The sequence below is a fragment of the Paenibacillus contaminans genome, assembly GCF_003285015.1.
In the GTDB taxonomy this organism is placed as follows: domain Bacteria; phylum Bacillota; class Bacilli; order Paenibacillales; family NBRC-103111; genus Paenibacillus_V; species Paenibacillus_V contaminans.
The window spans coordinates 1-57,671 of record NZ_QMFB01000005.1 but is presented as its reverse complement, the minus strand read 5'-3'; the positions used below and the strand labels follow the sequence as shown (position 1 = coordinate 57,671).

Here is a 57,671-nt window from a genome sequence, read left to right as displayed (position 1 = left end):
TTTGGTCAGCAAGCTGTCAGGAATGGTTGTGCCCGGCAACAAAGCGATCGTAGGAGCCAACGCGTTCGCACATGAGTCGGGTATTCACCAGGACGGCATGCTGAAGGAAAAAACGACCTATGAAATCATGTCGCCGGAAACGATCGGACTCAAGGAAAGCAAGCTGGTGCTCGGCAAGCATTCCGGCCGCCACGCATTCCGCGAAAAGCTGACCGATCTCGGCTACGAGCTGAACGACGAGCAGGTGAATGCCGCATTCGCGAAGTTCAAGGATTTGGCGGATAAGAAGAAGGACGTAACCGACGAGGACATCCGTGCGCTGATCGAGGAGAAGCTCGTTTCTACGCCGGAGGTTTACGTGCTGGAGACGATCCAAGTATCGTACGGCAACCAATCCGTGCCGTCCGCTACCGTACGCATTCATACGGCTGAAGGAAACGTGCTGGAGGAAGCGGCGATCGGCAACGGCTCGGTCGATGCGATCTACAAGGCGATCGACAAGGCTGCGCAGGAAGAAGTGGAACTTGACGATTACTCGATCAAATCGGTCACCCACGGCAAAGACGCCCTTGGCGAAGTGCATGTCGTGCTTAAGCAAGGCGACTATTCGGTTCAAGGCCGCGGCGTCAGCACCGATATTTTGGAAGCAAGCGCCAAAGCGTATATCGATGCGCTGAACAGGCTGATAGACAGACGCAAAACAGGGGCGACGCGCCGCGACAGCAGCGTGACGCTCATATAATGATAAAGCTGCCGGGATTCCCGGCAGCTTTTTTGATAGTTTAAGACAGCATATCCTTCGCCGATTGTTCGACTTTCCGGTAAACGCGCCTGTCCTTAGTTTATGCTTACGAATTCGCATTCTTCGAAAGCGTTTAGGACGGCGCAGCCGTTTATCCTTGATTTATCAGAAAGTATATCGTGGAAGAGGCTCTAAATCTCGGTAAACGCCAGCGTCAAAGACGCCGGTAGCCGTTTATCCTTGTCGGACGAGACCCCCGCTTGACCACGACGGATGCAAAATACGGTTCTACTCATTCGCTTATCTGCTTTTTCTTTTTCCAGTACGCATCGCTTTTCGAGCTTGGAATATGGCCGATCTATTAAGTCTTCTTAGCATTGCCGTATTCGATCTTTTCGCGGCTGCGCCGGAAGCGGCGTTTTCGATAAGCACCCTGCTGCGCCGGGCAACGATGCACTGCGCAGCGTTGATAAACGGATTGTTTGCAGGGACGACGGGGAACATGAGGTTCTGACTATTATTGTTATGCGAACTTCCAGGGTTCGACGGGTCATTGATCGTAAAGCTGAGCGGACTATTCGTTAAGAATCGGCCGAACAAAACATGACCGGCTTCATGCGCAAGAACGTAGCGGGCGAACGTAGTGCCGGCGATATCGGTCAGCACGACATGTCCGACTAATCCATAGCTGGCCGTGCTGTTGAAAAAGGTAAATCGGGGACCGCCATTGCCCACGGCGAAGCCGTCGGCCAGTCGATCTCCGCTTAAATATACTACATAGATGGCCGCTTGCTGGTTTCTGAGCGTTCTGACTTGCTGGATCAGCCGATCCACTCTTGGATCCGCTACGCCGGCCACTGTGCTTGCGTTGATGATTGTGCTTGAATTATAAATCGCCGTCGCAACAAAGCTGATCTCGCATCTCACACCCGGGGAAAACCCGCTGAACCATGCCGCATTCGCAGCTGCAACATCCGCCAGAACTCTTGCGCGGCGCTGGTCTGCAGTAGCGCTTGAGCGGGAGTTTCTCGTAAAGATACCGACTACACGAACGGTAAAGGGCATAACATCAACTCCTTTCTTAAGAGGTTATATTATTCTATTACTCTCTGAAAATTATGATTGGGTTGATAGAGAAATCCATTCCTCAAATAAAGCCGCACCGGCCCTCCAGGCAGCTTTTTGGCGCGGGAAGGGACAAATCGACAACAGCAGCCGTATCGGGTAAAATGATGTCAGCATGCACAGTTCGGAAGAAACGAGGGAATGGCGGATGAGCAATCGGCGGCTTGAAGGAAAGGTGGTTGTCATTACGGGAGCTTCCAGCGGCATAGGCGCGCTTATGGGCGAAGGCGTGGCCCGGGAAGGAGGAATCCCCGTCCTGATGGCGAGATCGGCGGATAAGCTGGAGCAGGTGGCTTCGCGGATTAACGGGGAGTATGGCTTGTACCGGCTCGACGTGACGTCTTCGGAGCAGGTTTTTGCGGTGATGGAGCAGGTGCTGGCGAGGTACGGGAAAATCGACGTGCTGATCAATAACGCGGGATACGGCGTATTCGAGACGATCGAGAAGGCCGAGCTCGCGACGATCGAGGACATGATGGATGTAAACTACATGGGAACGGTGCGCTGCACGAAGGCGGTCCTGCCCGCGATGCTGAAGGCCGGAAGCGGCCATATCGTCAATATCGCGTCGATGGCCGGCAAGATCGGCTCCGCCAAATCAAGCGGATATTCGGCAACGAAGCATGCCGTGCTCGGTTTTACGAACTGCATCCGGCAGGATCTTATGAAGGCAGGCATCTCGGTAACGGCCGTCAATCCGGGGCCGATCGATACGCCTTTCTTCGAGCGTGCGGACCCAAGCGGACAATACGTAAGCAACGTCAAATGGTTCATGCTGCGTCCGGAGCAAGTCACGGAGGCCGTCATCACGGCGATCGTCAAGCGCAAGGCGGAAATCGACCTCCCGCTTATGGCGGCGGCCGGTATTCGGCTGTACCAGCTGCTGCCGCGTTTGTTCGACCGGGTCGCCCACCGAATGCTCAACAAAAAATAGAGCCTCGGCAAGGCTAATAATCGGCGCGTTTTACCTATAAGCCGGGCAAACGGCGGAGGGGACAATAAAAAAGAAGCAAACGAGAGTCGGCTAGGACTCGGCATTTGCTTCCTTTTTTGCTTTAAGTGCGGCGTTCAAATCACGGATTTCCTCGAACAGCTTGCGGATGTCGGCTTTTCCTTCGGGATGCGACTGGTTCCAGTGGCCGGCGAGCGCAGGCATCGTTTTGTGGATCTGGTTGTATAAGGCCCATTTCTTCACCTTGGCGATCATCTCGGGAGAATCGTCGCCGGTCAGCAGCTCCGCATATTTTTCAATCAACGCTTCAAATTGTTCGTCTACCGGATTGCTCATGTCCAGCCCCCTCAACTATTTGCTATCTCGTTTCGCATGATGTAATAATAGTCTAACGAACCGCCGTACGGATGTCAAAATAGCATATGCAAGACCAAAATAGCAAAATTTGCGGGTTTATGCAAGAATGTTGCACGAGAATACTTGCCCTTGCGCATCATTTGGCCTAATATGGAAATTGATGACGTCTATGCTTGTCGATTGTTGGAGGTCTTTTATGTCTAGTCAATTGGTTTTGATGTTCTCATCCGATTTCCATGCGTTTCCGCTCGCATTGCAGCAGCAAGTATATCACGAGTTCTATAAAATGGTATACCCCATGGTTTACGGTATCGTAAGAGATCACGGGCTGACAGAGGATCTTATACAAGAATCGTTTATGCGCGTCATGCGCAAAGCCGAGCAGCTCCAGGAAGCGGACAAGCTGGAGTGGTGGTTGAAAGTGCTTACAAGAAATGTGACGCTGAACTATTTACGCAAAATCAAGCGAAATCGCGACGAGCTGGAATCAGAGGGTGTCTTCGAAACTAGAGAGATTGCGAGTACCGCAGCGGAAGTGCCGGTGGAGCAAGAAGTGGAAGCACGGATGATGAAAGAGGCCATTGCGAAATATTTAGCCAAGCTGAAGCCGGAGCATAGGCAAATTATCGAGCTGAGATGGATGCACCAGCTTTCCTACAAGGAAATCGGATCGATTTTGAACTTCTCGGAAGAAGTGGTCAGACAGAAATTGTTTCGGGCTAGGGAAAGCATCAGGAAACGGCTGAAGGAAGATTGGGGGATCGAGCATGGATCGTGAAACATTCGATCGTATGTTCGATGAGGCATTCGATGCGGCAGTAAGGGAAAGCAGGCCCGGCTCGGCCTCTTCGCCCGAGGAATCCTGGGAGCGTGTTCGTAAAATGCTGGAGGCGGAAAAAAGACGCAGGGCCATACTGCGCAAATTATCGATGATCGTCACCGTCGTCACTTCGCTGCTGATCGGAGCGCTCCTGTTCGGTCAAGCGCAGGTGACGGATGCTTTTAGGCCGTTCACGCAATTTTTCAAAGAGGACGCGTTGTCCTTGTTCAGGGGTTCTTCCGAGCCTACGAACGAAGGGGCGCTGACGGCTCCGCCTCCCGATGCGGGCAGCGCTCCCGTATCCGGCAAGAGCGGCGTACAATCGACCGGAAGCGCGGAAGAGAAAATTACGGTTTATTCGTTCGAGGAAGCGGTCAAGCTGTCGACGGCACCGATCTTTCAGCCGGAGAACGTGCCGGAGGGCTTCAAGCTTGCTTACATTTATTTGTTCAAAGGCAAGGAGAAACAGGTTTCACGTGTGTATCTGAGGTATGAGAACGGCGAGGGCAAGTATTATCGCTACGAGCAAAATATGCAATCGCTGGATTCGTGGTTATCGCAGTTTTTCAATAAAGAGGCTAATAAGCTGGAAGACATCGTTATCGGAGACAATGAGGTTAAGGTCATTTCCGATGCCAAGGGAAAAAAGACGCTTGTCTGGACATTTGCGGCCGGCACGCTCAGCCTATCCGGCAATATCGAGGATAGTCTCTTGATGGAGCTGACCATGCTTAAAAAATAAAGGGGGCCGATTCGGCACCCCTGTTCGTCTATCAAAAACAGTGTCGTGAAAACGGCGGCAGTCAAACCGGGGATAACGCCGGCACCGCTGCGTGACAGCGTCAGCGGACTAATTGATCAGCGCGCTTATGCCGGTAACGTTACCGGACTCATAAACGCCGGAATGGTTGACGTAATGGTAGCTGACAATGCGGTAGTAGTAGCCTTTGGTGATCGTAACGATTTTGCTGCCTGCGTGATAAGTGCTGTAGTTGTCGACGTAATAGCCGCTGACATCGTGGTTGACCCAAGCGCTGCCCGTCCATCTTTGCAAGGTCAGCTGAACGCCGATCGTCTCCGCACTAACGGTTGCGAAGGTTGCGCCGCTCATATCGACCGTCCCGTTATGCAGGTTGGTCAGCAAATTGTTGCCGTCCTCCAAATAGATATGACTCGGATCGAAGGAGTAGGGCTGAGTGCCCGAATCGGTGCGCTGCGCAGGAAAGCGAATGAGCTTCTGCTCGTTGCCGGTTACAGGCGGCGGAGGCGTTAAAGCTCCGCTCTCGTACCCGGTTGCGGGATCGGCGGCTGCCGTCGATACGGCGGAAACCATGGCAAGAATGAGGGCTAACGCAAGGATGACTGCTTTTGAGGCGCGAAAACGTGTAAACATAGTAAAAACCTCCCCTTTATAATGTCAAAAATGGTCCTACAAGGATATAGACATGCAGAATATTGTAGGTATTACGAACCGTTTGTCATTTGCCGCTAAAAATGTTGAGATTTGCGAACCGAGCGGAAGAATGCCGCTGTGCATTTGTGATCGGCCGGTTGGTGGCATATAATAGAATCACTTTGACACCCCACCGAACATTAGGAAAAGAGGATGTACATGCCGGACCGTTTCGAGTCTTTATCCATACAAGCAAATTACGCCCAAAAGCTGCGGGAACGCGGAATCGAGGAACCGACGCCGATTCAGGCGGAAGCGATTCCCCTTATTCTGGAGGGGAAGGACGTCGTGGCTCAGTCGCAAACCGGTACGGGCAAAACGCTGGCCTTCGCGCTTCCGATCGTTCAGAAGCTCGATCCGGAGCTTAAGAAGCTGCAGGCGCTGATTATCGTGCCGACGCAGGAGCTGGGCATGCAGATAGCCGCTGTGCTGGAAGAACTAACTGCGGGGACGGGGCTGATCGCCCAGACGCTTATCGGCGGCGCTGCGCTGCAGAGGCAGCTCGACAAGCTGAAGCTGCATCCGCAGGTTGTCGTAGGGACGCCGGGCCGCGTGCTGGAGGTGCTGAAGCTCAGGAAGCTGTCGATGCATCACGTCCGCACGATCGTCGTTGACGAAGTTGACCAGGTGTTCGCGCTCGGGGCGATGAACGATGTGGAAACGATTTTCAAAAGCGCGCTGCGCGACCGCCAGCTGCTTTTCTTCTCCGCAACGGTGCCGGATACGATGGAAGCCGTCATCAAGCGTTGGATGCGCGAGCCGCAGTATATTAAGGCGGGCTCGGCCGGCAAGGCGGCCGGTACGCTTGAGCATCTGTTCGTCGTATGCGAGGAGCGCAATAAAATCGATACCGTCCGCCGGCTCGTACGCACGTATAACCCGCGGTCGGCGATCGTGTTCACGAACGAAATCGACAAGCTCGCGGAGGTTGTGGCAAAGCTGCAGTATGTCGGCTTGTCGGTAGAGGCGCTTTACGGAGAAGCGGGTAAGCAGGAGCGCGAGCGCGTGATGAAGGGCTTCCGCTCCGGCAGGTTTCAGCTGCTGCTGGCAACCGATGTCGCTTCCCGCGGACTCGATATCCCGGATGTCACGCATGTCATCAATTTGGATTTGCCGATCGACGCGGACCATTATGTCCATAGGGCAGGCAGAACCGGACGAATGGGACGCGCCGGTACGGTCATATCGATTTGCTCTTTGCGGGAACGATTCATCATCGACAAGTTCGCCAAAGCGCTTAATGTCCCGTTCGTTCAGAAGGAGCTTTTCGGCGGTTCGGTTGTCGAACCGGCCCGCCCCAAGAAGCCTGCGCCAGGCGGCGCGGGACGCGCTCGGAGCAATCCTGCAGCCGATGCGCGGGTCAGCGGGCTCGGCGGACCGGAAGGCGATCGGGATAAGCCGGGACACGGGCGCACGAACGGCAGCAGGCCGGGAAGCGGACGAGAAGGCGGTCTGGAGCGCAACGACAGCCGGAAGCCTGCCGGCAGCGCGGGCGACGTTCGCCAAGCGGCGGCAGGGCGTCCTGCAGCGAAGGCTGGGGCGGATAAAGGCCGTACAGCGCCTGTGAACGGGACGGGTAAAGCCAAGAGCGACCGGGAGCGGGACCGCAAAAACAAAGGGGCTCCGCGCTGGCTGAAGGACAAGGCGGAACAAGACAAGCAGAAGTAAGCTCCCGTACCGGAGAGGATAGGCGGAAGAAAAGTAAGGTTCCGCACTTGCTGAAGGACAAAGCGGAACAGGACCGGAATAAGTAAAGGTTCCCGTCAGGCGAGGGGGGAGACGTTTGAGAAAAGCGCTCGGGATTGCCGGCGTGCTGCTGCTGGCAGTAATCGCGGCGGCCGCCGTACTTCTCTGGTATATCCGCCCGGCGGAAACTCTCGATCTGTCCTATCGGGACATATCGATCGTTGAGAAAGTGACCGAGATGGTGCGCAAGCGCGAGCTCGTCGTCGAACTTGACGATGACGAGCTTAGCAATCTTGTGAAAAGAGCGATCGCGGAAAAGCCGCAGCTTACCGAAGACGTGCGCATTACGGGAGTGCGGGTCGAAACGGAGAACGGGCTGCTTGCGCTTCATGTCAATGCGGTAGCAAAAGGATTTGTGAAAGCGGGAGCTACGATTTATGCCAAGCTGGAATGGCGGGAGCCGAATTTGCTTCTTACGCTGGACCGAGGAGCCGTCAAAAAGCTTGAAATACCCGGGAAGTATTTTTCTCAGCAGAACTTCATAGTTCCTTTATATGACAAATTGCCGGCTTTAGTGGGAATTAAAGATATTCGCCTGGAGGACGGCAAGCTGCGAATCATGCTGAAGCTGCTGCGCTGAGTTCGCTCATAGGCGGCGATAACGACTGGAGGGACGACGATGAAAGCGGTATTGGTCGATCAGGAAGCACGGAAGCTGTACGTAGGGGATTGGGAGGAGCCGGTTGCCGCCGATGATGAACTGCTGATCAGCGTCAAGGCGACTGCATTGAACAGGGCCGATCTTTTGCAAAAAAGAGGCCTGTACCCGCCTCCGAAGGGCGCCTCTCCGATTATCGGCCTCGAGATGGCCGGCGTCGTGGAGAAGGTCGGCCAAGGCGTCAGCGGCTGGAAGCCCGGCGATCGCGTTTGCGCTCTTCTGCCGGGCGGCGGTTACGCGGAGCGGGTAACGATCCCGGCGGGAATGGCGATCCGCATTCCGGACGCGATGTCGTTCGAGGAGGCAGCAGCCGTACCGGAGGCATTCCTGACCGCCTACTTGAATTTGTTCGTGCTGGGCGGCCTGCAGTCCGGGCAGCACGTTCTCGTTCATGCCGGCGCCAGCGGCGTAGGTACGGCGGCTATCCAGCTTATTCGCGAAGCGGGAGCGCATGCGATCGCTACGGCGGGAAGCGAGGAGAAGCGGGCGGCGTGCCTGGAGCTGGGAGCCGAGCTTGCCATCGACTACAAAGCCGGACCGTTTGCTCCGGCTGTGCGCGAAGCGACCGGAGGCCGCGGCGTCGCGATCATCCTCGATTTTGTCGGGGCGTCTTATTGGCAGCAGAATATCGACTCGCTGGATACGGACGGAAGGCTTGTTCTGATCGGCATGATGGGCGGCTCGAAGCTGAAGGAGACCGTCGATCTCGGACCGCTCCTGATGCGGCGTCTGCAGGTAATCGGCTCGACGCTCCGCTCTTTGTCGGTCGAACGCAAGGTCGACCTGACCAAGCAGTTTGCAGCGTTTGCCGCTCAGCGCTTGGAGGACGGACGGCTTAAGCCGGTCATCGATTCCGTATTCGACGTCGCCGCGGTGAATGAAGCACATGAACGCATGGAGCAAAACTTGAACACGGGTAAAATCGTTTTGCGGATGAATCCGTGAATTCTTTTTTTAACCAAAAGCACAACAATCGTACGAAGGAAAAACTCCGCCGATTGTTGTGTTTTTGTTTTGTCTGAACGGATCATGAGGAAAAGGTAACCAGCAGCGATGCAAACGTTTAGGAAACAGAGAGCGGATAGAGGCCCATGACTACCTTGCGGGTCTTTTTATGCTTGCATTTGAAAAAAATTTTGGAAACGTTTCGGCATATCGGCTGCTCATTTCCGTTGATTCCTTCGGTGATTTCTATTCTATGAAGCTGCGGCTGGAAGCGATATAGAAAGCCGAAAAGAGTACAGCATGGAGTACAGAACGGAATACAGCAATACAAAATTTGTACAGTACCGAATAGATTGCATGTTGTGCCATGATGGAGTCCATAACGCTGCGAACGAGGCGATTACGGCATTTGACGAATCCGGCAGGGGCAGGAACACCTCGTTAGCAACGGTCGATGACAAGCCATGGAGGACATGCAATGAATTATGTACAGAATCATGCACACATTCGTGAACAACTGGAGAAAGCGCTTTCCGTTTGTGTGGAAAAGACAACACGGAACATAGAGAAGATCGGAACCGATCTGCGAGAGTTCCCGGAGGCGGCCGACGGACACTATTTTAGAAATCGGGAGCAAGCCATACCGCTTCAACACATTATGAGCTGGATTCCATCATTTTTCACGGGAATGGCGTATTGGTCGCATCGGGTATCGGGGAACGCCGCTTACTTGAAATGGATGAACGAGCTTTATCCGCTATACGAGCGCAAGGTTTTCGATCATGGCGGGGATACGATGCACGATCTCGGATTTTTGTATTCGCCATACTCGGTCGCTTTGTACCGACTCACCGGGGATGTGAATCAGCAAAAATTGGCGCTGAAAGCGGCGGACGAGCTCGCCAAACGATTCGATCTCAATGGAGACTATATTCGCGCCTGGGGCCGCATGGACGATCAAATTCCTCCTGACGTTACGGGAGAAGATGCGAATGACTGCTTTTATCTGGAGAGCAAAGGAGTCGCCATTATCGATTGTATGATGAATTTGCCGCTATTGTTCTGGGCAAGCGAGGAAACCGGCAATCCGTTTTATCGGAATATTGCCGTCCGACATGCCCAAACGACGAGAAAGCTGTTCATCCGAACGGACAAGTCCGTATATCAGGCCTTCCGATTTGATCCGGAAACGGGGGAGCCGGTAAGAGGCTGCAATTTTGGCGGCTTCGGCGATGAAACGTATTGGGCCAGGGGCACGGCTTGGGCGATATACGGATTTGCCATCGCGTTTTCCTACACGAGGATTCAGGAGTTTTTGGATACGGCAACGGAGCTGGCTCATACTTTTATCGCTCAGTTGGACGATAGCATTATTCCCGTCTGGGACTTTCGGCTGCCGCTCGGCCAAGAGAAGCTTAAAGATTCATCCGCTGCAGCCGTCGCCGTATGCGGGTTTCAGGAAATCATGAAGCATTCGCCTTCCGATCCTCTGCTGCGCGACTGGTCGAACAACATACTGCTGAAGCTGTCGGAACCGTCCTATTTGGATTCGAACGCCGACGTGCCCGGGGTGCTGAAAGAGTCGAACGGGAGAAGGTCCTATACTTCGTATGGCGACTACTACTATATGGAAGCGCTGGTACGCAGCGTCCATGGGCTGGACACGTTCTGGTAGTAATATAGCAAAAAGAAATATGTACAGTACAGGAATGGCCGAGGCTGTATCATAATGGAGTCAACTTTCATTCCAAGGTGAACAAGCTGCAGGGGGAATGAAAGGAGGGAACAGCGTTACTTTCTCGCTGCATGTATATATAATCAACTCGACTTATTTAATGGGAGGTCAACTATGATCAAATCGAAAATGTACCGAACTGCGTTTTTGTTTGGACTTTGCAGCGCGATTACGGCTGGGTGCAGCTCGAATGGAACGAAAGAAAACGGACAATCGAACGAATCGCCGTCGTCTTCGCCTGCACCTACCCAGGCGCAGCTGAAGCAGGTCGAGCTTTCCTGGTACTATCCGGTGCCGGCAATGCAAGGGGATCAACAAAAAATCGAAGAGGAAGTCAATAAATATATTAAAGAAAAAATCAATGCGACCGTTAAGCTGATGCCGGTTCCGATCGGCGATTACAAGCAAAAGCTGAACACGGTGACGGCCGCCTCGGAAGCGGTCGACATTATTTGGACAGGTTATTTGTTCCCGGTCGAGGAGAATGCCCGCAAAGGGTCGCTTCTGCCCATCGACGATCTGATCGAAAAGCATGCGCCTAACCTGAAGAAGGATGTTCCGAAGGTTATGTGGGACGGTCTTACGATCGACGGCCAAAAGTACGCGATCCCGAATCAGCAGACGAATACTTTCCAGTGGGGTGTGAGCGTGCAGAAGCGCTTTGCCGATAAATACAACCTGGATGTGAAAAGTATCAAGAAGATGGAGGACCTCGAGCCGTTCCTGGAAAAAATCAAGCAAAACGAGCCTGACATCATTCCGTACGGCAATTTCGGCTCCCAATATTATCCCGTTAACACGACATTGTGGGGCCTTCCGGGGGTGGACGGATATTTCTTCGTCAAAAAAGGCGATCCCAATTACGAGCTTCTGCGATATCCGGAAGAAGCTTTGATGAATTTCAAGCTGGCGAGCAAATGGTATAAAGCAGGGTACATTTACAAGGATGCGGCAACGGCGAAGGAAGCGGATTTTTATAGCAAAGGCAAGGTTGCCGTTCGCGGTATGAATACGCTGAATCCTGGCGTGGAAGCCGATATTAAAGCCGCCAACGGCGGGTTCGATGTCATCGCCATTCCTTTGTCCGACGCATTCACGAACGGATACAGCGCAACCACGAACCAGTCGATCAGCCGGACGTCCAAAAATCCGGAGCGGGCGATGATGTTCCTCGATCTGGTCAACTCGGATAAATATTTGTATAACCTGCTTTGCTACGGTATCTTGGACCAGCATTACGAGAAGGTATCCGACAACGTCGTGAAGGCGAAAGCGGAGTCGAAATACGCGCCGAACGTGAACTGGGTATTCGGCAGCGTGTTCAATTCCTATCTCAAAGAAGGGCAAGCCGCCAATGTATGGGAAGAAACGAAGAAGCGCAACGAAACGGCGGAGCAGAATCCGATCGGGGGCTTCAAGTTCAATTCCGAACCGGTCAATACGGAGAAAGCGAATATGAGCGCCGTCTGGGCGGAATATTCGAAAGGGATGGCAACGGGCACGATGGACTTCGACGCGACGTGGCCAACCGTTCTGGAGCGATTGAAGAAGGCGGGAGAAGACAAGTATGCAGCGGAAGTGAAGAAGCAATTTGAAGCGTATCTGAAAGAGAAGGGAATTAACAAAGTCCCCCAAAAGTGAAGTATGCCTCTGTAGCGTATTCCGTCCGCACCGAGCGCACTTTTCGGTCGGCGTCTAAACTTACCGTTAATCGCGGTCGAACTCCCTGATTTGCTTCGATCAAAGTTTATACAGTACTTTCGGGGGAGCCCCCGTTAAACACAGGAAACGCTTACCGCTCCTTGCCGCAGAAGGCGCAGTTGTCTCTGCGGCAAGGGTCTCATCTATCGTGAATGGGAGTGACGACCATGTACAAATCAAGCGCCAGAATAATCGCTTGCTGGATGACGTTCCTGCTTATGTGCGGAATATTGCCGCCAACCCTTCTATTTCCTAACGCCGCTCAAGCTGCGGAGCAAACCGCATTTTATGTGTCGCCTATTGATGGAAGCGATTCCAATCCGGGGACGTTGACGCAGCCGTTCGCCACTATTCAGAAGGCGCGCGAAGCCGTGAGAAACGTCAATAGCTCGATGACCGGAGATATTGCCGTATATCTGCGCGGGGGAAACTATTATCTCGATTCGACGATCTCCCTGGACGAAAGAGATTCCGGATCGAACGGTTATCAGGTCGTGTACCGGAATTATCCGGGGGAGGAGCCGAAAATTTACGGAGGAAAACCTGTCGCGGGTTGGCAGCCGTACCAAGGCAATATTTATAAAGTTCATGTCGGTACGGATTGGAAGTTTTATACCTTAATCGAAGGCGAAGAGCGCAGCGTGATGGCCAGGTATCCGAATCAGGGCTATCAAACGGTCAAGACGATGGATGCCGGTTCGCCAAAAACGAAATTCGGGTTTGCGGACGGCGATATTCCGAATATAACCAATCCGAAGGATTTGCAAGTGTTCGTTTGGCCGGGGGGCATATCGGGGACATGGAATTGGATTACGAACACGTTGAATGTTCAAACGTTGGACTACATAAACCGTTCGGTAACCGTTAACGGGGTTGCGAGCTATGAGCTCGGAGCCGGTACCCGATACTATCTGCAAGGGGCGCTCGAGCTTCTCGATTCGCCCGGCGAATTTTACCTGGATAAAACCGCCGGCGACTTGTATTACTGGCCGAGAGGACAATCGCTGGACCGCGTGATCGTGCCTAAAGTCCAAAGAATCTTCGAAGTGAAAGGAACGGCCGAATCGAGCCTTGCTCACGATATCCGCTTCGAAGGGCTTGCGATCATGGGGGCGGATGCCGCCGAGGCGCTGCCCGGCGATGCCAAGCATGCGGCCGTCTACGTGGAAAATGCGATTCGTATCGAGGTTCGAAACAACAAGATTCACGATACCGGGCTGATGGGCGTCTTCCTCAATAACTATGCCCAAGACAACGTCATCTACGGCAACCTGGTCTACAATACCGGGTTTACCGGCATCCGGATGATCGGACCGCAAACGCTTCGCTACATCAATAAAAATAACACGGTTGAAAACAACCACATTTATAATACGGGCATTTTACAAGGCGACGGTGCGGGAATCACGATGAATTTGAGCGGGGACAACCGGATCGTCCATAACCGCATCCATGACAATCCGCGGTTTGCCATTTCGTTCGGCACCGGGTGGTATTCCGCATTTTTGGGCAAAACGATCGACGGGGTATTGGTGACCAATAACAACTTATCCGACTTTTTGCATGCAAGAAACAATTTGGTCGCTTACAACGAGCTATTCGACGCTATGAAGGATTCCCAGGACGGAGGCGTCATTTATACGGCGGGAACCGGTCCGGGGAATGTCATTCGCAACAACAGGCTTCATGACAACAACATTGGGATCCACTTCGGCATGGGCATTTATTTGGACACCAATTCGGATCAGGTGAAAGTCGCCGATAATATTATCGATAACAATCAATGGAACGGAGCGGGAATTTTCTCGACCGCCATCATGGTGAGCGGCTTTAACGACATCGTCGAAAATAACATCGTTGCCGACAACAACATTGCGTCAAGCGGCAGCGCGATTACTCCCTATAACGCCAATCAGAAGCTTACAGTCGCACGAAATATTGTATTCAATAACGATCAAAACGAAGGATCCTTGTACAGCTTCAATAGTTGGAACGACTCTGTGTTCGCGAGCACGGATTATAATTTGTTCTACAATGACAGCGGGAAATACACGATCAAAGGATGGCCTATCGATTCGCAGTATTCCGTATGGCGGAGCACCCGTTACGACAGGCACTCGATAACCGAGAATCCGCAGTTCATGTCTCCCCAAACGGGCGATTATCGGCTCAGATACGATTCGCCCGCTTATGCGCAAGGGATTAGGGATATTGATTTTGCCGGCATCGGACTTCTGCCCGATTTCCGGTTCGGGGATGCCGCGGAGACCTTGGATCGGCTGTTCGTGAAATCCGGGGCAAGCGCAACGACCGCCAACGTGACGACAGGCGGACAGGCACAGCTTGAAGTAAGCGGACGGACCGTTAATGGAGCAGCTGCGGATTTGTCGGCAGCATCCGTCACCTATACGAGCGATCATCCCGAGATAGCTGCTGTGAATAGCCAAGGAACGATCACCGGCGTCAGTCCCGGCGTCGCTCAAATTACCATTGCCGCGAGCAAAAACGGGACGACGACTACAACCGGTTTCGATGTCATCGTCGACGATTCGTTTCAAGAGGTGACCTTGCATGCGGATAAAACGGCGCTGCTCGCGAATGAAACGCTGCCGCTGCGTTTGATGGCAAGATCCTTGTTCGGTCAGTATTACGACGTAAGCGAATTGGACATTTCTTACGGCAGCAGCGACGAGGCGATCGCGTCGGTAGACGGTCAGGGAGTCGTCACGGCGCATAACGTCGGGAATGTGCAGATTAATGCGACCATGACCAAGGATGGCGTTACGAAGCAGGGCAGCATTTCGATCGATGTGCGGGATACCGTCATGGACACTATCTCCGTTAGGCTAGCGGACCGAAACGAAGCCATAGGTTTTATGGACAAAGGGGAGTCGCTGCCGTTGACGGTTCGCGGCACCTTGAGCAACGGTCAGCCGGTCGATTTATCAGCCTCAAGCGTCATTTATGAAAGCGGCAATCCGGACGTCGCGACGGTTTCTCCTTCCGGCATCGTGACGGGCGTAGCCGAAGGGAAAGCGAATATCGTGGTCAAGGTTACGTACGAGGGAATCGCGGTTGAGGCCATTTTTCCGGTAGCGGTGCTGATCAACGATCAGGCGGAGGCGCCTTGGCAAATTATGCGATACGGAACGGCACAAGGCTATGTTACCGGATCGGAAACGGAATTTACGATGCTAAGCAGCGGAAAGGACGTGTGGGGCAAGACGGATGATTTCACTTATGTTTACCAAGAAGCTGCTTTGCCTGACGCTTCGTACGGATTTTCAATGACCGCAACGGTCCATGCCGTAGAAAGAACGAATGCGAGTGCGGCAGCCGGGATCATGATTCGGGACAGCGCGGCTCCGGATTCCAAAAACGTGATGCTGCGGGTGACGCCGAGCGGAGGGCTGCTCAATACGTATAGGGAAAACGACGGCGGCGATTCCAAGTTCAAGGGCGGCAAAACGCTTCCATTCCCTGTAGATATCAAGCTGACGCGGGAAGGAGATGTGTTTACAAGTTATTACAAGGAGAACGGCGTCTGGGTTAAATATCATGAGATTAATACCGTAATGATGGATAACCAAATGCTTGCTGGAACGGGAGTATTCTCTGTAACGGACAATCCGACCATAGCGAAAGTAGGTCAAGTAACGTTTGCGGCGGACAAACTGCCGTTCACCAAATTGATGGTATCCGCGAATCCTCCGGGCCAGACGTCGGTTGCCGCAGGCGGTTCCATACAGTTGTCCTTGGCAGGCATAGCCGGCGAACGTACGCCGATCGATTTAAGCGGCGTCCCGATTTCGTTCGAAAGCAGCAACCCTGCTGTAGCAACGGTAGACAGCAGCGGATTGGTCAGGGGAGTCAGTGACGGACCGGTCACCGTGACGGCAACCGCAACAGTCGACGGCGTTACAGTCAGCGGCCGGATCGCGCTTGCCGTATGGACACCCAAATTGGCACAGGTCGATTTATCCGGCAGCGTAACCGGTATGAGAGTCGGGCAAAGCCATAAACTGGCGGTCATAGCCAAGCTGGAGAACGGTGAGGATGCAGGCGCGGTATCCGTTGCTTACGCCAGCAGCAATACCGGCATTGCTGAAGTAAATGCGGAAGGCCTTGTAACGGCCAAAGCGAACGGCTTGGCGACCATAACGGCAGACGTCACGCTGAACGGCATCACGAAGCGTAAAGCGATCGCCGTAGTCGTCAATAACGGCGCCGTGTTCTCCGACAGCTTCGAGCAGGGACTCGCGAAATGGCAGGTGCATGCAGGTACGCCGAATGTTTCGGCATCCGGACCGAAACGCAGCGGCGCTTACGGCTTCAAGCTCGATCAGGACGTCGAAGCGCTCTACGCCGCGATGCCCCAGTTGACGAAAGGAGTGGTCGAAGCGTGGTTTTACGATAGTGGAGCTGCAGGAATCATGGGCGTTGTTGCGCTGCAGAAAGATTTTATGGCGGGGGTGATCAGTTCAAGCTCCGCAACTAATTATTCGGTAAGAATCGGCAACAATTATACATTGGCCGGCGCCCGAGAGGCTGGATGGCATCAGGTCGTGTACGATCTCGCATCCGCTACCGGGAAAGTGAATATTTACGTGGACGGCGAATTCGTCAAGCAAGCCGCTTTGAACGGATTTACCCAGTTTTGGATTATGGATATATGGGCCGGCAAGACATCGAATCTCATCTTCGACGATATTACGGTTTACCGAACGGACGGCCAGCCTGCCGATCGGCTGGAGAACGTGACGCTAGCGACTGCGAATTCCTGGCTATTGCTCGGCGGTACGACGGATGTTTCCTTGACGGGAACCATGACAGGCGGCCAGACTGCGGACTTGAACCAAGCGGTAACGACGTTTACGAGCAGCAATCCCGAAGTTGCGAGCGTCGCTAGCAGCCAGACGGCTTCCGGCGCCGTATACGGAAAGTTGACCGCCCTTCAAGAGGGCGTCACGGAAGTGAGAGCTGCCGTAACGTTGAATGGGGAAACGGTAAGTTCGAATGCCGCGACGGTGATCGTCGATCAAACGCCGCCTGTAACCGATGCGCAAGTCGACGGGATCGAAAACGGCGGCTGGTACACGAACGGCGCAACCTTAATGCTGTCGGCTGCAGACATTGTCTCCGGAGTGGACCGAACCGAATACAGCCTTGATAACGGGAGCTCCTGGAACGTATACTCGAGCCCAATTACGTTCGATCAAGATGGAAGCTACACGATCAGCTACCGATCGAAGGATCGGGCGGGCAATGTGGAAACGGAGCGGACTATTGCTTTTCGAATCGACATGACGGCGCCGACGGCTTCGGTTGCCTACAGCGTCACGACGCCGACGAATCGACCCGTCGTCGCCACAATAACGCCGAGCGAGCCTGTAACCATTACGAACAATGGAGGGTCGAACAGCTATACGTTTCTGGCGAACGGAAGCTTTACGTTTACGTTTGTCGATGAAGCGGGAAATACGGGTACGGCGACGGCTATCGTGAACAATATCGCCACGAGCGCGGGCGGGGTGCCGGGCAAGCCGTCGCTATCGGACGATAACGGCCACGATACGGGAATCATGGACGGCGACTACAAGGTCACCATGAACCTGTGGTGGGGGAATAATGGGACGATTTACAACCTGTACGAGAACGATGTACGGATCGATACGCAAATGCTAACCGACAGCTCGCCGAGCGCCCAGTCGACCGTAACGTCAATTACGTACAGGATGAACGGCACTTACCGGTATGTTGCGGAGCTTGTGAATGCGTTCGGCACGACGCGAAGCGACGTCCTGACCGTGCGTGTCACGGATGCGGCGCCGGCCAAACCGGTTCTCTCGCACGATAACTGGGACGGGGACGGTAGTTTCCAAGTCAGCATGAATATGTGGTGGGGCACTAACGGATCGATGTACAGGTTGTATGAGAACGGCGTGCTCATCGATACGCAAATGCTGACCGATCGAACACCGCAAGCGCAATCGGCCGTGACGTCGATCCACGGCAAGCAGGCGGGTGTGTATGAATATCGGTGCGAGCTTGTCAACAATGCCGGAACCGTATCGAGCGAAACGATGATTGTAGCAGTAAACTAGCAGCCCAATAGTTGCTTATGGATGAACAGGTTTGTTGGGGAATTAGCGTAAGGGCAAAAGAAAGCACCGCTGCAAACCGGGATCTACCGACCAAATCCCGGTTTGCAGAAAGTGATCGAAGGCGAGGCATGCATCCAATGACGAAGCATTATTACGTCGATGTAAACGAACAAACAACGTGGACATTGCCGGCTTTTGCAATCGACGGCCAAGAAGAACGCATATACGGGATCCGCTATGAGGCCAAAGGCGCTGCCGGATTAACCGTTTACCCCGATTTTTACCGCACTTATACAGCGGAGGGAAGCGAACGGCAAACGGTCCGGGTAGAAGACAGAATGAACACGATGCGCACGGAATTGACGGAAGATTGGCAGACGGTCTATTTTGAAGCTTTTACGAAAAAGGATGCCGTCCTGCTTGAGACGGGAATCCGCATAGCGGGGAGAGGGAGGGCGGAATTCCGCAGCCTTCGCATCGTCGAGGGAGGATTTGGCGAGCATGCGCCGTTATACGGTCCACCTGATTTAACATGGATCAACTCGCTAAGGGGCAATGTGGAATGGGAACATCAGGTGTCCGAGCCGCTCTCTCCGGATGCCGATGTTTTGCCGGAGGATGTCGTGCCGTACTTGAATATCCCGGTAACCGGACTGATCGAATTGGTGCCGGAACGACGGCCGTTTCCGTTCGAAAGCGGGTTGTCCGGCACGTACATGTACAGATGGGATGTGCGTCAACCGGATGTTTTGTCGGACTTGGAGGGGAATGTTTTTGATTATAGCGCCGTTTACCCGGTAACCGGCTTCGATGAAATCGCGGCGCCGAGCGGCAGGATCGTCTCTTATGCCTATCACAAGACGCCGGCGGGTAAAAAGATTTATCTCGACAAGCTGATGACGACGGCCAGAATTTATCATTTGTGGGACGCGGCCGACCGGTTGGCGGCGTATTTTCGCGCCACGGGGGATGAACAGGCTGGCGCTCGGGCGGCAGCCATCCTGCATGCGCTTGCCAAAGCGGTTCCGGATTGGCCGATCTATGGACTCCCCGAATGGAACATCCCGGATGAGCAGTTTATGCCTTCCGACGGTTACGAGTATTGGTTCGCATGGATCGGGTTCAAATATTGGTACACGGTCGGAACCCGAACGTTGATCGGGCGGCTGGTCCGTACGTACGGCGATTTGCGAGAACCCCGAATATGGGAGGAAACGAGCCGAATTACCGGCAAGGACGCACGGGTGGACGTAGTCGAAGCTATTCTCCATACGGCCCGTATGACGTTGAAATACGACGCCTATTACCGCAACGATCCATGGAAGTTTTACCATAATACGATCGGTTTGCAGGTAGAAGCGCTTGCGAAAGCCGGTCTTGCGGTCGGCTGTCCCGATCTGATTCACTATGCTGCCGATAAAGCAAGGGGGGCGTTCCGGTATACCTTCATGGCGGACGGCATGTTCCCCGAAAGCGTGTCGTATTTGCGCGATATGGCGCTTGGTTTAAGCGATGCGCTTAAAGCGATAGAAGGATATTCCGATCCGGCGGGATACCGTTATCAGCCGGACGGATCGCGATTTGACCGGTATGCCGTCCGGGAGCAAATCGGAAATTGCGCTCAAGCTTTCGGGCTGCTCGATCGTCTCCGGTTCCCGGACGGCCACTTGGTCACGTTCCATGATACATGGGCGGGCTCCGTCTATCCGAGCGGGGAATGGAGCGAACCGGACGATTATGTGAACCCGCATCGGCGCAATTGGACGAATGCGCTGCTGCTGCCCGAATTCGGGCATGCCGTTCACGGCTTGGGGCAGCATCCCTATACGATGGAGGCGCACTTGCACTACTCGGGCAAATACAATCACGGGCACTCGGATATGTTGAATTTTACGTTGTGGGCGAACGGCGACGAATTGGCTGCGGATCTCGGCTACACGCATCTCGGCGGGTACGCGGTAACCGCAGCCGCACATAATCTGGTGCTTGTGAACGGCGAGGATCAGCATGCTACGGATGCCGGGCATTTGCTGGCATGGCATGCGAAGCAAGGCCGAACGCAAGTGAGTCAGGCTTGCGATAATGGGCAAGCGTATCCGGTCACCGACCTGTACAGGAGGACGGTCATCAGCGTTCCGGTTTCCGGGCGAATGAACGTCATTCTGGACATATTCGAAGTTAGCGGCGGTCAGCGGCATGAATGGATGGCGAACGGCTGCGCCGATTATTCGCAAAATCTGGCGAGCTCGCTTGCTCCTTACCGGACGTTCGACAATCTGGACGAGAAGGGGGAAGTCTTTATTCCCGGACCGGCCAAAAAAATTCATCAATCATCCATCGATCCGAAGCTTCCTTATGATCAACCGGGTATGCAAACGAACTATTACGGAGCGTTCCGCAATGTGAAAGCTTGCCGTAACGATCTGCCGTGGACAGCTGCGATGTCGGCCGCATTTCCTGCTGGCGAAACCGGGGCGGGGCTCGGGCAGCGGGCGAAATCGGTTGAAAGCAAGCCGGGCTTGCGGCTTCATTGGCTTGCTCCGCAGGACGGAGAGGTGTATTTATGCGAAGCGCCGAGAAACCGGTACTTCCATGAGCTGCAGGACATTGAGGAGGCCATGGCCGCATGGCCGCATCATGTGATGCCGAAAATCATCGTTCGGCGAGAGGGGGCGAGCTTGCAGAGCACCTTTGCGTCCTTATGGGAGCCTATCATCGAGGCATCCGAACTAACGTCGTGCTGCCGGCTGGAAGAGATAGACGAACAGGACGGTGTAGGAGCGGCGATAAGCGCCGGCGAAATATCGGCAACCATCCTGTACCGCAAACCGGAAAGCGAAAACATGCTGGCCGCAGGGGGCGTCATGTCGAACGGGAGCTTCACGGTTGTCAAGCGGCGGGAAAACGGGCTGGAGCTGGATCTAATGGAAGGAAGCGCAATTAGCTGCTGCGGGCTTCAAGCTGAGCTGGACGTATGGCCTTCCCTTCGCATAAGCGAGGTTGCCATGGACGAAGGCTGTCCCTGCTTGCTGGCAACCGGCGAATCGGGCCACGCCGCTTACCCCGCGACAATAGACAAACAGCCGCACGCGGGAACGCACATCCCTGTTTTGCAGCAAGGGAACGGCAGCAGATGGCTCCCCCTGACCGGAATCAAGCGGGTGGGGGGCGATCTGTACAAGCTTTATCTCGACCGGGATCCCGGCTTCGTTTATGACGCTCGCCGCGGGCAGCTGAAGGAAACGTTCAATCCGTATCGTTCGCTGCTTGGTGAATTGACCGTTCGTTTGCCTGCATGGCTTCATGTCCAAATCGACAAATCGGCTGGCGCCGTTACAGCTATTCGCGTGGCGTGCAGCGGGACGGTCCGATTGACTTTAGACAAAGAAGCATGGCCCATTGCAGGTCCAATTGAGCTCTTTGTGAACGGGGAACCCCGCAATTGCGAGGCTAAGGAAATTCAACACAATCGGCGGGTGATCGTAATACCGATCGGGTGAGCGCTCTGATTCATGTTTATCATGAAAGGGGGTGATGCGTAATGTAGCCGATTGCCAGTCTTCCATTGTACCTGCAATGACCGAGAATCGATCGAACGTTATTGAGACAAGGAGGCAAATCGAAATGTCCAAAAGAATGTTTATTCTGACGTTGATGGCAATCATGATGATTACGGCATTCACCCCACATTCGAACAATTCCGCCTCGGCTGCGCCGACAACCTATTACGTCTCCCCGACCGGCAGCGATTCAAACGACGGCATGTCTTTGAGCACGCCTTTCAAAACGATTCAGAAAGCTGCGAACGTAATGGTTGCGGGAGATCTTTGCTACATTCGGGGAGGCACTTACCGGGAGACGGTTATCCCTGTCCATTCCGGTACATCGGGCAATACAATCACTTTCCAAAATTATAACGGCGAACAAGTGACGGTCAGCGGGCTCGATCCGGTTACAGGCTGGAGCCTCGATGCAGGTTCCGTCTACAAGGCGGTGATGAACGGGACGCTGGGGACGAGAAATCAAATATTTGTGGACGGGGTCATGATGAATCTTGCACGGTGGCCGAATCAGACAGGTACGTTGACTCAACCGACGTTGGCGACGGTTGGCAGCGTCGATCCCGGTTTGCCGTCCACTACGATCATCGACAGTCATATACCCGGGGGCGACGATTTTTGGAACGGCGCTCAATTGTGGATTCCGAGCGGGGTGGCCTACTGGGCCTACACGAGTACGGTGACGGATTATGACGCGGCAACGCACAAGCTGACGTTTAACTCCCTTCCGGTTTCCGGCTCTTACGACCCGGTTGCGGGAAATAAATATTTCCTATCGGGCATCAAAGCCGCACTGGACACCCAGAAGGAATGGTGGTACGACAGCAATGCCCAATTGCTCTATCTGTGGGCACCGGGAGGAGCGGACCCTTCCACGCAGACGGTAGAGGCCAAGAAGCGAGACTATGCGTTCGATTTGTCCGGCCGCTCTTATCTCGACATAACGGGCATCGATATTTTCGGCGCAAGCATCAATACGGATGTCGATACAAGCCATGTCACGATCCGGGATATGAAAGCCGAGTACATCTCTCACGATAATGCCGCCGGGGCGGGTTACCCGATCAGCATCAAAGGGAGCGACATCGAGATCCGCAATTCCGAACTGGCTTATTCGTCGTCCGCGATCCTGGTTGTTGAAGGATCGGACAACAGGGTAATCAATAACTACATCCATGACGGCAACTATATGGCCACAAGTAATCCGATGATCTATACCAAGGGGAACCGGCTGCTCGTCAGTCACAATACGGGCACGGAGGCCGGACGGGCCGTGATCGGCGGCGGCGCGACAGACAGCCGCATTCAGTATAATGATTTCTCCTTTGCAGGACGTCTTACGAAGGATCTGGGCGTCACCTACATGGCCAATACGGACGGTCAAAATACGGTGCTCAGCTACAATAAGATCCACGATAACGCTGCACCTTCCGGGGTTGGGATTTACTTCGATCAGGCTACGCAAAATTATATCATCCACCATAATGTCGTCTGGAACACGCCGGGCGCAGGCATTCTGCTCGGGACGCCCAGTAATTACAAGCTGGTGTATAACAATTCCGTCGATGGTTCAGCCAAAAACTGGACCGCCGTCTACGGTGTCGACATGTACGCTACGCACGTGATGAATAACATTTTTAAATTGAACGGTCTGTTGACGTCAAATCCGCCTGCGTGGATGAAAAACAATCTGTTCAGCACCAGTCCGGGTTATGTCAATCCTGCTCCGGGAGGTGCCGATTACAACCTGCAATCGACTTCTCCCGCCGTTAACGGGGGCATGGAGATTGCCGGCATCACCGATGGCTACGGCGGCGCTGCACCCGATCAAGGCGCCTATGAATACGGCAATACGGCGTGGAAAGCAGGGCATGATTTCGCCAATCCGCCGAATCCGACCTTTACAACGGTGGACACCACTTACATGAACCGGGTGAAAAACGGGGGATTCGAAAACGGCGATTTCACCGGCTGGACGAAAACGTTCGCTCAAACCGCGCAGGTCGTCTATGATCCCGCCTGGTCAAGGACGGACAAGAAGGCAAGGCTCAATAATTACGGCCTGCAGCTCGGTACCGGGATTGATGCCGTAGAGCAAACGGTAACGGGGCTTTCGCCGAATACCTCTTATACGCTGTCCGGATGGGCCAAGGTTGAACCGGGCGAGTCCGTCAGCATCGGCGTGTCCGGTTACGACGGAGCGGCGGCGACATCACGCGCTGTTACCGATACCGGGTGGACGCAGGTCACGATGGACTTCATAACGGGTGCGAGCGGCACCTCGGCAACGATATGGTGCAAGAAGACGGGGGCCGGCACAGGCTATGTCTATTGCGACGATATCGGACTGATCCGCAAAGTTCCCGATCTGTATGCGGCGGCCGACGCTTATGTACAAAGCGGCACGTTCGGCAACGACAATTACGGTACAAGCGCCGATCTGAAAGTGAAAGCGACGACGGACGCCGATACCAAACGGGCTTCATTCCTTCAGTTCGACGTGAGCGGGATCAGCGGGACGATTTCAAGCGCAAAGCTGAAGCTGTACGTCAGTTACCGGAACACGACCGGTCCTGTGGAAATATTCCCCGTGGCCGACGATACCTGGACCGAGGGCAGCATTACGTGGAACAACAAGCCGACGGAAGGCGCCGGCAAGCTGGCTTCGGCTTCGATTACCGCAGCGGGAGCTTGGTACACGTTCGATATTACTTCCTATGTGCAGAGCGAGCATGCAGGCGATAAAATCGTCAGTCTTTGTCTAAAGGATTCCACCAACGCGAATGCGCTGATTCATCTGGGCAGCCGGGAATCCGTGAATTGGCCGGTTCTTGAAATTGTTCAGTAAAAATAGCTTTTCGGAGGAGAGGGGACGTAAGGATGAAGGTCCCCTCCTCCGCCGATTTCCCATTATCATTCGAGGAGCGGCATATAAATGAAACCATCTAACAAAATCGGCATTCTGATTGACGGATACCGGGTAGGCTTGCAGCAAGGACTCCATCTAGCAAAAGAAGCGGGAGCAGCAGGCGTGCAGTTTTTCGTCGGGGACGGCGAGCTTAGTCCGGAAAACCTGACGGCGTCGGCCCGCGCCAAATTGCGCGGCGATATAGGGGCCCTCGGGCTGGAAATATCCGCACTATGCGTATGGCTTGGAGGGGAAGGGTACCGACACAGGGAGACAAACCCGGGAAAGCTGGAATTGTCCCGAAGGGTCATCGAACTGGCCAAGGAGCTCGGTACGGACATCGTGACTACGCATATCGGGGTGATCCCTTACGATCCCGAGAGTGAAATTTATGCGGCGATGGCAGAAGCTTGTAATGAGATCAGTCTTTTTGCGGAAAGCATGGATGCCTATATGGCGATTGAAACCGGCCCGACAACGGCGTATCACTTGAAAAGCTTTCTGAGCGGCATAGCCGGCAAAGGGATTGCCGTCAATTACGATCCCGCCAACCTGATTATGGTGACCGGCGACGATCCGGTGCGCGGCGTCCATGAGCTGAAGGCGTACATCGTGCATACGCACGCCAAAGACGGTATTCGTTATATGGCGGTAGACGCGCGCGAGATCTATACGACTCCCGGATATGAATTTCAGGAGGGGGGCAAGATCCGTGAAATGGTCAGAGCCCGCGAAGTGTACCGGGAAACGCCGCTCGGCGAGGGACATGTCCGGTTTCCGGAATACTTGCGTGCATTGGCGGATATCGGTTACAAAGGGTATTTGACGATTGAACGCGAAGGCGGGGACAATCCGGAGGAGGATATACGCCAGGCGGTACGGTTTTTGCAAGCTTCCCGTTGAATCGAATAGAAGGATGAGGGAGAGGGATGAGCATGCCGGAGCGGATGATGCCGGAAATCATGAACGGTCGCGGATCGACCGTAGCGAATGCCTATCTGGAAAGACGATTCGATACGTTCCCCGTTCATCTGCAGCTCGATACGCTGCGTTCGCATAGCCGCAGCATGCATACGCAGCGGGGAATCGAAATCAATTTGTCGCTGGAAGGCGATGCCTATTATGTCGTAGGTACAAGGGTTTACAGGCAAATGCCCGGGCAATTGATGCTTGTCCCCGGGCACTTGCCTCATCAAATCTATGTCGATCCGAGCTGCAGCTATCGAAGGGCGGCTCTTTGTATCGATGGGGAGGGGCGGAGCAGGGCGATGCCGCAATGGCTGCCCCTTCTGCTCCAATTTCCGCGGTTATCGGTGTCCGGGTGCAGCCAGATGACGCTGCCGCCGGAGAAGATGCATGCCATCCAAGCTTCCCTGACATCCATATATGATGAAATGAACCGTCAACATGAAGCCGGCTGGCAGCAAATGGTCGTTTCGCATGCCATTCAGCTGCTCGTTCTCATCGAGAGGAGCTTCCAAGCAGGCAGCGAATCCGCTCCGGTTGGCATAACCGCTCCGGCAGGCCAAGGCTTCGATCCGGCCGCCATACTCGACCCGATTGAAGCCTGCTGCCAATACATTCACGGCCACCTGAAGGAAGATCTTACGCTGCAAAAGATAGCCGACCGGTTCCATTTCAGCCCGGAGCATTTGACAAGACGGTTCAAGCGCAACAAGGGGATTTCCCTGTATCAATACGTCCTTCGGCAGCGTGTTCTTGAGAGCAAGCGGATGCTGCTGCACGAGCCGGGCATGACGATGACGGATATCGCCTATGCGGTCGGCTTCGGTTCATCCCAGCAATTCAGCAGAGTGTTCAAAAGCGTGCTTCGCACGTCTCCAAGCGATTTCAGGAGAACCGGTCACGACGGCCAAGACAAGTCGATCCCTTGCCGGACCAATAAGGCTTGAAAGTCTTCCAGCAGCGCTTGCCGATTGCGCACCTCGCGGGGGGACACGTCCCGATCCAGACTAAATACGGCGAGCAAGCCGGCTGCTTCGCCGATACTCCATTCAACGGGATGAAGCCTGTAACCACCGTTCGTAATATGCGTGGTTCCGATATTTTTGCAGGCCGGCAGCAAGTTTTCCAAACGAATAGGCAGCAGGCTGCCGAGCGGAATTTGAAACGGCAAGCTGGCAAAATCGATATACGACCGGTTGCCGGAGCTCGGATGCAGATCGATATGGTAGTAGCCGATGCCGACCGAATCCGCGAACGATGCCGCTTTGCCGTCAGGCCGGCTATGCTTGGCGATGTGCTGCTCCAGGACGGTAAATTCCGCCTGAATCCTTCGCGATTCCCGCACATACGGGTATTTGGCAAGCCCGTCTTCCGTGTCGAACACATCTTTGCGCAAACGCAAGCCCGGATAGCCGGCTTTGCCGTCGGGGCGCGGCGCCTCGGTCTGCATCCAGTAGAGGAGCGACAAGCTAAGCTCCTTCGCCATTTTCAGATGGCGGTTTCGCGTTTCGTCGTCCACGTCGATAATCGGCCCGAGGAAATAATCGTTTTGCGGCCAGTTGACCAGCGAAATGTCGCTCTCGTAGGTTCCGGGACGGAAAAGGCTCGCATCGATCAGACGTCTGTAGGTGAACAGGGAGAACCCTTTCCAATAGGACAGTCCGGGCTCGCCGGGAAACAGGTTGTAACGAACCGGCTCCAGTGTGGAGGGCCGTACGCCTGCCCAGCTTAACAGACGATCCGGCCAGAAGGAGGGTTTAAAATCGCGCCAGAAGGAATAGCTTTCCGGTCTGGAAATGGTATGGTTCTCGCCTTCCCGGTAATCCATGGCAAAACAATACGTAAACGCCTGCATATCAAGAGGCTGTGCCGGACCGTCGATCGCGTGAGGTTCGCCCGTGTCCGCCTTTGATTCGGAGCCGGTGACGTATTCCGCGCCGGCAAGCGGAAGCAAGTCGCCGCATTCGGTGGCATCCAGAAAGCAAGAAGCGGCAATAACGGTGTTGTCCCCCGTTGCGGAGCTTCTTGCGGTGACGGAAACGATCCGGTCGCCCGCCATTTCGGCTTGCAGCGGGACATGCTGCGTCAGGATAGCGACCTGCCCGCTATGGATGTAAGGGGCCAGCATCTGCAGCAGCACGGCAAGCGCGGTTCGCGGCTCGTGGCAAAGCGGGCTGACGTTGCCGTTGCCCGGATTCAGCAGCGGGTTGTCGTGCGCCGCTTTCGTAAGCGGGAAGTGGTTCCGATAATAATCCCGCACGCCTTCCCGAAATTGACGGTAGCGGCGCGTGCATCCATGCGTTTCGATCCATGAGTGTTCGTCCGGCGGCACTCCCTGACTGGTCAGCTGGCCGCCGATCCATTCCGTTTCTTCCGTCATAATGATCGTTCTTCCCATGCTTGCAGCCGCGAGCGCGGCCGCACAGCCTCCAAGGCTGCCGCCGATAACGGCGACATCCGCATGTTTTTCCTTGATCATGTCAAATCCTCCCGGCATCCATGGTTTCACCGTTTTGCTGCCACTCATTCGAGTGTATACCCGGAGTCTAGCAAAATCTTGTACGGCGCGTCTTGCCGATTTTTGACGTAAATAACGGACGCATCAATAATGATCAAGACATCTCCCTGCAGGACGTTTATGCTGGAATCAGTTATTGTTGGGGGCTGAACGGCGCGATATAATTTGCATACCCTAACCAACTCGAGATGAGGTAGCCTGAATGATGATGCAATGGTTGCGGTCCCGCATCTATTTATTGAGAATTTTGCTAAGCTTCATGCTTGTCGTCCTGATGCTTGTCGGCTCCTCCATCCTTTTCTACTACAATTCGCAATCCAAAGTATTGGCCATGCAGGCCGATTCCGACCGCAAGCTGCTCACCCAAATCAATTACAATATCGAAAATATGAACAACATTATCCAAACGTTGGCGATGTCGGTCTATTACGACAACGACCTGGTTGCCTTGAAATCGGGAAGCGACTTTCTACAGAGCTTGACCAAGCTGGAGAAGCTGAATCAATTGGTCACCTTTTCTCCGTTCCTGCATTCCATCGTGATCTACAACGGGAAGCAGGACCGTTTCTTCTCGTCGACCAATCATAATTTGGACAACGAACAGATGATTAAGCAAGTGGGGCAGATGCTGAACGAAGGGAAGGCGCTTCCCAAGCTGCAGTTGTTTCCGGTCCGGTACGGCTCGAAGCAGGAGGAACAATTATTAACCTTTGTCATGTATGACGGGGCGTCTGCGAACGGTTTGCTGCTCCTGAACATCAAGCCGGAATGGCTGTTGAATAATTTGAACACGCTTAACCGATTGGCGGAACGGCAAAATAACGCCATTCTTCTCATTAATCAAGAAGGAAATCTGCTTATCCGGAATCAACAGCTGCCGGATCAAGAAACGATAAAAACCGAGCTTTTGCAGCACATAGCGAATTCCGAACGTCCGCTCGATTATTTTACCTATACGCATGCGGGCAAAACCTATATGACTACCTATTTGTCCGGAGGAGTCAACGATTGGAAAATGATAAGCTTGCAAGCCTACGAGGAAGTATTGAACAACGTCCGGGAGCTTCGCCTGACGGCCTCGCTCTTGACGATCGCGGTAACCCTCGTGACCGTCCTGCTCGTATGGTACAGTTCCCACCGGCTGTATCGCCCGATTAACAATTTGGTCAAGCAGGTGAACCGGGACCATAGGCACCCGTCCTCGGCGATAGGGGATGAGCTTTCCTTCCTGTCCAATATATACGCGCAGCTGAACGAACGGGTGAAGGATGCCGAGACCGGGCAGGTATCGCAGCAATATATGGCCAAAAGCGATCGGCTGCGAAGTTTGATCGCGGATAGCCAAGCGCTGAAGCAAGACGAATTTTCCGCGATGATCGAGCAGTATCAGCTTGATCTGAAACGTGACGGCTTCTACGCAGCGGCTGTTGTGAAAATAGATAACGGCCATCAAATAGCCGCGCTCAAAGAGGGAGCCGCGATTTCTTTATTTTATTCCGCCATTGCGAATATAGCCGAGGAATTGCTAAGAGCCGATTATGCGTGCCAAGCGATAGATATGAGAAGCGATCATATCGTGTTATTGATCAGCCGCGGCGAGCCGCTGGACTTCGGCGAACTGCAAGCTTCTTTTCAGCAGATTCAGGGAATTGTGCAAAGCTATTATAAAATTACGTTCACCGCAACGCTCAGTGAGAGATTCGATCGCTATACGGAGATTACGCAATTTTACGAGCAAGCGCAGCGATATTCGAATTATCGCATCGTTTTCGGCAAACAATCGGTCATCATGCCCGAAATTGTTGAGGAGAACGAGCGGAACGAATCGTTTACTATTCCTCCTGAACTGGAGAAACGCATTACGGAAAGCATCAAAAGCGGCGATTTGGCCCAAACCGACGAAGCGCTTCAAAAATGGATGCAGCATGTTTCGCGGTTTACGTTTGAAAATATGTTCTCAGCCCTGCTCCATATGGTAGTCATCTTGAATCATACGTTAAGCGAAATCAATCATTATAGTTTAAACCCGATTGCGATTAATCTTCATAGCATTAGCCGGAGAATTTTCGAAAAGGAAACGTTGGAAGAGATTCGCACTGTATTGATGGACGTCATACGGGAACTGTCGGAAAAACGCCAGCACAAGAAGGAAGACCGAAACCGGTTGATTGTAGAGGCGATCAAAGAGATCATCGATGCCCAATTTCACGATCCGGATTTGAATGTCCAGAAAATCGCCGATTTGCTGAAGATGAGGCATGTTTACTTGGGGCAGTTATTCAAAGAGTACGAGTCGATGACGATCGTCGATTCCATCAACGACCGCAGGCTTGAGCGAGCCAAACTATATTTGGAGCAGCATGATTGGAACGTGAACGAAATTATGGTAAGGGTCGGCTTCGGCAACGAAAGCTACTTCTACCGTCTGTTTAAGCGGAAATACGGCACGACTCCCAAAGAATACCGGATCAAAAAAGGGATCGAACTAAAGAATTAAGCGGCGTAGGCCTTAGAATACAGGATATTAAAATTTGTACAGTACCCAAATGGGCAGGTTTACGGCATGATAAGACCACGCAGCGGATAAGAAACTGGAGAGGAGTCGAACCATGCTGAAACGAGAGTGGCTGTATTTCAAAAAGAACGGCGAATTATTTGCTTTGTCCATGCCGGGCTTGATCTACAAGCTGATTTTCGCCTATTTGCCCATGATAGGAATTATAATCGCATTCAAAAACTTTCGGAACGATAAAGGGATTTTTGGCAGCGAGTGGGTCGGATTCAAAAACTTCGAGTATTTATTTACGAGCGATGTCGCTTGGCGCATTACCCGCAATACGGTGCTGTACAATCTGGCGTATATGACGCTGACTACGCTTGCTGCGCTAGTCTTCGCCATTATGCTGAACGAAGTCCGAAAAAGATGGCTGAAGGTTTTTCAAACCTCCATGTTTTTGCCCTACTTTCTTTCCTGGGTTCTGGTCGGTTATATCGTCTATGCCTTCCTCAATCATTCGGACGGTTTCATTAACCGGACTTTGATTTCGCTAGGCTGGTCGGGCATCAGCTGGTATCAGGATCCGGCCCCGTGGCCGTACATTCTGATTCTGGCTCATTTATGGAAGGCCGTCGGATTTTCGACGCTCGTTTATTTTGCCGGTATTCTCGGCATCGATTCGGAATATTATGAAGCGGCCCGGATGGATGGAGCATCGAAGCTGCAGATGACGTTCGCCATCACGCTGCCTTTGCTGATGCCGCTTGTTATTATTCTGTTTATCCTTTCGATCGGCAGTATGTTCCGGGGGGATTTCGGTCTGCATTATTTTATTCCGAACAATTCCGGGTTTATTTTCTCGACGACGGACATTATCGATACGTACGCGTACCGGGCGCTGCGGGAGATCGGCAATATCAGCATGTCGGCTGCAGTCGGGCTGTACCAATCGGTCGTAGGGTTTCTGCTCGTGCTGTTGGCGAACGGGATCGTGAAAAAAGTAAACGCCGAAAATTCTTTATGGTAAGGGACGGATCGTATGGAAAAGAAGTTTGCCTTTCACCGCATGGTGATCAACGGTTTTTTTATACTGGTATCTGTGGCCATGGTACTCCCGTTTCTTCTGGTCGTGGCGATTTCCGTCACTGACGAACAAACGCTGATCCGGAACGGATACAGCTTTATACCGGAGCGTTTCAGTTTGGAGGCGTACAAGTATATTTTTCAATCCCCCGTAATCTTGTTGAAGGCATACGGGATCACGATGCTGATCACAGTCGTCGGAACCTTGTGCAGCTTGCTGATTACTTCCATGACCGCTTACACGATCGCCAGGCGAGATTACCGGTATAACCGGATTACGACGTTTTATGTGTTTTTTACGATGCTGTTCAGCGGCGGGCTTGTTCCCTTCTATATTCTGATTACGCAGTATTTGCATTTGAAAGATACAATATGGGCGCTTATCTTGCCTGGTTTACTGTCGCCGTTCAATATTATGATCATGAAAGGTTTTCTGAGCAAACTGCCTCATGAGATTATTGAATCCGCCAAAATGGACGGTGCCAGAGAGCTTCGCATCTTTTTCACGATGGTGCTGCCGTTATCGACCCCGGCATTGGCGACGCTTGGCTTGTTTATCTCGTTTGCGTATTGGAATGAATGGTTCAATGCGCTTCTTTTCATCGATAACCAGAATCTCGTTCCGCTGCAGCTGCTGTTGATCCGAATTTTGAATACGATCGAGTTTTTGACGAGCAATTCGGAGTTCACGCAAGGGCAGCAGATTTCGTTGACCCAATTCCCAAGCAACGCGGCGCGGATGGCTATGGCCGTATTGGCCGGCGGCCCGATGCTGTTTATATTCCCTTTCTTCCAGCGATATTTCGTGAGAGGATTGACGGTAGGGTCGCTTAAAGGGTAGACATGCTGTAAGGAATGCCGCATCCAACAGAACAAAGCCAGGCAGATTCCGGCAGTTGCCCGTCTTCATCTCTGTCAGACGCGAAGCTAAAAACCCGTAACCATTAGAGGTTACGGGTTTTTGGTTATGCACGATCCATCTCGCAAAAATATGGATCCCTTTTATTTCAGACCGCGATCGGCCGCCTTTGAAGCGACATGCGGTCGGATCGGTCAAATTCGGGGTAGTCCTCAATTTCTTGAGCCAGGTCCATTTCGGATCCATCTTCCGCGATCGGCTCAAAGTTTACCACTTCCACGGAAACGAGCTTGCCCTCAATAACGAAAAAGCCGGATTGCTTGCCTTCCAGCGCATGTAAAAGTTCTTCCTTAACTTGATCGCTTAACGGGTTCATACCGTTCACCTCTAATTCATTATAACAATACCGCGGAAAATTCGCTAAAGCTTTATCATAATATCATTGCCACATATGGATCCAGCCATAGTGGGGGGAGCTTCATCCGGAGAACTTTAAGTCAAGTATACATCCGAGGTTGAATCGCTTAGAAAAATATGGTATTGTAATTTTGTAATAAAAATTACAACTATCAATTGGAGATTGCAATGTCCGATAAAAAGCAAAGTATCGTGATTTCGATTCGATTAGATGAGGTTTCGTTAAAGGCCGTTGACCTGCTTGTGGAATCGGGTCTTGAATCAAACCGTTCAAGAGCGGTCTCGCATTTTATAAGTGCGGGTATTCAAGCCTCTGGAGAGCTGCTTATGAAAGCCAAAGCGCTAGCGGATCATGTTCAGCAATTGCGCAATGAAATGATTGATGCGGTAAAAATCAATAACTTGGATAAGGTTGCGGAGCTGATCAAGAAAGATTCGAATCTTATTAACGCGAAAAACAATTCCGGAGAAACCGCAGTACTGATGGCGGCTTATTACCGATCGCAAGAGATAAAAGAATTGCTGGTAAGCAGCGGAGCCGAATTGAGCATTTTTGAAGCGTCGGCTGTCGGCAACACGCAAAGAGTGAAAGAATGGCTCGCCGATTCTCCCGAGCTGATCGGAAGCTATAGTATGGATGGCTTCACTCCTTTGGGCCTGGCTTCTCATTTTGGCAATGAGGATACGGCGAAGCTTCTGCTGGATCAAGGCGCGGACATAAATGCAAGAAGCAAAGACGGCAATCTGAACAATATGGCGATCCACGCGGCCATTGCCGGGAATCATGAGCACATCGTTAAGCTGCTTATCGAGAGTGGAGCGGGCCTGGACATAAAATGCGAAGGGAAATGGCGGCCGGGATTTAGTACCCTTCACGTTGCCGCTTATTTCGGCCGGGTGTCCATGATCAAGATGTTGATAGAAGCGGGAGCGGATAAATCGGCTAAAAACGATAAAGGTGAAACTCCCTGCGAAGTTGCAATAAGCAGAGAGCATCAAGAGGCAGCTGCTCTATTAAAATAAAGGAACGATTAAAGGAGAATGTAGCCATGGAAAACAAACAAGCGATTCAGCCTGATTTGGTTAAAGATTTTGTCGGAAACGCTCATGGCGACTTGGAAAGAGTCAAGCAGCTTCTCGAACAAGAACCGGGGCTTGTCAATGCAGCTTGGGACTGGGGGAACGGCGATTGGGAAACGGCTCTTGGCGCCGCAGCGCACATGGGGAGAAAAGACATCGCTATTTTCCTCCTGGAGAACGGAGCCCGTATTGATTTATTCGCAGCGGCTATGTTAGGCAAGGCGGAAATCGTAAAAGCGATGCTTGCGGACAATCCGAGCCTAAAGGATGCTATTGGCCCTCACGGGATTCCTTTGATCAATCACGCTAGAGCAGGCGGGGACGAGTCGTTGCAGGTTCTCGATTTGTTGAGCTAATAAAGGGAGCTTTCGGCTGAAATGGCCGTGTTGAAACGCCGAAGTCTCTCAATTGTCTTGCTAACGAATCGTATTATCCTTGATAGAGCTGTTTGAGGCGAGAAACAAGGAAGCTGAAGGGCGGGGGAGACACATGGAGCTTCAGTATAAGGAGTATGTCATCAGCGACGATAAACGGCGGATTGACGTGCAGACGGTGTTGGATTTTTTAGCTTCGAGCTATTGGGCGAGTAAACGATCTCCCGAGAAAATTAAGAAATCGATCGAAAATTCCGTTTGTTACGGCGTATACGATAAGGATAAAATGATTGCTTTTGCAAGGATCGTTACGGACGGCGCTACCATGTATTATTTGTGCGATGTATTCGTTCTGGAGGAGTACCGCGGACAAGGAATATCCAAGAAGCTGGTCGAGGTTATTACGAACGCTCCGGAATTCGAGTGGATGACCGGGATTTTGGGGACGAAAGATGCTCACGGGCTGTATCAACAATACGGCTTTGAAAGGGACGCCGAAAGATTCATGAGAAGGGCGCCTCAGGCTCTAAAGCAATAGGATTATGATAGAGCGCTCGGGGAATGATCCCGGCGCTCTTTTTTTCATCTGCCTAGCCTACACCTTCAACCGGCGTTCAAACGCCTTGGGGATGAGCGGCATGACGATAGCGGCCAGCACCGCCATGACGATTAAGGCCATGGGCAAGTAGAGGACAGGAGTATTAAAAAGGTTGTACGACATGTATTGGTCGATCAAGCTTCTGCTCCACATCACCTTGGCCGGAAACAGCAGCATCATTTTGCCGAGAAGCCCGGGGAATGAAATGAGCGGAATAACGACCATGGTTAATGCCAAGCCGAGACTGCTCATGCTGCTCTTGAAGGCTGCAGAGATCAACGCCGTCAGCAGAAAAAACGCGCTAGCCGCCGTTAAAGCGATCAGGTACTGCAAGAGAAAGCCTTGAAGCTGATTTAGCGCATACGGCGTTTCATCGAAGAGATAATGGCTGTTGAGCGGCGCGTTCCACCCGATAAAGCGAAAAGGCAGGCAGCTCAGCAGCGCGCATATGCCATAAAAAACGGTGACCCAGCCGGCCGTAAACAACCAGCCTGCCGTCAGCTTTGCAGCAACGATGCGCCGTCTTCCATGCCTGCTGGACAATATAAGGGCATCCATACGATATCCGGCTTCCCCCGAATAAAGCGGCGCGAGCGCCAGTGCAATCACAAAGCCGATAAACAGCGGGCCGGGGCCGGGACTGCCGGAAATAAACAGAAACAGCTGCTCCCAATCTCGCGTTACATAAAAGCCCGGCGGATCGACTTTTTCCATCATGCTCAGCTTTTTTGCGGCATCGTTGTATAGGTAGGGGGCTTCCGCTTTTTGCGGCTCCAACTGCATCTTCTTCTGACTTAACTGGGTAAGGCTCTTGTTAAAAAGATCCGCACGATAAGCGGCCGAGGCATATTTTTGCTCCAGAATGCGGTAGAGCTTCTCTTCATCCGTCCCGATGCTGGTTTCCGCGTACTCCTCCTTCAGCCGAAACGCATACTTCCCGGCCAGATCGGCTTGAACCGGTCCGATATGAGCGGCTACAAGCTCCGGTTTTTTTTTCTCCACAGCCAAAATGCTATTCATTCCGGACGGATAATGATCCGTGAAATAAACGGCGGCGATCGCCAAACAAGCGGCCATGGCCACCCAAACTCTGACGATTAAAATTTTACGCAGCTCGAACGCGACCAACTGTTTCATCGGAATGAAGTCTCCTTCAGGGGCGTTTTTTCGGTATCCGGCGAGCGGAAATAGCTCATATAGACGTCTTCCAGACAAGGTGCGACCTGAATCGCATCGGGATGGGGCGCCTGCTTGCCGACAACCCGCAATTCCAGCCCGGAATCCAGCTGCAGCATGTTGACCACGGTGCCCTTCTCCTCGATTTGCGCCAGCAATCGTCCGGGCACGACGACCTGCCATACTTCGCCCTGTACCTCGGAGAGGAGCTCCTTAATCGTTCCCTGCCGCAAAATGCTGCCTTGTCCCATTAGAAACACGCGCTTGGCGATATGATCGATGTCGGGCACGATATGGGTGGAAAGAATGACGATGCGATCGCCGGATATTTCGGATATCAGGTTTCGGAAGCGAACGCGTTCCATCGGATCAAGGCCGACCGTCGGCTCGTCCAAAATCAAAATCCGCGGATTATTGAGCAAAGCCTGCACAATGCCGAGACGACGCTTCATCCCGCCGGAATATTTGCCGCATTTGACGTCCAGCTGGCCGGACAGATTGACGATTTTGGCCAAGCTTTGTATTCGTTCGCCGGCTTCTTCTTTGGACAGTCCTTTCAGAGCGGCAATGAAGTAGAGAAACTTACGCGCCGTAAAATGACTATACATCCCCAAATCTTGCGGAAGATAACCGATTTGAGCGCGGTACAGGTCGCCTATTTTATTTTTGTCCTGCCCGTTCAGCAGAACTTGCCCGCTTGTCGGATACAACACGTCGGCGATAATTCGCATCAGCGTCGTTTTTCCCGTGCCGTTCGGCCCGAGAAGACCGTACACGCCGGGCGTCAGCGTTAGGGAGAGGTTTTGCAAAATCCGTTTTTTGCCGTATTGATGCTGGATGTTACGCAGTTCAAGCTCCATGCAGAAAGCCTCCTTTTTTCAAATAGCTCCCGTTAATCACTAGACTTCCTCCCAATAGAAGAGCCGCCAGAGCCGCCAATCCCCCCAGCCGCAAGATATCGATTGATGCCGTCCAGTTAATAACCGGCTGGTTAGTAAGCAAGATCAGCCAGAACACGGGAAGCAGGACGAGCATAGCGGCAAGTTGGCCGAAGTTGCGAATGCGTGCGGCAATGCTCAGAGCGGCAGCCGTGTTGAGAAGCGTCGGGATGCTCCACAGCAGCGCGAGCCGCAGCATAAGCGCGCCTTCCTCCGCCGGATAAAGCACGAACAGGGCAATTCCATTAATAACGAGCGAAACCATGCCTATGGCCAGCAATCTGGCTTGCACATACCATTGAAGCGGAAGGCGGAGACTTCGGGTAAGCTCGCTCATTCCGCAATGGGCAAGCCGGGCCGTATTGGATAAGACGACAAGCATGGGAATGCAGCCGACTATAGGGAGAATCAAGGTAGACGGAACCGGATGCGTAACCAGCAGAAAAAGAATCCCTCCGGCAAACAAGAGCAGTCCCAGCACAATATCCTTCCAAAAGCCTTGAGCATATATAGTCTGCGCCTTTTGCCGAAAGCCGAAAGGAGCAGGTTTTGCGGGCGGGGACAGTACGCGCTGCGATTTTCTCCAGTTCGCCATCGCTGCCTCAACGAAGCCGCTGGGCGGGGGAGGCCCCGGCAGAAGGGCAATTTTACGCGCAAGCTGTTCGAGCGATTCGTCCGTCAAATCGTCGGCCATATTATCAGACAAATCTTCCGTCATATCATCCGTATGATACCGGGGCCGCGGGAACGAGCCGTCCGGTTTTCCTTTTTGATCCTTCATTGTTTCTCCCCCTTCTTGTACAAACGGGCTTCGGCGGAAGGCATAAGCATGTCCCGCAGTCGAATAAGCGAGCGTCTGACTCTCGATTTCACGGTTGATTCGGACTCGCCGGTAACGGCGGCCATTTCCCCGAAGCTTAGATCATGTTTATATCTTAAAAGCAGCGCGTCGCGTTGATTGTCCGGCAAGCCGCGAATGGCCGCGTATACTTCCTTGAGCTCCTCGCGCATAAGCACGCCCTCCAGAAAATCATCCTTGTTCGGCACTTCATCGGACAAATGGTCGTGCAAGCCGGCTTGCCGCGCCGATTTGCTGCGGGCATGATCGATACAGACATGATGGGCGATCGCAAGCAGCCATGCCCGAAAACGCCCTTGCTCGCTTTGGTACGCGTTCAGCTTTTTCCACGCCTTCTCATAGGTTTGTTGAGCCAAATCCCAGGCCAGCTCGGCGTCATGAACCTTCCAGCGGATAAATCGATAGATATCGTCATAAGTCAGGCGAATAAGCAGTTCTACGGCCGCCTCGCTGCCCTGCTGCGCTTCGATGACTAATCGCTCTTCTTTCATGTTCATCCTCTCTTTGCTTTCGAGCTTTCGATCGTTTTATTTTCTCATCTTTCTTTTGACATACCATACTACGAATTTTTTGATAGGAAAGATGCACGACAGGCTGGAGTTTTTCCATACGTTATTGACTGGGACCTTGGGGAACGGACTACAATGATGCTGAGGTGATGATTCGGATGCTTATAAGCGAAGTTATGAAAACATGCGGCCTGACGAAAAAAGCGATAAATTATTATGAACAGCAGGGACTTCTTGCGCTACAATATGATCATAACGGTTACAGGAAATTTGAGGAAAAAGATGTCGGTATTCTGAAAGTAATTGCCGTATTGCGAAAATTGGGCATGAGTATCTCCGATATCAAGACAATTATCATGAGTGGCGACAGGCGGAAACTCCTGCAGCAATATAAAGCCCAAAAAGAAATGACGATTCGGCAAGCTCAAGCCCAGTACGAATGCTTACAATATTTACTGGAGAGCGATACTTCGCTTGAGGAAATATTTCATGAGATTGATGACAGGCTTGAGGGAACGGTCAATATGAAAGACAAGCTGCTTCAAGCGTTTCCCGGGGTATATGGAGAGTATTTGTATATCCATTTCGGAAAGTTTTTGGACGAAAAGCTGGATAACGGCGATAAAATAGAGGCCTATCATCGGATTGTCGAGTTTCTGGATCAGGCCGATCCCTTGGAGCTGCCGGCGGATTTGCAGCGGTATGTGACAGACGTATTCGAATCATTGAGCAAAACCGATCTGAAAGAAATGGATGAAGCCATGAATTCCGCTATCGATGACATTGATCGGTTTATAGCGGAGCACAAGGAAACATTGGTGAGCTATGCGTTGTACCGCAATTCCAAGGAGTATGAATCGAGTCCGGCTTACAGGCTGCAGCAAGCGCTCCTGGAATTTCAAAAAACAAACGGCTATTACGATGTATTTATCGTTAACATGAAAATCGTAAGCGACTCCTATCGAAAGTATCAGGAAAAACTGCAAGCGGCCAATGAGCGGTTCTTGGCTGAATATGCGGATACCTTCTTTCCCAGCGAACAATGAGCGGAAGCGGCAGCCCCGAAGTAATCGGTAAGAACGGAGTATGGCGGGAAAAGGGAAGGAGGATGCAAATGCCGCAGCTCGGCCTCGATCTGCAAGCATTGAAACAGCGTATTTACCGGTACAGTATGCAAATAACGTCGGACAGCTGGGAATCCGAGGATCTGACTCAGGATGTTCTCTTGAAGGTTCATAACTTGAGGCAGGCCAACCCCTCTATCGAATTAAGCAATGCTTACTTGTACAAAATCGCGCTGAATGCTTGGAAGGATAAGCTGAAAAAGCGCAAGCTCTCCTCCGAGCCGCTGGACGACGGTCATATGAATGTTCCGGGTATCGACACGCAGTTATCTACACGGGAGCTTTTGGAAGATTTGGCGTATCGGCTGCCTGCGCGGTCTACGGTCATTCTTTTGCTTATGGATGTGTTCGATTTTACGGCGAAAGAAGCGGCGGAGCTTTTGTCCTTAACGGAAGGAAGCGTCCAAGTTGCATTAGGGCGGGCCCGGCAAAAACTCAAAAAGCTGGCGCGAACGGGTATGGAAAGCTCCGTATCGAAACAAGCCGGCGATCCGGCGCAGCTTGATTTCGAAGCGCTCGTTGAAGCGTTCAGGCTTCGCGATCCGAAGGCGATTTGCCGCTCGTATCTCGGCTTGGCGAAGCGGCAAATTACGGTAAGCAAACTGAAATACATAAACGGAAAGCTGACGTTTTATTTCGAAGATCCCGATGGGAATCGCTTTATGGTAACCTCGTGATTTTTTTCTAAAGGATGTTTGGTTTGGCCGCAAACAGTCGTTTCTTAACACATAAGCAGAACTTCAACGGTAAACGTGCGCTTCCCAGCTTATGCTTACGAAGCCGTTTATCCTCGTGATGAGCTTGCAAGTAAAGAGGAGGAATCCGATGGCATTCACTTTTCGTCATGCACAAGGCAAAATAAGGCGGCTGCTTGCGATTCATATGCCGGCGGCGGATGTGGGAGCTTCGGCAGCCTGGTATGCGGAGCATCTCGGGTTGACGATTTTGAACCTAAGCGAGGCGTCTGCAGAATTAGCCGTTACCGAAAATGGCGCGGTGCTGCATCCGAAGCTTATTTTGACCAAGACAGCTTCAAAGCATCGGCTCAATTATGTCAAAAACGGCCGAAACCGCAGCATGGTCATGATGCACGCATCCAATCTGGAAGGGCTGAGGGATAAAATGGCGGCGGCGGGCGCCCATGTTACGCAGCCGCATGCCGACCAAGAAGAAGACGGATGCGGACGTTTCTTCGAGGCGAGGGATCCGTCGGGCAATATCGTCCAGATTCAAGCCAACGACGGGGAGCTACCTTTGGGACATACGAAGGTCGAGGCGATCTTCAATCTGGAAATCCCCGTTTCCGATGTGCGCAAGTCCGCGCGATTTTATGCCGATGTGCTCGGTTTTCAGTTGATTCGCGAGCCCGACGACCAGTTGGCCATTGCCAAAACCGGTCCTTTCTACAAGGAGAGGTTCGGGTATTCCGATGTGCAGGAATTCGGTTTTTTCTTGTTTCGTCATGAGGAAAGGACGGCGCTTCATTTTGAGGACGATGCAGGGCATGTCCAGGAATGCCTGGTCTTGCAAGCCGACGATATTGCGACACTGCATGAGCAACTGGCAAGCAAAGGACACACAGCAGATGAACGGATAGATGTAGAGTCGGGGCAAATGAGTCTGCATATCGTCGATCCTGACGGGAATCGGATCAAGGTTGTTCCAGCGGAGAAGAGCGGCTTAAAGGCTAAACTAGAGGAGATGGCGGGGGAAGAGAATATTGCGGTTGGTTCGTTTTAGAGCTGTGGAATTATTATATTAATCATAGAAAAGAGGCCGACTATATGATTAGCGAAACGTATGGGATTCATGTTACAGAGATTGAAGAATTGAAGCTTGTCGGAATAAGAGTCGTTTGTCCGGGTGATCGGTATGCTGCGGAAATTCCAAAGGCCACGTTAGCTTTGAAGGAAAGGCTTGAAGAAATCAAACATCTCGTACAGCCGGCCAGAATGATTGGGGCTTTCGTCGTCCAGGAGCTTACGCCTGAGGAAGACGGCTACTGGGTATGCGTGGAGGTCAGCAAGCTTGAAGACATTCCCGCAGGTTTGACCGAGCTCACCGTTCCTCCCCAGAAATATGCGGTCATTAAGCATATCGGCCCGAACACTAGGATCAGTCATACATATGAGATTCTTCACGAATGGATTGCGCAAAACGGGCATACAAGAATGCAAAGCGCGTGGCATTTGGAAATATCCGATGTTTTGGGATACCGGGAAGAGGAAGACATAGAAATCCGGCTATACGATACGATAAAATGAGGATAATAGAGCAGGGGTGATCTCGTTGACCCCGCTCGCCGGTTCGTTGCCGACTGCGGCCGACAGATTACGCGGTAATGGAAGGCGATTAATGAGGCGCAAAATTCGATCATTTTCCACGAGAAAGAAGGAAACGTATGCATACGCAGCCTAATTCGGCTTCGAACAAAGTGAGCGCGATCATTACAGGGGCGACCGGGATGGTGGGGGAAGGAGTATTGCACGAATGCTTGGCAAGCTCCGATGTCGAACGGGTGCTGGTTATCGGCCGGAAGCCTTGCGGTGTCACGCATCCCAAATTGACCGAGATCGTGCACGGCGATTTTTGGGATCTTACGCCGATTGAGGATCGGCTGCGGCCGTATAACGCATGCTTTTTTTGCCTGGGCGTTTCGTCGGTCGGGCTCAAGGAGGCCGAATATACGCGATTGACTTACGACCTTACGCTTCATGCGGCGGGTTTGTTGTCGAAGCTGAATCCGGATATGGTGTTCTGTTACGTAACCGGCGTGGGGACGGACAGTACGGAGCAGGGGAAAAGCATGTGGGCGCGGGTGAAAGGGAGAACGGAAAACGCGATTATGCGGCTGCCGTTCAGAGGGGCGTATATGTTTCGGCCGGGTTACATACATCCGACGAAGGGGCTCAGAAACACCCACAAATACTATTCCGCGTTTTCCTGGTTGTATCCGGCTGTAAAGCGTTTGTGGCCGAAGCATTTCATTACTTTGCGGGAACTTGGGACGGCGATGATTCATGCGGCAAAAAGAGGTCACGATCGGCAACTATTGGAGCCGAAGGATATTATCGAGCTGGCTAAGCGGTAACTTCAGCCGCAAGTGCCTTTCGCCTGTGAGACACGGAGCGCAGCATGGCGCGTAGCCGAACGCGGACGATAGAAGCGGCAAATGCAACAAGCGAGCGCAGGCCGGGTCTTCCTTAGGGAAGCCCGGCCTGCCGGTGTCTTCTAGCCGCTAATGATCAAGCTTCCATTGCCTTTGCTAAAGAGTCAAGCTTGACGATTGTGTTCCAGTTACGCGTGGTCGCTATAGAACCCAGCTTCTGCAGGTTGGCGGCAAGCTTGGAATCGAGCACGCTTTGGCGGAAAAGCAGGTAAATCTCAAGCCCTGCGATGCGGAATTCGTCGATGTCGCTTTTGCCTTCCGACAAAAGGGCGATTTTTTCCTGTGCGGGCGTTTCCGTCAACAAAGTCAACTGAATGCTTTCGCCCTCCGACAAAGCATTTGCGTCGAACGGGCAGCTTGCGATGATCCGCTCCAGCTCCGGGGCCGTTCTTAAGACGACGGCGGCAGCTATGCCGAAAACCGTTTTGATCTCAAGCTCGATCCGTTTTGTCAGGGTCTCCGCTTCTTCCTCCGATTCGAAAAGAACGTTGCCGCTCTGGATGTAGGTTTGCACGCGGCTGAGCCCCATCGTTTCCAGCGAGCTTTTCAGATCGGCCATTTTGATCTTATTTTTGCCGCCGACATTAATGCCTCGCAGCAGCCCAATGTAAATTGCCATACAGGGCCTCCTTATTGTTTGCGATCGATTTTTCGAGCTCGACCTGTCCACTGCACTTAACGTTAATCTACCGAGACATCCTGCGTCAACTTGCACTAGCCAAGAGCGAAGCGATACGGGTACTTCATTGGCGTCAGTACATAGGCATACTGTTTCAGCAAAACGCTTGACCCTCACCTATACGTTACGGTTTAGTATTAGGCAGGAGGCGATGAAGATGTACCGCATCGGTCAACTGGCTAAAGAAGCCGGACTGTCCATCAGGACGCTGCGTTATTACGATGAATTCGGCGTGCTGAAGCCTTCGGTCGTTTCGGGGGCGGGTTATCGGTATTATGGCAAGGAAGACGTTATTCGGCTTCATCATATTACGACTTTGAAGCAACTTGGCTTTACGCTCTCTGAGATCAAAAACGTTTTGGAAGACGAGCGGGGTATTCCGACTGCCGATAAATGGATCGATGCCATTCGGATGCAAATCGCGGAAGTGCGAAAGGAGCAGGAACGGCTGAAAATGCTGGACCGCGTGCTTCACACGACGCTGCACACGCTGGAGCTGCGCGGGGACGTTGCGGCGGAAGAACTGCTGCTGTACATCCAGCATATCCGGAAGAACGGCGCCGAGGCTGCAGAGCATTTTCGGGCTTCGGCTCGCCGGAATCATTTTACGGATGCGGAAATCCCGATACTCGAAGGGCTTCCAAGCCTGGAAGAGGACGACCCGCGCACGACGGCTTGGGTTAAGCTGCTGCGCGAGGTTCATACGCACCGGGATGAGCCCCCAGAGTCGGACATTTCGATGAAACTGGCGGCGCAATTGCTGGAGCTCGGGGCGAATTTTTTTCAGGACAACTATGAGCTGATGGAGAGATATTGGGATTGGGTGCGGCCGGAGCCGGGGCAAAGCGAGAAAACGCTCGGGCTCAGCGAAGACACGATGGCTTACATCGATCGTATTGTGGAGGAGTACTTACGGAGAGAGCAGGAGAGCAAAGGAAATCCGGCTCAAAATGGCGGGAGGGATCGCGAATGACGGAAAAGCCGGCAGGAAAGACAGAACCGGCGGGAGCTGAGGCAGAAACGGGAGTTGAGGCAAAAGTAGACGTAAAAGTAGAAGCGGAAGCAGAATCCGAGACAAAAGCGGATGCGAAAGCAAATGCCCAAGCAAAAACAGATGCGGAAACGACTGCGTCATCCGCAAAAGCGGCAAAACCGACAAAACCGGCAAAACCGACAAAACCGACAAAACCGACAAAACCGACGAAACCACTAAGCAAAAACCGGGCGTGGGCGTACGTTTTTATCGGCGGGGCGCTTGAAATCGTGTGGGCTTCGGGCTTCAAATACGAAGCGGTGCCGTCCGTCGTCGTACTTATTTCGCTATTGGTCAGCTTCGATCTGATTATTAGAGCGACTAAGGTGCTGCCGGTAGGAACGACGTACGCCGTGTTCGCGGGCATTGGGACGATCGGTACGGTTGCGGTGGAGGCGGTTTTCAGCGGCGGTTCCATCAGCCCGTTGAAGGTCCTTATCGTCCTGCTGCTTCTGGCGTTCATTATCGGGCTAAAGCTGACAAGCGGAAAGGAGGGGGCCTGATGACATGGTGGCTGCTGATCGCTGCGGGTCTGCTCGAGGTTGTCGGCGTTATCGGAATCAAACGGGTGGCGGTTCAAAATAATTGGCCGAACAATATCATTCTCATCGGGGGCTTCATCATCAGCTTTCAGCTGCTTATTGCGGCACTGGAGTCGATCTCGTTGTCTACGGCATATGCCGTATGGACGGGGATCGGGACGGTAGGTGCAGCCGTAGTTGGGATGCTTTTTTACAAGGAATCGAAGAGTCCCGTCCGTTTGTTTTGCATCGCCGGCATCATCTGCTGCGTCGTCCTGTTGAAGCTGGCGGAGTAGGCGGCTGCGAGCCGGCGATGCATATAATCGTTCAACGCCTTCACGAAAAAGGCAAGTTCAACAGAGCCGGCAGCTCGGGGTCGAAAGCCGTTTGTGCGGTCAGGTGCAGAGTATAACCGTCTTTATTAAGGCGAAGTCCCGTACCGGTTTCGCTGAAGCTGCAATTGTCCTGCATATGCAGCAGCGACTTAACCTCCGCTAGGAAAGCGTACGAGGACACACCTAACGTAACTTCCATTTTAGGCGGGAGGGCGAGCATCGATACCGGAATCCATTTCCTGCGTTTCGACACCACGACGGCATGAGCGGTTCCGCCGATGACGAACGTAAATTCATCCGAAACCTTATCCAGCTTCATGCCGAGCAGCTGCCGCAGCCATTCGCGAAATGCCGGGACGCTGTCTACGGGAAAGCCGACTTCGCGGAGATAGAGTATATGGAACGGACCGGTGGGAGCGAGGACGTCCTCCTTCAGATAGCGGTGCGCGATAAGCTCCAGCAAATTGCCGTCGCAGTCGCGGAAGTATATGTTTTCACCCGTTTCGAAAACGTCGATTTCCTTGCCGTCCGGCCATTTCTGAATGACGGCTTGCGTTTTTCGCAGCTCGGCTGCCGCTTCGGCGAATCGGCTCATAGGAACTTCGAAAGCGATGTGCACGGGAGTCACGGGCTCGTAAGCCTCGACGAACGTTAAGGTGACATGAGGCGTCGGCTGAAACGCGATGCGGTTATCCGTTTCATACGCGATCGGGAAACGCATTTGCTCATGATAAAAATGGCGCACGCTTGGGAGCGATACGGTTTGCAGCTGCAATCCGGCATAATGAGTTATCATTGGATCTCACATCCTCGTCTGCAAAGGTTTATTAAACTTAATATACATTAATGTTTACTAAGTTGACAATGGTCTTTTTCTGCGAAAGTCTCTCATCGGAAAAGCCGCTATGGTAAACTGGAATCATAGACTGATAGAAGAGCAAGGAGACCGACAATCATGAAGCTGGTATCGTGGAATGTAAATGGCCTGAGAGCATGCGTGAACAAAGGATTTCTCGATTATTTCAAAGCGTCCGATGCGGATATATTTTGCATTCAGGAGACGAAGCTGCAGGAAGGGCAGCTCAGCCTGGAGCTGGGAGAGGAATATGCGCAGTATTGGAATTATGCCGAGAAGAAGGGCTATTCCGGTACGGCTATTTTTACGAGGCTGAAGCCGGTTTCGGTTCGATACGGTATGGAAGAGGACGGGGAGCCGGAGGGGCGGATCATTACGCTGGAGTTTGAAACCTTCTATTTCATCACTGTGTATACGCCCAATGCAAGGCGCGATTTGTCGAGGCTGCCATTCAGACTGGAATGGGAGGACCGTTTCCGGGCATACCTGCAACAACTGGACTCGGCTAAGCCGGTCATCGTTTGCGGAGATTTGAACGTCGCCCACCAGGAGATCGACTTGAAAAATGCGAAGTCGAACATGGGCAACTCCGGCTTTACGATGGAGGAGCGGGGCAAAATGACGGATTTGCTGGAGGCCGGCTTCATCGATACGTTCAGGCATCTTTACCCGGACCGGGAAAATGTTTATTCCTGGTGGTCGTATATGCCGAAGGTGAGAGAGCGGAACGTCGGATGGCGGATCGATTATTTCCTGGCTTCGTCGAGACTCGGTTCTTCGCTGATCGACGCGGAGATCGCTTGCGATGTGATGGGCAGCGACCATTGTCCGGTAGTGTTGACGATAGGTGAAATCGGGTAGCCGAGCGGTCTAGCCGTCCGCGCTGCGTCTTTGCAGCACAGGGTTCGGACATGCAATGCAGCGCAATCAGAAGCCAAAAACTCGCTGAATCAGCGGAGTACGGCTTCTTTTTTTGTCTGGTCGGTCGTTATCTGCTTGAAACATTTCTCGGGTTCGCCCGTCAATAAGCGAAAATATTTCGGAGGTCGTTACGATGCTGCGGTATTTCGTCTTGTTGTTTAAGACTCCGTTCTTCGGAAAATAGAGGAAGAATTGACGGCCGCTATGATACACTGGGAGAGGAAGTTTTACAGAAAGGGTACACATGGACGAGGGGATAACCATAAATGAAGCAGGCAATGTGGAATATCAACGGTCGGAGGAGCAGCGGGAGCGGACGGAGTAGCGATCGCATGAGAACGCCGGATTTGTTTTGCAGTCGGGAGACGATGCTGTTGGGAAGACCAGGCAGCGCGGTTTATCGATGACGACGATGAAAAGAGTTTTGCTTATAACCGTTTTGTTCGTAGCTGCGCTTACCGGCTTGCGGCTGTTTTGGATTGGGCTTATCGCGCCCTCTGCAGACGGGCAAGCCGTGCAAGGACAATTGGATTTGCGAAATTGGGATTTCGGCTCGAACCGTACGGTGGCGCTGAACGGCGAATGGGAATTTTACCCGCATCGGCTGCTGCTGGAAAACAAAGAAACGGATTATTCCGGGCAACCCGACGGCGAGTTTGTTCAAATTCCCGAGATGTGGAACCGGTTTATGTCGGATGAGAGGAGCGCAACATTCGGTTACGGTTCTTACCGTCTGCGTATTAAGGTTCAACCGGATAAGGAGCGAATTTACGGCATTCAAGTCCCTGCCATCCCTGCGTCCTCCGAGCTTTATGTGAACGGACGGTTAGTGGCGAATTCCGGACAGCCGGCTGCGGATGAGGATGCGTATACGCCCCGCAGAGTCCCTTATTCGGCGACCTTTGCGACGGATAGGAGCGAGATCGAGCTTATCGTTCAGGTTGCAAACTACGATGAGTTGCGTGCAGGCGGCATGCACCGGCCGATAAAGTTCGGCAGCGATTTGGCGGTCAATCGTGCCGCCGGGTTTTCTGCAGGGCTGCAAGTAACCGTATGCTTAATTTTATTGCTGCACGCCGTATATGCCGTTATTTTATATTTCATGGGGGTTCGCGAGAAGGCGCTGCTCTATTTCTTCCTGCTGATTATTTGTACGATCACGTCGATTCTCATCGACGACAACGGGCTTTTGCTGGTTTGGCTGCCGATCGACTATGACAGCGCTTTTAGGATCTACTATCTGGTTTATCTCGGAATAGCCGTTTTTATTTTTCAATATGCCAAACATCTTTTACCGGAGTACAAGATCGTCAAGGGACTGCGTTCGTATACGGCTATATGTGCGGTTTATGCAGCCTTCGTTCCGTTCCTGCCGATCGCTTGGCTGAAGCTTGCCGGTTACTTTCATTTTGCGATCGTGCTTGTTCCCTTTTTAATCGTTCCTTTGCTCGCTTTTATTACTGCGATTAGGGGACATAAAGATGTAATATTTATTCTGCTCGGCATGTCCGCCGTTAGCTTAAACATTATATGGGGGGCGATCAAAAACTTGGGGCCAATGGAGATGGGGTATTACCCTTTCGACATGATTGCCGCCTTTATCGCCTTTGCTTCATACTGGTTTAGGCGTTATTTGCGAAGCTCCGCCCAAACGGCGAAGCTTGCGGAAAAGTTGCTGGAGGAGGACAAGCGAAAAGACCAATTCCTGGCCAATACTTCACACGAGTTGAGAAATCCGCTTCACGGCATACTCAATATCGCACAAACGCTGCTCGTCAGTAACGGCATCTTGAACGACGGCCGGAACCGGGAAAGCATAAGAATGCTCGTTTCCGTAGGCAAAAGAATGTCCTTCTTACTGAATGACTTGCTGGACATTACACGACTTAAGGAGAATCGGGTACGTCTGCAGCTTACGAACGTCCGGATTCAGGGAGTTGCTTCGGGCGTTTGCGATATGGTGCGCCTAATGACGGAAGGCAAAAAGGTCCTGTTGGTCAATAATATCCCGGCTGTGTTCCCTCGTGTGATTGCCGATGAAAACCGTCTCATTCAAATTTTGTTTAATCTGCTTCATAATGCTGTGAAATTTACGAATGAGGGAACGATTACGGTAGATGCCCGAGTGGAGGATGGCCAAGCCGTCATTCTTGTTTCGGATACCGGAATCGGCATGGATGAAGCGACGCTAGGGAGGATGTTCGAGCCCTATGAGCAAGGCGGCTCGGACTATGCGGAAGGAGCAGGCGGACTTGGGCTCGGGTTAAGTATATGCAAGCAGCTGGTGGAGCTGCACCAAGGCACGATATCGGCAAGCTCCATACCGGATCGCGGCTCCGTATTTACGTTTACTTTGCCGTTATCCGATGCTGCGATTCCGCAAATCGATACTGCGATTTCTTCCGTTCAAGCCCCTGTTGTCGAGCTTGAAACGGCGGCAGCCGCTGAAGATTCCGATTCCAAGTTCCAGCCGATATCCGGACGGGCCGAGGAGCGGTCCTACATTTTGGTTATCGATGACGACCCTGTCAACCTGAGCATTCTGGAGACCGTTCTTTCATCCGAAAATTACGAGGTCGTCAAAGCTACGAGCGGAAAGGAAGGCTTGTCGCTTCTGGCCGAGAGGGAATGGGACTTGATGATTGCCGACGTTATGATGCCGCATATGTCCGGCTATCAATTGTCCCGCAATGTTCGGGAGCATTTTACAATTTCGGAGCTTCCGATCCTGCTTCTTACAGCGCGCAGCCGGCCGGAAGATATCGAAGCGGGATTTCAGGCGGGTGCAAACGATTATTTAATCAAGCCGGTTGATGCATGGGAGCTGAAATCGCGGGTACGCGCGTTAACGGACAATAAGAAATCGTTCCGCGAGCGATTGCGTGTGGAAGCGGCGTGGCTCCAAGCTCAAATTCAGCCTCATTTTCTGTTCAACACGTTAAACTCGATTGCCGCACTGAGCGAATTCGATACGACGAGAATGCGTACCTTGCTTGAAGTGTTCGGCGATTATTTGCGGGCAAGCTTTACCCTCCGAAATATGGAGCGTCTCGTACCGTTGAAGTATGAAATGGATCTTGTACGCTCTTATCTGTATATTGAGAAGGAACGGTTCGATGATCGGCTTCATATTTTTTTGGAAGTCGACGAGAACATAGAAGTGAATATTCCGCCGCTAACCATCCAGCCGCTGGTTGAAAATGCCGTAAAGCATGGCGTCTTGATACGTACGGAAGGCGGCAAAGTATATATCCGGATTGTCGAAAATAAGGATCATGTGGAAGTATCCGTTGAGGATGACGGGGTCGGAATGGATGAGCGCAAGGTGCGGCAGCTGCTGAGCGGACAAGCGGCTCAAGGAACGGGAATCGGTCTGCGCAATACGGATCGGCGGTTGAAGCAGCTTTACGGCCAGGGCCTTCATATTGACAGCACTCTCGGAGAGGGGACGAAAATTTCGTTTATCGTGAAAAAAATAAAATGAAAAACCCGCCTCAGGCAATACGCCTAGGGCGGGTTTTTTGCTTACCGGCTGCAGCCGTCGGCAATGCGAAAAACGGTATAGGACGTCTGCAGTCATTCCAGATCGGCCGTGCAAGCATTGTCCAGATCTTTATTTTCAACAAGAAGAAGCAAGGCGTCCATCAGCTGCTTGCGATGCTCGGGCGGCAGATTTTCCATGAGCTTCTCCGCGATTTCGGTTTGTATGGCAAGCACTTGCTTGATATGGGATTGAGCGAGCTCCGTCAGCTGAATAAGGGTTGCACGGCGGTCCGCCGGATCGGGCGTCCGAAACAGAAGGTTCTCTTTCTCGAGAGCATCGACAAAATCGGTGACCGTACGGGCTTTGATCCCCAGATTGGCCGCCAAATCGCTCATGCGGATTTTGCCTGCTTCGGAGACGACGGAAAGCATGCGAAGTCTCGGACCCGACAATTGAAAGGGCATGCCGAGAGCGGTGATTTGCGTATTAAATTCCCTTTGAACATAATGAGTTGCTCTAACCAGCACATGAATCACGTCGATTGCCGAAGGATCTTGCGAGTCGATAATCATTCCTCTAGGCTCCTTGACTTATTGTCATTTGATTATTTCGATTTCCTTGGTTCTAACCGGTCGATCTTAATATCTCATTATAACTTGTACGGATTGGCGAAACCACCACAGGCAAGCTTTATTGTATTGACATTCAAAGAATTAGTGTGTATCCTCAGTATTAATTTAATAGTGAGCATACTCAATATAACGTAAACTCACTAAAAACAAGGCGATGTTGGAGGCAGGCCGTTAGATGGGGGAGATGGAGTCGATTGCCGATTCTTAAATAACGATTAACGAAAGGAGAGTGAGGGGAACCATGAACGCCGGGACAGCGAATCATAGCGATAAATTGTTGCGAATCCTCGTCGTCGCACTGATATTTTCCGTGATGAACGGCACGATGTTTAACGTGGCTCTTCCTGTAATCGGCGAAGAGTTCGATCTTGTTCCTTCACAGGTCAGCTGGATCATGACCGGTTATATGGTCTTATATGCGATCGGATCGGTCGTTTTCGGGAAGCTTGCCGACAGATACCGTCTCAAGGATTTGCTGACGTTCGGACTTATCCTGTTTGCGGCAGGTTCTATTATCGGCATGGCTGCCTCCGAATATTGGATGATCATACTAGGACGTATCCTGCAGGCTGCGGGCGCTTCGGTTCTTCCTGCAACGGCGATGATCATTCCCGTCCGATATTTTGCTCCGGAGCAAAGGGGGAGAGCCCTTGGAACATCCGCCGTCGGGCTTGCTCTCGGCAGCGCCTTGGGACCGGTTGTCGCGGGCTTGATCGCAAGCTTCGGAAGCTGGCGGCTGTTGTTTTTATTCTCGCTGCTGTCCTTGGTCACGCTGCCCTTTTTCCGGAAGTATATGGATGACGAAAAAGGTAAAGCCGGCCATATCGACTTCCTCGGCGGCGGATTGCTGGCTGCGTCGATTGCGCTCTTTTTGCTGGCCATCACGCAAAGCAGCTGGCTGCTGTTTGCAGGAGGACTGGTTTTGCTCGGCTTCTTCGTCGTAAGAATCAGGGCGGCATCCTATCCGTTTATTCAGCCGGGCATATTCCGGAATACGAACTATACCGTCGGGCTGCTGATTGCGTTTATCGCGACGGCGATGAATTTCGGTATCACGTTTTTGACGCCGCAATATTTGGCTGCTTTGAACGGCCTGACTCCGGGAAGCATCGGACTCGTTCTGTTTCCGGCTGCCATCGCTTCCGCCATGCTTGGGCGCAAGGGAGGGAAGCTGGCGGATGAGCGCGGCAACGCTTATATCGTCTCGGCCGCGTCGCTCATGCTGCTCCTATGCTTTGCGCTGCTATCGACTTTAGTGGGCATATCGCCGTACGTCATTTCGGTTATTTTGATCGCAGGAAACGTGGGTCAGACGTTCATGCAAATTGCCATGTCGAACACGATTTCCCGGACGCTGGCCAAGGAGCAGGTGGGAGTAGGCATGGGGCTGTTTTCCATGTTGAATTTCATCTCCGGCGCGATTTCGATGAGCGTGATCGGAAAGCTGCTGGACAGCAAGTCTACCTCGTTGCATCTCAATCTGTTTGTGATGAATGAGGCCGCTTATTTGTACAGCAATATTTTTATCGTCATGTGCGTGATGGTCGTGGTCATTTTAGGACTGTACCGTTTTCAATTCGGGGCTTCTCGAGTCAAGACGGGGCAGGTGCCTTCGAAAAACTGAAGCAGGTAAGTCTGTTCATGAAACGCACGTAAGCGCCAAGCGAGTGATAGGAAATCATGCGAGGAATCGATAGATACAAGTTGCCGTTCTAATTTTATAATCCCAAATGGAGGCATTTTTATGACAATAGTAACTGTTGTGCTTCAAAGCTTGTTGAGCTTGGCCTTTCTTTTCAGCGGGTTGAGCAAGATTGCCGGTGCCAAAATGCAGGTGGAGGTTTTCGAGCACGTAAAGCTGCCGCAATGGTTCAGAGTGGTTACAGGCGTTCTTATGTTGGCAGGGGTTGGCGGATTGGTAGCGGGCTTTTGGCATGAAGGGGTGCTTTCGCTCGCCGCATTATGGATTGCATGCATCATGCTGGGGGCCGTGTTGTCGCATGTGCGCGTGAGAGATTCGTTTAAGCAACTATTTCCCGCTTTATTATTGATGATTTTGCTGTTGGTGTTATTTTCGCTGCATGTATCCGAGTTTAAAGCGCTTATCGGCTGATGTGAAAACATATCGTGCAATTATGAATAAAAGCAACCTGGGACATCATGCCCGGGTTGCTTTTTGGCTGGCGAAAACGATTATTGGGTTAAGATATACAAGTAGAAGCCGAAATCGGTAGGCGTACCCGGACATCCCAGTTGCCTGAGCATAGCCGTAATATTGCCGCGATGGTAAGATCCGTGGATGACGAGATGCTGAATATAGTCGACGCACCTGGCCTTGAACGCCCCGTAGGGGTAAACCGCTTCAAGATCCTCATGCCGCTCGATGAATGTCCTGAAACGATCGCTTAATTCCGCCCTCTAAAGATAAATAAAGCTTAAGTCAACTTAAACATCAACCATTTTTTAAATAATTCTGATCTTCGTTCAACTTTTCTAACCATTTTTCAAGCGTCTGTTTTATCTCAAACCTATCCCTTGAACTAATTTCCATTAGCGTATCCCATTTCCCATTAGTGATTGCTAAACCATACTCGCCGCTCGCTCTTGAATCTGGATGCCACCCTAAAACAATATGTATCCTTCTATTTTCATCTTTAGGTACATTCCAACTCCCTTTTTCAAGTTCCATTTTACTTATTTGAAGTAGGTCTTGTGTAAAGAATGTCCAATTTGTTAAGAAATCATCTTCATTGGGGTCTGATATCGGTTCAACATCATAAAACCTATTATAATAAATAGCGAAACCTTGTGGTATTCTTAGTTCCATTAAATTCATGTTATCATTCCAATCTAATAAAATCCGTGTTTTATTTACTTTTGTTATCTTTGGACCTCTGTCAAGATAGTAGACACAGAATTTAATGATTTAACGTATTAAAGTAGTGCTGGCATTCAAAATCAGATGGCGTGCTGTATTATGAAATTGATTCATATTCAAAAATTATTGTTTCCATTTTTCATACTCGCTGCTGAGCATCCCGTAAACCAACTCGTCATAATGCCGTCCGTTCGTGAAAATCATATTTCTCAGCCGTCCCTCTTGCGTGAACCCAAGACGCTCATGCAGCGCGATGGAGCCTTCGTTAAAAGCATAAACATGCGCCGTAGCTTTCTGGTAGCGGAGCTCGCGAAAATAATAGCCTAGCAGGATCTTGACGGCTTCCGAAGCGTAACCCTTGCGCCAATGCTCGCGGAAAACGGCGAGTCCGTATTTAAACGTACCGTTCCGCGTATCGGAGCTAAATGTGTTGATGCTGCCGACCAGCTCTCCGTCAAGCGTTTCGATCGCCAGCATGATATTGTCGCCGCTTGGCGTTTGGGATGCCTGATGCTCGGCCCACGCCTTCGTACCTTCCGACGATCTCGGGAAATGAACGGCATCGCAAAGTCTGGCCCCTTCGGAATCTTGGTCGTTCTGATGAAACTTTTCCCAGTCGCCGGGTTCAATCGGGCGTAATCTGACTTTGGTTCCCGTCCAAATATTTGCAATCATATCGATCCTCTCCGTTTCCATTGCTTGACACTCCATCCTGACCGGTTGACCGATCAGTCCCATAAACGTTCGACTTGCTCCAGACGGTTCCGTTCAAAAGTCAGTTTGTAAATATCAGGTTTGGAGGTGCTGTCCCAAAACTCGAATCCGTATGTTTCGTCAAAATAATTCATGATGATCGTCATGATATTGCCATGAGTGCCGATAATTATATTTTGCCCCTGACGTTCTTCGAGTAAGCCTTCGATTACCGGAATCGAGCGCTGCTGCGCTTTTCGTGTGGGCTCGCCGCCCTCCAGACAAAAATCCTTATCCGTAAAAGATTCACGAATGGCTTCATACAAAACGTCCCACGACGCCTTATAGTCCAAGCCTTTGATCGGACGCTCGATCAGCTCTTCATACTCGACGATATCCAAGCCCTTTTGTTCCGCAACGTATTGAACGGTTTGTTTAGCTCTGGCGTAGGGGCTTGAGGCAATAAAGTGAATGTCAACATCGGTAAAAAATTGTGCGACGCGTTTCGCTGCAAGAAATCCTTCTTCCGAAAGTCCTCTGGTTCTTTCTTGACCGAATGCGAAGGGCGATTCGGCATGTCTGACCATATAAACGGTAGTTTTCATAAGTCCTCCTCTATGGTAGGGGCATCCGGCGTTCGATTAAGCGTAGTTTGTATTCTACTCCAACCACTGTCTAGGGCCGATACTATGAAACAAATGGTTGTTGTTAGCGTTCAACGCATCTTGTATACGTCGATAAGTAAAATCGCTCATAGGCCTGGGAAGCTCACTTTCGCGAAAGTATCCGCATTCCAATATTTCCGGGGAGCTGGGCTCCGGCTTGCGAGCGTTAAGATTTTTGCAGAGGAAGGCAAAATGATGTATATCGTACTGCGGATCATAATAAACGCCCGTCAATCGCTCCGCTTGGACATCAAGTCCCGTTTCTTCCGCAACTTCCCGCTGTGCCGTTTCTTGTGCGGATTCGTGGTTCTCGGACTTGCCCCCGGGAATTTCCCAATTGCATTTGCCGTAGCTATGCTTGACCAGAAGAATGCGTCCCTCGGCATCCAAAATTATCGCTGCTGCACCAACCGACTTCGTCGACAATCGCAAGCACCCCTTATCCAGTATCTTCTAGTAATCCCATCCTAATATACGATGCTAGAGTAAATAATGTTTCGATTAATAGACCTAGATCTAAACTGTTGTTTGTCATGCGCTACTAGATCGGAAGGGGACTGTTTGCGTGACCGGGCTATAGATTTAATGATATAATCATTTTAGACGAAGAACGTCCTCTAATTGCCGAATGGCGGGAGGGCGTTCTTTTTTTGCAGAAAGAAGGTTGATAACGATGAATTTTGAAACGGTGCATCAGGAATTTATACAACATCATTTGGATATTCGGTCAGGGGAACGAAAAGGGAGGCTTCTAAGGGGGCATAAGTATGGCGAAAAGCTACTCCTCCAGAATGTATGGTGGCCGTTGTTTGGAAGCTTCAATCATTTGCATCCCGAATACGAAATATTCGACTGGAATCGGAAGTCCCAATTTCTTGATTTAGCTTTCCTTCCGCCATATGGCCGTTTTGGATTGGAATGCGATGGCTTTCAAACCCATGTAAGAGATATGGACCAAGAAAAGTTCAGCTACTCGTTAAATCGGGATACTTTTTTGACGGGGATGGGGTGGACCATCATTCATTTTTCTTTCGACGATGTGAAATCTCGACCCGAAATATGCCGCAAACTGCTCCAACTGGTGATAGCTCCTTATCTCGTACGATCCAGGAAGGGACCTTCGTTATCTGCTGACGAAAAAGAAGTGCTTCGATTGATTTGGAACCTGGGAAGGCCAGTGCGTCCCAAGGATATTATTAATTTTTATGAAGTCAATTTTCGTACTGCGCGTAAGTGGCTGCAAGGTTTGGTCGAGAAGGGGATTCTGCGCCCGATCATAAAAAACCGGTACATCTGCTACTATGAGCTGGTAGAAAACTTTATAGAAAAGTGGCATTGACACGGAGGAATTGTTGCACCGTGTGCAACAAAAGGCGCCGCCTGGCGTCCCGCCGCCGGAAATGTTGCATGCGATACAACAAAAGGCGCCGCTTGGCGCCGCGCTGCGGGAGATGTTGCACGCGATACAACAAAAGGCGCCGCTTGGCGCCGCGCTGCGGGAGATGTTGCACGCGATGCAACAAAAAGGCGCCGCTTGGCGCCGCGCCGCCGCAAATGTTGCACGCGATGCAACAAAAAGGCGCCGTTTGGTACCGCGCCGCCGGAAATGTTGCACGCGATGCAACAAAAAGGCGCCGCTTGGCGCCGCGCCGCCGAAAATGTTGCACGCGATGCAACAAAAAGGCGCCGTTTGGCGTCCCGCCGCCGCAAATGTTGCACACGATGCAACAAAAAGGCGCCGCCTGGCGCTCTGCCGCCGAAAATGTTGCACGCGATGCAACAAAAAGGCGCCGTTTGGCGCCCCGCCGCCGCAAATGTTGCACACGATGCAACAAAAAGGCGCCGCCTGGCGCTCTGCCGCCGAAAATGTTGCACGCGATGCAACAAAAAGGCGCCGCTTGGCGCCGCGCCGCGGGAGATGTTGCACGCGATGCAACAAAAAGGCGCCGCCTGGCGCCGCGCTGCCGAAAATGTTGCACGCGATGCAACAAAAAGGCGCCG

50 protein-coding genes and 2 pseudogenes (1 of these 52 running past the window's edge) are annotated in these 57,671 nt (G+C 52.1%); 34 read left to right on the top strand and 18 right to left on the bottom strand.

Features of this window, described 5'->3' with window-relative positions; translation table 11 throughout:
- A protein-coding gene (locus tag DQG23_RS10865) for a 2-isopropylmalate synthase (RefSeq protein WP_113030865.1) crosses the window boundary here: on the top strand, positions 1–742 show its end. Its footprint begins 809 nt before the window's first position; 742 of the gene's 1,551 nt are visible here — the last part of the coding sequence; the start codon falls outside the window, past its left edge; it ends in the stop codon at positions 740–742.
- 300 nt (positions 743–1,042) lie between these two features.
- Here the strand turns inward: DQG23_RS10865 and DQG23_RS10860 are convergent, their stop codons facing one another.
- Positions 1,043–1,807 (bottom strand): hypothetical protein, encoded by a 765-nt coding sequence (locus tag DQG23_RS10860; RefSeq protein ID WP_113030864.1) that lies wholly within the window; start codon positions 1,805–1,807, stop codon positions 1,043–1,045.
- Between the two features lie 208 nt (positions 1,808–2,015).
- Between DQG23_RS10860 and DQG23_RS10855 the strand changes: the two genes are divergently transcribed.
- The gene (locus DQG23_RS10855) at positions 2,016–2,801 is read left to right on the top strand and encodes an SDR family NAD(P)-dependent oxidoreductase (RefSeq protein ID WP_113030863.1); all 786 of its coding nucleotides are present in this window, start codon (positions 2,016–2,018) and stop codon (positions 2,799–2,801) included.
- Positions 2,802–2,891: 90 nt separating this feature from the next.
- Here the strand turns inward: DQG23_RS10855 and DQG23_RS10850 are convergent, their stop codons facing one another.
- Positions 2,892–3,155, bottom strand: a complete 264-nt coding sequence (locus tag DQG23_RS10850) for a DUF2573 family protein (RefSeq protein WP_113030862.1) — start codon at positions 3,153–3,155, stop codon at positions 2,892–2,894.
- A gap of 217 nt (positions 3,156–3,372) precedes the next feature.
- On the opposite strand from DQG23_RS10850, the gene DQG23_RS10845 reads away from it, so the two are divergent.
- Both DQG23_RS10845 and DQG23_RS10840 read left to right on the top strand, forming a co-directional pair.
- The gene (locus DQG23_RS10845) at positions 3,373–3,954 is read left to right on the top strand and encodes an RNA polymerase sigma factor (protein WP_113030861.1); all 582 of its coding nucleotides are present in this window, start codon (positions 3,373–3,375) and stop codon (positions 3,952–3,954) included.
- Positions 3,944–4,738 (top strand): DUF4367 domain-containing protein, encoded by a 795-nt coding sequence (locus DQG23_RS10840; protein ID WP_113030860.1) that lies wholly within the window; start codon positions 3,944–3,946, stop codon positions 4,736–4,738. Before DQG23_RS10845 ends, DQG23_RS10840 begins: the two co-directional genes overlap by 11 nt.
- A 108-nt stretch (positions 4,739–4,846) precedes the next feature.
- Here the strand turns inward: DQG23_RS10840 and DQG23_RS10835 are convergent, their stop codons facing one another.
- Positions 4,847–5,389, bottom strand: a complete 543-nt coding sequence (locus DQG23_RS10835; RefSeq protein ID WP_113030859.1) for a hypothetical protein — start codon at positions 5,387–5,389, stop codon at positions 4,847–4,849.
- A gap of 219 nt (positions 5,390–5,608) precedes the next feature.
- Here DQG23_RS10835 and DQG23_RS10830 point away from each other — a divergent pair, with 219 nt between their 5' ends.
- The 11 genes and pseudogenes from DQG23_RS10830 (at position 5,609) to DQG23_RS10785 (ending at position 26,719) form a co-directional block, all read left to right on the top strand.
- Entirely contained in the window at positions 5,609–7,117 is a 1,509-nt protein-coding gene (locus tag DQG23_RS10830) for a DEAD/DEAH box helicase (protein WP_113030858.1), read from the top strand.
- A gap of 115 nt (positions 7,118–7,232) precedes the next feature.
- Entirely contained in the window at positions 7,233–7,775 is a 543-nt protein-coding gene (locus DQG23_RS10825) for a hypothetical protein (RefSeq protein ID WP_113030857.1), read from the top strand.
- A 39-nt stretch (positions 7,776–7,814) separates the two neighbouring features.
- Positions 7,815–8,798, top strand: a complete 984-nt coding sequence (locus DQG23_RS10820; protein ID WP_113030856.1) for an NAD(P)H-quinone oxidoreductase — start codon at positions 7,815–7,817, stop codon at positions 8,796–8,798.
- Between the two features lie 478 nt (positions 8,799–9,276).
- Complete coding sequence (locus DQG23_RS10815; RefSeq protein ID WP_158560402.1) at positions 9,277–10,473, top strand: glycoside hydrolase family 88 protein; 1,197 nt, start codon at positions 9,277–9,279, stop codon at positions 10,471–10,473.
- A gap of 174 nt (positions 10,474–10,647) precedes the next feature.
- Positions 10,648–12,174 (top strand): ABC transporter substrate-binding protein, encoded by a 1,527-nt coding sequence (locus DQG23_RS10810; protein WP_113030854.1) that lies wholly within the window; start codon positions 10,648–10,650, stop codon positions 12,172–12,174.
- Positions 12,175–12,386: 212 nt separating this feature from the next.
- Positions 12,387–17,522, top strand: a pseudogene (locus DQG23_RS10805) (Ig-like domain-containing protein); the annotation flags it as partial.
- 231 nt (positions 17,523–17,753) lie between these two features.
- Positions 17,754–18,338: pseudogene (locus DQG23_RS43950) on the top strand (chitinase N-terminal domain-containing protein); the annotation flags it as partial.
- Between the two features lie 137 nt (positions 18,339–18,475).
- Positions 18,476–21,838 (top strand): heparinase II/III domain-containing protein, encoded by a 3,363-nt coding sequence (locus DQG23_RS10800; protein WP_158560400.1) that lies wholly within the window; start codon positions 18,476–18,478, stop codon positions 21,836–21,838.
- 124 nt (positions 21,839–21,962) lie between these two features.
- Positions 21,963–24,746 carry a CBM96 family carbohydrate-binding protein gene (locus DQG23_RS10795; RefSeq protein WP_158560399.1) on the top strand — a complete coding sequence of 928 codons (2,784 nt, stop codon included), beginning with the start codon at positions 21,963–21,965 and terminating at the stop codon, positions 24,744–24,746.
- Positions 24,747–24,833: 87 nt separating this feature from the next.
- Positions 24,834–25,709 (top strand): sugar phosphate isomerase/epimerase family protein, encoded by an 876-nt coding sequence (locus tag DQG23_RS10790; RefSeq protein ID WP_113030850.1) that lies wholly within the window; start codon positions 24,834–24,836, stop codon positions 25,707–25,709.
- 32 nt (positions 25,710–25,741) lie between these two features.
- On the top strand, positions 25,742–26,719 hold the full coding sequence (locus tag DQG23_RS10785) for an AraC family transcriptional regulator (protein WP_158560398.1): 978 nt from the start codon (positions 25,742–25,744) through the stop codon (positions 26,717–26,719).
- On the opposite strand, the gene DQG23_RS10780 is transcribed toward DQG23_RS10785, so the two are convergent.
- Entirely contained in the window at positions 26,671–28,251 is a 1,581-nt protein-coding gene (locus tag DQG23_RS10780) for an FAD-dependent oxidoreductase (RefSeq protein ID WP_113030848.1), read from the bottom strand. The two genes, DQG23_RS10785 and DQG23_RS10780, sit on opposite strands and share 49 nt — an antisense overlap.
- 241 nt (positions 28,252–28,492) lie before the next feature.
- Between DQG23_RS10780 and DQG23_RS10775 the strand changes: the two genes are divergently transcribed.
- From DQG23_RS10775 to DQG23_RS10765, 3 genes are all read left to right on the top strand, one after another.
- Positions 28,493–30,787: a helix-turn-helix domain-containing protein gene (locus DQG23_RS10775; RefSeq protein ID WP_113030847.1), complete on the top strand. Its 2,295-nt coding sequence runs from the start codon at positions 28,493–28,495 to the stop codon at positions 30,785–30,787.
- Between the two features lie 112 nt (positions 30,788–30,899).
- A complete protein-coding gene (locus DQG23_RS10770) occupies positions 30,900–31,814 on the top strand; it encodes an ABC transporter permease (RefSeq protein ID WP_113030846.1) in 915 nt (304 codons plus the stop codon).
- Positions 31,815–31,826: 12 nt separating this feature from the next.
- Positions 31,827–32,711 carry a carbohydrate ABC transporter permease gene (locus DQG23_RS10765; protein ID WP_113030845.1) on the top strand — a complete coding sequence of 295 codons (885 nt, stop codon included), beginning with the start codon at positions 31,827–31,829 and terminating at the stop codon, positions 32,709–32,711.
- Positions 32,712–32,877: 166 nt separating this feature from the next.
- Here the strand turns inward: DQG23_RS10765 and DQG23_RS10760 are convergent, their stop codons facing one another.
- Positions 32,878–33,105, bottom strand: a complete 228-nt coding sequence (locus tag DQG23_RS10760; protein ID WP_113030844.1) for a hypothetical protein — start codon at positions 33,103–33,105, stop codon at positions 32,878–32,880.
- 209 nt (positions 33,106–33,314) lie between these two features.
- Between DQG23_RS10760 and DQG23_RS10755 the strand changes: the two genes are divergently transcribed.
- The 3 genes from DQG23_RS10755 (at position 33,315) to DQG23_RS10745 (ending at position 35,138) form a co-directional block, all read left to right on the top strand.
- Positions 33,315–34,169 carry an ankyrin repeat domain-containing protein gene (locus DQG23_RS10755; protein WP_113030843.1) on the top strand — a complete coding sequence of 285 codons (855 nt, stop codon included), beginning with the start codon at positions 33,315–33,317 and terminating at the stop codon, positions 34,167–34,169.
- Positions 34,170–34,195: 26 nt separating this feature from the next.
- Entirely contained in the window at positions 34,196–34,582 is a 387-nt protein-coding gene (locus DQG23_RS10750; RefSeq protein ID WP_113030842.1) for an ankyrin repeat domain-containing protein, read from the top strand.
- Positions 34,583–34,715: 133 nt separating this feature from the next.
- Entirely contained in the window at positions 34,716–35,138 is a 423-nt protein-coding gene (locus tag DQG23_RS10745; RefSeq protein WP_113030841.1) for a GNAT family N-acetyltransferase, read from the top strand.
- Positions 35,139–35,195: 57 nt separating this feature from the next.
- On the opposite strand, the gene DQG23_RS10740 is transcribed toward DQG23_RS10745, so the two are convergent.
- The 4 genes from DQG23_RS10740 to DQG23_RS10725 are packed head-to-tail and all read right to left on the bottom strand — an operon-like array spanning position 35,196 to position 38,662.
- The gene (locus DQG23_RS10740; protein WP_113030840.1) at positions 35,196–36,335 is read right to left on the bottom strand and encodes an ABC transporter permease; all 1,140 of its coding nucleotides are present in this window, start codon (positions 36,333–36,335) and stop codon (positions 35,196–35,198) included.
- A complete protein-coding gene (locus DQG23_RS10735; protein ID WP_113030839.1) occupies positions 36,332–37,234 on the bottom strand; it encodes an ABC transporter ATP-binding protein in 903 nt (300 codons plus the stop codon). Before DQG23_RS10735 ends, DQG23_RS10740 begins: the two co-directional genes overlap by 4 nt.
- Complete coding sequence (locus DQG23_RS10730; RefSeq protein ID WP_113030838.1) at positions 37,224–38,093, bottom strand: hypothetical protein; 870 nt, start codon at positions 38,091–38,093, stop codon at positions 37,224–37,226. Before DQG23_RS10730 ends, DQG23_RS10735 begins: the two co-directional genes overlap by 11 nt.
- On the bottom strand, positions 38,090–38,662 hold the full coding sequence (locus DQG23_RS10725) for an RNA polymerase sigma factor (protein WP_158560397.1): 573 nt from the start codon (positions 38,660–38,662) through the stop codon (positions 38,090–38,092). The genes DQG23_RS10730 and DQG23_RS10725 overlap by 4 nt, the downstream gene beginning before the upstream one ends.
- A 176-nt stretch (positions 38,663–38,838) precedes the next feature.
- Here DQG23_RS10725 and DQG23_RS10720 point away from each other — a divergent pair, with 176 nt between their 5' ends.
- The 5 genes from DQG23_RS10720 (at position 38,839) to DQG23_RS10700 (ending at position 42,895) form a co-directional block, all read left to right on the top strand.
- Positions 38,839–39,726: a MerR family transcriptional regulator gene (locus tag DQG23_RS10720; RefSeq protein WP_158560396.1), complete on the top strand. Its 888-nt coding sequence runs from the start codon at positions 38,839–38,841 to the stop codon at positions 39,724–39,726.
- A gap of 68 nt (positions 39,727–39,794) precedes the next feature.
- Complete coding sequence (locus tag DQG23_RS10715; protein ID WP_113030835.1) at positions 39,795–40,481, top strand: RNA polymerase sigma factor; 687 nt, start codon at positions 39,795–39,797, stop codon at positions 40,479–40,481.
- Between the two features lie 148 nt (positions 40,482–40,629).
- Positions 40,630–41,544, top strand: coding sequence for a VOC family protein (locus DQG23_RS10710; protein WP_158560395.1), 915 nt, complete (start codon positions 40,630–40,632; stop codon positions 41,542–41,544).
- A gap of 44 nt (positions 41,545–41,588) precedes the next feature.
- Positions 41,589–42,068, top strand: coding sequence for a GyrI-like domain-containing protein (locus DQG23_RS10705; RefSeq protein WP_238177838.1), 480 nt, complete (start codon positions 41,589–41,591; stop codon positions 42,066–42,068).
- Positions 42,069–42,205: 137 nt separating this feature from the next.
- Complete coding sequence (locus tag DQG23_RS10700) at positions 42,206–42,895, top strand: Rossmann-fold NAD(P)-binding domain-containing protein (protein ID WP_113030833.1); 690 nt, start codon at positions 42,206–42,208, stop codon at positions 42,893–42,895.
- Between the two features lie 154 nt (positions 42,896–43,049).
- Here the strand turns inward: DQG23_RS10700 and DQG23_RS10695 are convergent, their stop codons facing one another.
- On the bottom strand, positions 43,050–43,592 hold the full coding sequence (locus tag DQG23_RS10695; protein WP_113030832.1) for a DUF1697 domain-containing protein: 543 nt from the start codon (positions 43,590–43,592) through the stop codon (positions 43,050–43,052).
- A gap of 217 nt (positions 43,593–43,809) precedes the next feature.
- Between DQG23_RS10695 and DQG23_RS10690 the strand changes: the two genes are divergently transcribed.
- Genes DQG23_RS10690 through DQG23_RS10680 form a run of 3 tightly spaced genes read left to right on the top strand, consistent with a single transcriptional unit; the run spans position 43,810 to position 45,502 of the window.
- Complete coding sequence (locus DQG23_RS10690) at positions 43,810–44,625, top strand: MerR family transcriptional regulator (RefSeq protein ID WP_158560394.1); 816 nt, start codon at positions 43,810–43,812, stop codon at positions 44,623–44,625.
- Positions 44,622–45,188 carry a DMT family transporter gene (locus DQG23_RS10685; RefSeq protein WP_113030830.1) on the top strand — a complete coding sequence of 189 codons (567 nt, stop codon included), beginning with the start codon at positions 44,622–44,624 and terminating at the stop codon, positions 45,186–45,188. The genes DQG23_RS10690 and DQG23_RS10685 overlap by 4 nt, the downstream gene beginning before the upstream one ends.
- Positions 45,188–45,502, top strand: a complete 315-nt coding sequence (locus tag DQG23_RS10680; protein WP_113030829.1) for a DMT family transporter — start codon at positions 45,188–45,190, stop codon at positions 45,500–45,502. The genes DQG23_RS10685 and DQG23_RS10680 overlap by 1 nt, the downstream gene beginning before the upstream one ends.
- A 40-nt stretch (positions 45,503–45,542) precedes the next feature.
- Here the strand turns inward: DQG23_RS10680 and DQG23_RS10675 are convergent, their stop codons facing one another.
- Complete coding sequence (locus tag DQG23_RS10675) at positions 45,543–46,337, bottom strand: VOC family protein (protein ID WP_113030828.1); 795 nt, start codon at positions 46,335–46,337, stop codon at positions 45,543–45,545.
- A gap of 159 nt (positions 46,338–46,496) precedes the next feature.
- Here DQG23_RS10675 and DQG23_RS10670 point away from each other — a divergent pair, with 159 nt between their 5' ends.
- Positions 46,497–47,258 (top strand): exodeoxyribonuclease III, encoded by a 762-nt coding sequence (locus DQG23_RS10670; RefSeq protein WP_113030827.1) that lies wholly within the window; start codon positions 46,497–46,499, stop codon positions 47,256–47,258.
- A 463-nt stretch (positions 47,259–47,721) separates the two neighbouring features.
- The gene (locus DQG23_RS10665; protein ID WP_113030826.1) at positions 47,722–50,802 is read left to right on the top strand and encodes a hybrid sensor histidine kinase/response regulator; all 3,081 of its coding nucleotides are present in this window, start codon (positions 47,722–47,724) and stop codon (positions 50,800–50,802) included.
- A 92-nt stretch (positions 50,803–50,894) separates the two neighbouring features.
- Here the strand turns inward: DQG23_RS10665 and DQG23_RS10660 are convergent, their stop codons facing one another.
- Positions 50,895–51,368: a MarR family winged helix-turn-helix transcriptional regulator gene (locus DQG23_RS10660; RefSeq protein WP_113031087.1), complete on the bottom strand. Its 474-nt coding sequence runs from the start codon at positions 51,366–51,368 to the stop codon at positions 50,895–50,897.
- 307 nt (positions 51,369–51,675) lie between these two features.
- Between DQG23_RS10660 and DQG23_RS10655 the strand changes: the two genes are divergently transcribed.
- Both DQG23_RS10655 and DQG23_RS10650 read left to right on the top strand, forming a co-directional pair.
- Positions 51,676–53,058 carry an MFS transporter gene (locus tag DQG23_RS10655; RefSeq protein WP_113030825.1) on the top strand — a complete coding sequence of 461 codons (1,383 nt, stop codon included), beginning with the start codon at positions 51,676–51,678 and terminating at the stop codon, positions 53,056–53,058.
- 120 nt (positions 53,059–53,178) lie between these two features.
- Positions 53,179–53,547 carry a DoxX family protein gene (locus DQG23_RS10650; RefSeq protein WP_113030824.1) on the top strand — a complete coding sequence of 123 codons (369 nt, stop codon included), beginning with the start codon at positions 53,179–53,181 and terminating at the stop codon, positions 53,545–53,547.
- Positions 53,548–53,627: 80 nt separating this feature from the next.
- Here DQG23_RS10650 and DQG23_RS43415 read toward each other — a convergent pair whose 3' ends face one another.
- The 5 genes from DQG23_RS43415 to DQG23_RS10625 form a co-directional block, all read right to left on the bottom strand.
- Positions 53,628–53,750 (bottom strand): DinB family protein, encoded by a 123-nt coding sequence (locus tag DQG23_RS43415; RefSeq protein WP_272949043.1) that lies wholly within the window; start codon positions 53,748–53,750, stop codon positions 53,628–53,630.
- Between the two features lie 136 nt (positions 53,751–53,886).
- On the bottom strand, positions 53,887–54,270 hold the full coding sequence (locus tag DQG23_RS10640; protein WP_113030823.1) for a hypothetical protein: 384 nt from the start codon (positions 54,268–54,270) through the stop codon (positions 53,887–53,889).
- A gap of 165 nt (positions 54,271–54,435) precedes the next feature.
- On the bottom strand, positions 54,436–55,008 hold the full coding sequence (locus tag DQG23_RS10635; protein ID WP_238177837.1) for a GNAT family N-acetyltransferase: 573 nt from the start codon (positions 55,006–55,008) through the stop codon (positions 54,436–54,438).
- A 32-nt stretch (positions 55,009–55,040) separates the two neighbouring features.
- Positions 55,041–55,610, bottom strand: coding sequence for a histidine phosphatase family protein (locus DQG23_RS10630; RefSeq protein ID WP_113030822.1), 570 nt, complete (start codon positions 55,608–55,610; stop codon positions 55,041–55,043).
- A 54-nt stretch (positions 55,611–55,664) separates the two neighbouring features.
- Positions 55,665–56,096: an NUDIX hydrolase gene (locus DQG23_RS10625; RefSeq protein WP_158560393.1), complete on the bottom strand. Its 432-nt coding sequence runs from the start codon at positions 56,094–56,096 to the stop codon at positions 55,665–55,667.
- A 247-nt stretch (positions 56,097–56,343) separates the two neighbouring features.
- Here DQG23_RS10625 and DQG23_RS10620 point away from each other — a divergent pair, with 247 nt between their 5' ends.
- Positions 56,344–57,009, top strand: a complete 666-nt coding sequence (locus tag DQG23_RS10620; RefSeq protein WP_113030820.1) for a hypothetical protein — start codon at positions 56,344–56,346, stop codon at positions 57,007–57,009.
- On the opposite strand, the gene DQG23_RS41790 is transcribed toward DQG23_RS10620, so the two are convergent.
- Positions 56,990–57,671 (bottom strand): hypothetical protein (locus DQG23_RS41790; protein ID WP_238177836.1); only part of this gene is annotated, 682 nt, incomplete at its 5' end. The genes DQG23_RS10620 and DQG23_RS41790 overlap by 20 nt on opposite strands.

Bases quoted from the DNA above. Each gene is read 5' to 3' on its own strand.
- DQG23_RS10860 (WP_113030864.1), bottom strand. From the start codon at position 1,807: ATGCCCTTTACCGTTCGTGTAGTCGGTATCTTTACGAGAAACTCCCGC.
- DQG23_RS10855 (WP_113030863.1), top strand. From the start codon at position 2,016: ATGAGCAATCGGCGGCTTGAAGGAAAGGTGGTTGTCATTACGGGAGCT.
- DQG23_RS10850 (WP_113030862.1), bottom strand. From the start codon at position 3,155: ATGAGCAATCCGGTAGACGAACAATTTGAAGCGTTGATTGAAAAATAT.
- DQG23_RS10845 (WP_113030861.1), top strand. From the start codon at position 3,373: ATGTCTAGTCAATTGGTTTTGATGTTCTCATCCGATTTCCATGCGTTT.
- DQG23_RS10840 (WP_113030860.1), top strand. From the start codon at position 3,944: ATGGATCGTGAAACATTCGATCGTATGTTCGATGAGGCATTCGATGCG.
- DQG23_RS10835 (WP_113030859.1), bottom strand. From the start codon at position 5,389: ATGTTTACACGTTTTCGCGCCTCAAAAGCAGTCATCCTTGCGTTAGCC.
- DQG23_RS10830 (WP_113030858.1), top strand. From the start codon at position 5,609: ATGCCGGACCGTTTCGAGTCTTTATCCATACAAGCAAATTACGCCCAA.
- DQG23_RS10820 (WP_113030856.1), top strand. From the start codon at position 7,815: ATGAAAGCGGTATTGGTCGATCAGGAAGCACGGAAGCTGTACGTAGGG.
- DQG23_RS10815 (WP_158560402.1), top strand. From the start codon at position 9,277: ATGAATTATGTACAGAATCATGCACACATTCGTGAACAACTGGAGAAA.
- DQG23_RS10810 (WP_113030854.1), top strand. From the start codon at position 10,648: ATGATCAAATCGAAAATGTACCGAACTGCGTTTTTGTTTGGACTTTGC.
- DQG23_RS10800 (WP_158560400.1), top strand. From the start codon at position 18,476: ATGACGAAGCATTATTACGTCGATGTAAACGAACAAACAACGTGGACA.
- DQG23_RS10795 (WP_158560399.1), top strand. From the start codon at position 21,963: ATGTCCAAAAGAATGTTTATTCTGACGTTGATGGCAATCATGATGATT.
- DQG23_RS10790 (WP_113030850.1), top strand. From the start codon at position 24,834: ATGAAACCATCTAACAAAATCGGCATTCTGATTGACGGATACCGGGTA.
- DQG23_RS10785 (WP_158560398.1), top strand. From the start codon at position 25,742: ATGCCGGAGCGGATGATGCCGGAAATCATGAACGGTCGCGGATCGACC.
- DQG23_RS10780 (WP_113030848.1), bottom strand. From the start codon at position 28,251: ATGATCAAGGAAAAACATGCGGATGTCGCCGTTATCGGCGGCAGCCTT.
- DQG23_RS10775 (WP_113030847.1), top strand. From the start codon at position 28,493: ATGATGATGCAATGGTTGCGGTCCCGCATCTATTTATTGAGAATTTTG.
- DQG23_RS10770 (WP_113030846.1), top strand. From the start codon at position 30,900: ATGCTGAAACGAGAGTGGCTGTATTTCAAAAAGAACGGCGAATTATTT.
- DQG23_RS10765 (WP_113030845.1), top strand. From the start codon at position 31,827: ATGGAAAAGAAGTTTGCCTTTCACCGCATGGTGATCAACGGTTTTTTT.
- DQG23_RS10760 (WP_113030844.1), bottom strand. From the start codon at position 33,105: ATGAACCCGTTAAGCGATCAAGTTAAGGAAGAACTTTTACATGCGCTG.
- DQG23_RS10755 (WP_113030843.1), top strand. From the start codon at position 33,315: ATGTCCGATAAAAAGCAAAGTATCGTGATTTCGATTCGATTAGATGAG.
- DQG23_RS10750 (WP_113030842.1), top strand. From the start codon at position 34,196: ATGGAAAACAAACAAGCGATTCAGCCTGATTTGGTTAAAGATTTTGTC.
- DQG23_RS10745 (WP_113030841.1), top strand. From the start codon at position 34,716: ATGGAGCTTCAGTATAAGGAGTATGTCATCAGCGACGATAAACGGCGG.
- DQG23_RS10740 (WP_113030840.1), bottom strand. From the start codon at position 36,335: ATGAAACAGTTGGTCGCGTTCGAGCTGCGTAAAATTTTAATCGTCAGA.
- DQG23_RS10735 (WP_113030839.1), bottom strand. From the start codon at position 37,234: ATGGAGCTTGAACTGCGTAACATCCAGCATCAATACGGCAAAAAACGG.
- DQG23_RS10730 (WP_113030838.1), bottom strand. From the start codon at position 38,093: ATGAAGGATCAAAAAGGAAAACCGGACGGCTCGTTCCCGCGGCCCCGG.
- DQG23_RS10725 (WP_158560397.1), bottom strand. From the start codon at position 38,662: ATGAAAGAAGAGCGATTAGTCATCGAAGCGCAGCAGGGCAGCGAGGCG.
- DQG23_RS10720 (WP_158560396.1), top strand. From the start codon at position 38,839: ATGCTTATAAGCGAAGTTATGAAAACATGCGGCCTGACGAAAAAAGCG.
- DQG23_RS10715 (WP_113030835.1), top strand. From the start codon at position 39,795: ATGCCGCAGCTCGGCCTCGATCTGCAAGCATTGAAACAGCGTATTTAC.
- DQG23_RS10710 (WP_158560395.1), top strand. From the start codon at position 40,630: ATGGCATTCACTTTTCGTCATGCACAAGGCAAAATAAGGCGGCTGCTT.
- DQG23_RS10705 (WP_238177838.1), top strand. From the start codon at position 41,589: ATGATTAGCGAAACGTATGGGATTCATGTTACAGAGATTGAAGAATTG.
- DQG23_RS10700 (WP_113030833.1), top strand. From the start codon at position 42,206: ATGCATACGCAGCCTAATTCGGCTTCGAACAAAGTGAGCGCGATCATT.
- DQG23_RS10695 (WP_113030832.1), bottom strand. From the start codon at position 43,592: ATGGCAATTTACATTGGGCTGCTGCGAGGCATTAATGTCGGCGGCAAA.
- DQG23_RS10690 (WP_158560394.1), top strand. From the start codon at position 43,810: ATGTACCGCATCGGTCAACTGGCTAAAGAAGCCGGACTGTCCATCAGG.
- DQG23_RS10685 (WP_113030830.1), top strand. From the start codon at position 44,622: ATGACGGAAAAGCCGGCAGGAAAGACAGAACCGGCGGGAGCTGAGGCA.
- DQG23_RS10680 (WP_113030829.1), top strand. From the start codon at position 45,188: ATGACATGGTGGCTGCTGATCGCTGCGGGTCTGCTCGAGGTTGTCGGC.
- DQG23_RS10675 (WP_113030828.1), bottom strand. From the start codon at position 46,337: ATGATAACTCATTATGCCGGATTGCAGCTGCAAACCGTATCGCTCCCA.
- DQG23_RS10670 (WP_113030827.1), top strand. From the start codon at position 46,497: ATGAAGCTGGTATCGTGGAATGTAAATGGCCTGAGAGCATGCGTGAAC.
- DQG23_RS10665 (WP_113030826.1), top strand. From the start codon at position 47,722: ATGACGACGATGAAAAGAGTTTTGCTTATAACCGTTTTGTTCGTAGCT.
- DQG23_RS10655 (WP_113030825.1), top strand. From the start codon at position 51,676: ATGAACGCCGGGACAGCGAATCATAGCGATAAATTGTTGCGAATCCTC.
- DQG23_RS10650 (WP_113030824.1), top strand. From the start codon at position 53,179: ATGACAATAGTAACTGTTGTGCTTCAAAGCTTGTTGAGCTTGGCCTTT.
- DQG23_RS10640 (WP_113030823.1), bottom strand. From the start codon at position 54,270: ATGAATTTAATGGAACTAAGAATACCACAAGGTTTCGCTATTTATTAT.
- DQG23_RS10635 (WP_238177837.1), bottom strand. From the start codon at position 55,008: ATGGAAACGGAGAGGATCGATATGATTGCAAATATTTGGACGGGAACC.
- DQG23_RS10630 (WP_113030822.1), bottom strand. From the start codon at position 55,610: ATGAAAACTACCGTTTATATGGTCAGACATGCCGAATCGCCCTTCGCA.
- DQG23_RS10620 (WP_113030820.1), top strand. From the start codon at position 56,344: ATGAATTTTGAAACGGTGCATCAGGAATTTATACAACATCATTTGGAT.